The 57,671-nt window shown below is 71.7% G+C and carries 34 protein-coding genes and 2 pseudogenes (2 of these 36 only partly in view); 22 read left to right on the top strand and 14 right to left on the bottom strand.

Translation table 11 applies throughout. The features are described from left to right. Window positions 1–840, top strand: the 3' portion of a protein-coding gene (locus ABZ370_RS30270) for a helix-turn-helix transcriptional regulator (RefSeq protein WP_358626883.1). 525 nt of this gene lie to the left of the window's left edge; 840 of the gene's 1,365 nt are visible here — the last part of the coding sequence; its start codon lies off the left edge, out of view; it ends in the stop codon at window positions 838–840. Between the two features lie 14 nt (window positions 841–854). On the opposite strand, the gene ABZ370_RS30265 is transcribed toward ABZ370_RS30270, so the two are convergent. Beyond that, the gene (locus tag ABZ370_RS30265; RefSeq protein WP_358626881.1) at window positions 855–4,262 is read right to left on the bottom strand and encodes a hypothetical protein; all 3,408 of its coding nucleotides are present in this window, start codon (window positions 4,260–4,262) and stop codon (window positions 855–857) included. Between the two features lie 670 nt (window positions 4,263–4,932). On the opposite strand from ABZ370_RS30265, the gene ABZ370_RS30260 reads away from it, so the two are divergent. From ABZ370_RS30260 to ABZ370_RS30240, 5 genes are all read left to right on the top strand, one after another. Further along, complete coding sequence (locus ABZ370_RS30260; protein ID WP_358626879.1) at window positions 4,933–6,402, top strand: aldehyde dehydrogenase family protein; 1,470 nt, start codon at window positions 4,933–4,935, stop codon at window positions 6,400–6,402. Next, window positions 6,399–7,949: an amino acid permease gene (locus ABZ370_RS30255; protein WP_358626877.1), complete on the top strand. Its 1,551-nt coding sequence runs from the start codon at window positions 6,399–6,401 to the stop codon at window positions 7,947–7,949. The genes ABZ370_RS30260 and ABZ370_RS30255 overlap by 4 nt, the downstream gene beginning before the upstream one ends. Before the next feature lie 38 nt (window positions 7,950–7,987). Then, on the top strand, window positions 7,988–9,538 hold the full coding sequence (locus ABZ370_RS30250) for a GMC family oxidoreductase N-terminal domain-containing protein (protein WP_358626875.1): 1,551 nt from the start codon (window positions 7,988–7,990) through the stop codon (window positions 9,536–9,538). Window positions 9,539–9,668: 130 nt separating this feature from the next. After that, window positions 9,669–13,361 carry a S8 family serine peptidase gene (locus ABZ370_RS30245; RefSeq protein WP_358626873.1) on the top strand — a complete coding sequence of 1,231 codons (3,693 nt, stop codon included), beginning with the start codon at window positions 9,669–9,671 and terminating at the stop codon, window positions 13,359–13,361. Window positions 13,362–13,485: 124 nt separating this feature from the next. After that, window positions 13,486–14,460, top strand: a complete 975-nt coding sequence (locus ABZ370_RS30240; RefSeq protein ID WP_358626871.1) for a LuxR C-terminal-related transcriptional regulator — start codon at window positions 13,486–13,488, stop codon at window positions 14,458–14,460. Between the two features lie 514 nt (window positions 14,461–14,974). On the opposite strand, the gene ABZ370_RS30235 is transcribed toward ABZ370_RS30240, so the two are convergent. Next, window positions 14,975–15,769, bottom strand: coding sequence for an IclR family transcriptional regulator (locus ABZ370_RS30235; protein ID WP_358626869.1), 795 nt, complete (start codon window positions 15,767–15,769; stop codon window positions 14,975–14,977). A 118-nt stretch (window positions 15,770–15,887) separates the two neighbouring features. Here ABZ370_RS30235 and ABZ370_RS30230 point away from each other — a divergent pair, with 118 nt between their 5' ends. The 5 genes from ABZ370_RS30230 (at window position 15,888) to ABZ370_RS30210 (ending at window position 21,775) form a co-directional block, all read left to right on the top strand. Next, on the top strand, window positions 15,888–16,871 hold the full coding sequence (locus ABZ370_RS30230; protein WP_358626867.1) for a 5-dehydro-4-deoxyglucarate dehydratase: 984 nt from the start codon (window positions 15,888–15,890) through the stop codon (window positions 16,869–16,871). Then, window positions 16,868–18,196 (top strand): glucarate dehydratase family protein, encoded by a 1,329-nt coding sequence (locus ABZ370_RS30225; protein ID WP_358626865.1) that lies wholly within the window; start codon window positions 16,868–16,870, stop codon window positions 18,194–18,196. Before ABZ370_RS30230 ends, ABZ370_RS30225 begins: the two co-directional genes overlap by 4 nt. Before the next feature lie 193 nt (window positions 18,197–18,389). Further along, window positions 18,390–20,336 (top strand): GDSL-type esterase/lipase family protein, encoded by a 1,947-nt coding sequence (locus tag ABZ370_RS30220; RefSeq protein ID WP_358626863.1) that lies wholly within the window; start codon window positions 18,390–18,392, stop codon window positions 20,334–20,336. A gap of 100 nt (window positions 20,337–20,436) precedes the next feature. Next, window positions 20,437–20,871, top strand: coding sequence for a VOC family protein (locus tag ABZ370_RS30215; protein WP_358626861.1), 435 nt, complete (start codon window positions 20,437–20,439; stop codon window positions 20,869–20,871). A 31-nt stretch (window positions 20,872–20,902) separates the two neighbouring features. Next, window positions 20,903–21,775 carry a DUF1963 domain-containing protein gene (locus tag ABZ370_RS30210; RefSeq protein WP_358626859.1) on the top strand — a complete coding sequence of 291 codons (873 nt, stop codon included), beginning with the start codon at window positions 20,903–20,905 and terminating at the stop codon, window positions 21,773–21,775. An 11-nt stretch (window positions 21,776–21,786) separates the two neighbouring features. Here ABZ370_RS30210 and ABZ370_RS30205 read toward each other — a convergent pair whose 3' ends face one another. From ABZ370_RS30205 to ABZ370_RS30190, 4 genes are all read right to left on the bottom strand, one after another. Then, complete coding sequence (locus tag ABZ370_RS30205) at window positions 21,787–22,116, bottom strand: hypothetical protein (protein WP_358626857.1); 330 nt, start codon at window positions 22,114–22,116, stop codon at window positions 21,787–21,789. 217 nt (window positions 22,117–22,333) lie between these two features. Beyond that, complete coding sequence (locus ABZ370_RS30200; RefSeq protein ID WP_358626855.1) at window positions 22,334–22,588, bottom strand: hypothetical protein; 255 nt, start codon at window positions 22,586–22,588, stop codon at window positions 22,334–22,336. Continuing rightward, window positions 22,585–22,971: a hypothetical protein gene (locus ABZ370_RS30195; RefSeq protein ID WP_358626853.1), complete on the bottom strand. Its 387-nt coding sequence runs from the start codon at window positions 22,969–22,971 to the stop codon at window positions 22,585–22,587. The genes ABZ370_RS30200 and ABZ370_RS30195 overlap by 4 nt, the downstream gene beginning before the upstream one ends. A gap of 121 nt (window positions 22,972–23,092) precedes the next feature. After that, the gene (locus tag ABZ370_RS30190; protein WP_358626851.1) at window positions 23,093–24,334 is read right to left on the bottom strand and encodes a helix-turn-helix transcriptional regulator; all 1,242 of its coding nucleotides are present in this window, start codon (window positions 24,332–24,334) and stop codon (window positions 23,093–23,095) included. A gap of 698 nt (window positions 24,335–25,032) precedes the next feature. Here ABZ370_RS30190 and ABZ370_RS30185 point away from each other — a divergent pair. Further along, a complete protein-coding gene (locus tag ABZ370_RS30185) occupies window positions 25,033–25,476 on the top strand; it encodes an NUDIX domain-containing protein (protein ID WP_358626952.1) in 444 nt (147 codons plus the stop codon). A 51-nt stretch (window positions 25,477–25,527) separates the two neighbouring features. Here ABZ370_RS30185 and ABZ370_RS30180 read toward each other — a convergent pair. From ABZ370_RS30180 to ABZ370_RS30170, 3 genes and pseudogenes are all read right to left on the bottom strand, one after another. After that, a pseudogene (locus ABZ370_RS30180) lies at window positions 25,528–26,130 on the bottom strand (alpha/beta fold hydrolase); the annotation flags it as partial. Between the two features lie 18 nt (window positions 26,131–26,148). Then, window positions 26,149–26,281, bottom strand: a pseudogene (locus ABZ370_RS30175) (transposase); the annotation flags it as partial. A 92-nt stretch (window positions 26,282–26,373) separates the two neighbouring features. After that, the gene (locus ABZ370_RS30170) at window positions 26,374–27,318 is read right to left on the bottom strand and encodes a LysR family transcriptional regulator (RefSeq protein ID WP_358626849.1); all 945 of its coding nucleotides are present in this window, start codon (window positions 27,316–27,318) and stop codon (window positions 26,374–26,376) included. A 101-nt stretch (window positions 27,319–27,419) separates the two neighbouring features. On the opposite strand from ABZ370_RS30170, the gene ABZ370_RS30165 reads away from it, so the two are divergent. From ABZ370_RS30165 to ABZ370_RS30155, 3 genes are all read left to right on the top strand, one after another. Next, a complete protein-coding gene (locus ABZ370_RS30165; RefSeq protein ID WP_358626847.1) occupies window positions 27,420–27,848 on the top strand; it encodes a nuclear transport factor 2 family protein in 429 nt (142 codons plus the stop codon). 160 nt (window positions 27,849–28,008) lie between these two features. Continuing rightward, the gene (locus tag ABZ370_RS30160; protein WP_358626846.1) at window positions 28,009–29,241 is read left to right on the top strand and encodes a cytochrome P450; all 1,233 of its coding nucleotides are present in this window, start codon (window positions 28,009–28,011) and stop codon (window positions 29,239–29,241) included. A gap of 51 nt (window positions 29,242–29,292) precedes the next feature. After that, a complete protein-coding gene (locus ABZ370_RS30155) occupies window positions 29,293–29,493 on the top strand; it encodes a hypothetical protein (RefSeq protein WP_358626845.1) in 201 nt (66 codons plus the stop codon). Window positions 29,494–29,507: 14 nt separating this feature from the next. Here the strand turns inward: ABZ370_RS30155 and ABZ370_RS30150 are convergent, their stop codons facing one another. Next, window positions 29,508–30,044 carry a DinB family protein gene (locus ABZ370_RS30150; protein WP_358626843.1) on the bottom strand — a complete coding sequence of 179 codons (537 nt, stop codon included), beginning with the start codon at window positions 30,042–30,044 and terminating at the stop codon, window positions 29,508–29,510. 119 nt (window positions 30,045–30,163) lie between these two features. Here ABZ370_RS30150 and ABZ370_RS30145 point away from each other — a divergent pair, with 119 nt between their 5' ends. Further along, a complete protein-coding gene (locus tag ABZ370_RS30145; RefSeq protein WP_358626841.1) occupies window positions 30,164–30,817 on the top strand; it encodes a polysaccharide lyase family 7 protein in 654 nt (217 codons plus the stop codon). Window positions 30,818–30,828: 11 nt separating this feature from the next. Here the strand turns inward: ABZ370_RS30145 and ABZ370_RS30140 are convergent, their stop codons facing one another. Continuing rightward, window positions 30,829–31,737 (bottom strand): LysR family transcriptional regulator, encoded by a 909-nt coding sequence (locus ABZ370_RS30140; RefSeq protein WP_358626839.1) that lies wholly within the window; start codon window positions 31,735–31,737, stop codon window positions 30,829–30,831. A gap of 205 nt (window positions 31,738–31,942) precedes the next feature. Between ABZ370_RS30140 and ABZ370_RS30135 the strand changes: the two genes are divergently transcribed. From ABZ370_RS30135 to ABZ370_RS30110, 6 genes are all read left to right on the top strand, one after another. Continuing rightward, window positions 31,943–32,023: a putative leader peptide gene (locus ABZ370_RS30135; RefSeq protein ID WP_358626950.1), complete on the top strand. Its 81-nt coding sequence runs from the start codon at window positions 31,943–31,945 to the stop codon at window positions 32,021–32,023. Window positions 32,024–32,227: 204 nt separating this feature from the next. Further along, complete coding sequence (gene sfnG / locus ABZ370_RS30130) at window positions 32,228–33,367, top strand: dimethylsulfone monooxygenase SfnG (protein WP_358626837.1); 1,140 nt, start codon at window positions 32,228–32,230, stop codon at window positions 33,365–33,367. Between the two features lie 31 nt (window positions 33,368–33,398). Next, the gene (locus tag ABZ370_RS30125; protein WP_358626835.1) at window positions 33,399–34,616 is read left to right on the top strand and encodes an acyl-CoA dehydrogenase family protein; all 1,218 of its coding nucleotides are present in this window, start codon (window positions 33,399–33,401) and stop codon (window positions 34,614–34,616) included. Between the two features lie 42 nt (window positions 34,617–34,658). Then, window positions 34,659–35,213, top strand: a complete 555-nt coding sequence (gene ssuE, locus ABZ370_RS30120; protein ID WP_358626833.1) for an NADPH-dependent FMN reductase — start codon at window positions 34,659–34,661, stop codon at window positions 35,211–35,213. 8 nt (window positions 35,214–35,221) lie between these two features. After that, complete coding sequence (locus ABZ370_RS30115) at window positions 35,222–36,433, top strand: SfnB family sulfur acquisition oxidoreductase (protein ID WP_358626831.1); 1,212 nt, start codon at window positions 35,222–35,224, stop codon at window positions 36,431–36,433. Between the two features lie 48 nt (window positions 36,434–36,481). Then, a complete protein-coding gene (locus ABZ370_RS30110) occupies window positions 36,482–37,642 on the top strand; it encodes an LLM class flavin-dependent oxidoreductase (protein WP_358626829.1) in 1,161 nt (386 codons plus the stop codon). 90 nt (window positions 37,643–37,732) lie between these two features. Here ABZ370_RS30110 and ABZ370_RS30105 read toward each other — a convergent pair whose 3' ends face one another. The 3 genes in view from ABZ370_RS30105 to ABZ370_RS30095 are tightly spaced (each overlapping or abutting the next) and all read right to left on the bottom strand, a layout consistent with a single transcriptional unit that may run on beyond the window. After that, entirely contained in the window at window positions 37,733–39,214 is a 1,482-nt protein-coding gene (locus tag ABZ370_RS30105; protein WP_358626827.1) for a UbiD family decarboxylase, read from the bottom strand. Further along, on the bottom strand, window positions 39,211–39,855 hold the full coding sequence (locus ABZ370_RS30100; RefSeq protein ID WP_358626825.1) for a non-oxidative hydroxyarylic acid decarboxylases subunit B: 645 nt from the start codon (window positions 39,853–39,855) through the stop codon (window positions 39,211–39,213). Before ABZ370_RS30100 ends, ABZ370_RS30105 begins: the two co-directional genes overlap by 4 nt. After that, on the bottom strand, window positions 39,855–57,671 hold the 3' portion of the coding sequence (locus ABZ370_RS30095) for an SDR family NAD(P)-dependent oxidoreductase (protein ID WP_358626823.1). The gene runs 2,067 nt beyond the window's last position; only the last 17,817 of its 19,884 coding nucleotides appear in the window; its start codon lies off the right edge, out of view; the stop codon is at window positions 39,855–39,857. The genes ABZ370_RS30100 and ABZ370_RS30095 overlap by 1 nt, the downstream gene beginning before the upstream one ends.

The following is a 57,671-nucleotide window of genomic DNA, read 5'->3' as shown; positions in this document are numbered from 1 at the left end:
CCGGAGAACAACACCGCCGCCCCGCCCCGGACCACCGCCACCGCGACCGCGACGCCGAAGGCCCCCGCCACGCGACCGCCCACCGCCCGTGGCCGGTTGGACCGGCAGAAGAACGGCGACCAGCCGCCGTCGGGCGCGCTGCGCAGCGGGGAGCCGGGGTGGCGGGAGGGCAGCGGAGCGCCCACGTCCGGCGCCTCCCGGCCGCCCACGGACGGGTCCGTCCGCCTTCCCCTGACCCTCAGCACCCGCTCCCACGTCTGGGAGAACGGCTGCGACCACCGCTACCTCATCGACCGGCCACCCGCCGACGTCGCCCCGCCGCCCACCGAGCAGGACGCCCCGGCCTGGGCCGCCGCCCATGACGCGGTGCACGGCGGCACCACCAACGTCGAGGTGACGGTCCAGGGCCGGGCGAAGTCGGTGGTCGTGCTGCGGGCCCTGCACGTACGGGTCGTGGGGCGCCGTACGCCGCTGGCCTGGTCGTCGTTCGCCATGGAGAACGGCTGCGGCGGCTCCCTCACCCCGCGCGCCTTCTCCGTCGACCTGGACGCCGCCCGCCCCCGGGCCCGCCCCACCGACGGCAACGACGGGGGCGAGCCGGTCCCCGCCGTCCGCTTCCCGTACCGCGTCTCGGCGTCGGACCCGGAGGTGCTGCTGGTCAACGCCCGTACGGCGGGCTGCGACTGCAGCTGGTACCTGGAGCTGGAATGGACGAGCGGGGACCGTTCCGGGACGGTGCGGATCGACGACCGGGGCGCGCCGTTCCGCACCAGCGGCGTCGAGGGCCGCCCCGCGTACGGGTACGACTACGGCGACGGGGCCTGGCGCGAAAGCGGCTGAGGCCCGCGCGGCCCCTACTCTCCCGCCGTCGTCAGCCGCAGCGCCGCGTCCCGCACGTCCGGGTGCGGATGCTGCCGCAAGCCCCGCACCCGTTCCCGCCAGGGCTCCGCCCATTCCGTACGGGGGCCGCCGACACCGGTGAGCACCGCGGCGAAGAGCCCGGCGGCGTGTCCGCCGTCCTCCTCCAGCTCCCCCGCGGCGCGCAGCAGCGCTTCCCGTCCGCCCGGCCGGGACGCGGTGGTGAGCCGGTCCCGCAGGACGTCGGCGGTGCGGGCGGCGAGCGCGGGGCGGGAGGTGTGCAGCCGGGCGAGGCGGGCGAGCGCGGCGGTCAGCGCGCTCGGCCGGGCGTCCAGGTCGAGGGCCTGGACGAGGACCTGGGCGGCCTCGGGGACGAACGTCTCGTATCCGGCGAGGAGTTCGGCGGCGCCGAGCGCGTGGCGGCGCGTCTCCTTCGGCCGCATCCGCCCGTCCTGGGCGAGTCGCGTGGCCAGGTGGCGGATGCGCTGGCGGGCGGGCCGGTCCCGGTCCGGTTCGGCGTCGGGCATGCCGGTGCGGGCGTCGGCGGTGACGAGGGCGGCGAGCACCCAGGCGAGCGGGTTGTCCTCGGAGGTGCCGTCGGGCGCGGCGGCCATGAGGGCGAGCAGGGCGTCGGCGGCGGACCGCCAGCTCGCCCGGTTGCCCAGGTCGGTGATGGCCGCGACCAGCAGCGCGGCCGCGTCCGGCGCCCAGGGCGACCAGCGGGCGAGCGCCGCGTGGCCCGCGGCGGCCACTTCGGGGTCCTCGGTGTCGCAGACGACGCGGATGAGCTGGGCGTAGCGCTCGCGGTGGAGTTCGGGCAGGTCGAGCGGCAGGGTGCGCAGAACGGCGTGGCGCAGTTCGCGGCGCCCGCCGGCGGCGGCGATCAGCAGTTCCCAGGCGCGTTTGGTGCCGAGCAGCCGGGCCGCGAAGCGGACGCAGACGGCCTGGACGTCCGCGTGCTGGCCGGGGAGGCCGTGGGCGTCGGCGAGGAGGGTGGCCGCGTCGGGGGCGGGGAGGTGGGTGGCGGCGAGCCGGACGGCCTCCTTACGGCTGGTGACCTTGGCCGGGACGGACGGTACGGCGGTGGCCACACCGTCGGGCACGAGGACGCCGCGGATGAGCGCGTCCAGCCGGGACGGCGCGACGTACCGGGCGGCCCTGGCCGCCGCGTACACCGCCACCCGCGCGCGGTCGCCGCCCGCGTGGGCGAGCAGCAGGGGCAGGGCGTCCCCGGGGCGGCGGGTCCGGGACAGGGCGGCGAGGGCGGCCTCGGCGAGCACCACGTCGTCGGCGGCGGCCCACGTCCTGACCAGCGGCGTGGACTCGTCGAGCGGCGCGGCGCGGGCGATCGCGGAGGCGCGCTCGGGCGGCGGCAGGCTGGTGTCGGCGGCGGCCCTGGCCAGGAGCCGGGCGGCGGCGGCCTGTTGGCGGGGCAGCCAGCGGACGGCGTCGCGGCCGGTGGGCGGCGTCCAGTGGGTGCCGTGGGTGAGGAAACGGCCGTACGGCGGGGTGTCATCGAGTACGAGGTCGAGCAGGTCGGTGCGGCGCCGGGTGAGCACCGCCAGGACCGGCGGCAGGACGGCGGCCGAGGCCTCCTGGGCGAGGAGTTCGGCCACCCGGGCGTCCCGTTCGCGGGGCGGCTCCAGCCACAGGGCGATCGCGGTGCGGGCGGTGTCGCCCCGGCCGAACGCGATCGCCTGCCACAGCAGTTCCTGCAGCTCGGGCAGGGTGTGGGCGCGCCGTCCGAGGGAGCGGGCGAGGGCGAAGGTCAGCTCGTGGTCGACGCGTTCGGCGCCCGCCTCCAGCCAGGGGCGCAGCGCCTCGAAGACGGTGTGTTCCTGGCCGCTCCGCAGCTGGTGGTCGAGGCGTCCGAGGTCGGCGGCGCCGACGCTGCCCGCGAGCCGGGTGACGGTGCGCAGCGCCCAGCCGAGGAGTTCGCGCCGCCCGGTGACGGCGTGTTCGCGCAGCAGGGCGACGGCGAGGCGGCGCAGCGCGCGGCGGGTGTCCGGGGAGGAGTCGCGGGCCTGGATGGCGTCGGTGGCGACCCGGTCCAGCGGGTCGGCGGCGTCGTCGGTGAACAGGGCGGGCGGGGTGGCGGCGAGGGCGTCGAGCGCGGCGTGGCGCACCGGGTCCTGCTCGTTGCGCAGCCGTTCCAGCTGCCGCAGCAGCGTGGTGACGGCGTCCGGGTCGCCGGAGCGGGCGGCGTTGCGGATCAGCTGCGGGTAGGCGGTGGCGCGGTCGTCCGCGGAGGGGCGGCGGATGGCCGCGAGCAGCTCGTCGCTGGCCTCCTCGACCGGCAGATACGCGACCGCTTCGAGGACCGTGGTCCAGTGCGCGCCGCGCTCGCGCGCCTGCGCGGCCATGCGGCGCGCCTCCGCCTGGCGGCGCGGGCGCGGCAGCGCGTCGAGGACGGCGGGTGCCAGGGCGGCTTGGGCGGGGTCGCGTTCGGCGGTGGCGGCGTCGAAGAAGGCGGCGCGGCGGGCGGGCGGCAGGGTGGCCAGCAGCCGCGCCAGGGCGGTGGCGTCGTGCGCCAGGGCCCGGCCCAGGGCGTCGAGTTCGGGCGGATCGGCCGTCACGAGACGGCGCAGCACGGACCGCTCAAGACCCCGGCCGCGCAGCAGGGAGACGTGCTCGGGGGTGAGCAGCAGATCGAGCGTACGGCCGGGGTCGGCGGCCACCAGCGTGCCCAGCCGGTGCCGCAGCGGCGGCGGCAACGGGCTGTGACACCGCCGCTCCAGCAGGTCCAGGACGCGGTGCGGCTCGGCGCGGGCGGCGAGCGCCACGCCGGGCGCGTACCGCAGCCACCATCCGGCGCGCAGCGCGACGGGCAGCGCGGTCAGCTGCCGCTCGGCCTCGTCGAGGACCGCGGCGGGGTGGCGGGCGGTGAGCGGCCGCCAGCTGCCGACCGCGTGGAACAGCGCGGGCAGCAGCCGTACGACGGTGTCCGCCCCGCACCCCGGCAGCAGCCGCGCCGCCTCGGCGTCCCCCCAGCGCTCCCGCAGCGGGTCGACGAGCCGGTCGGCGAGCGCGGTGCGCCGCTGGGCGACGACGGCCCGGATCAGCTGCCGCCGTACGGCCGCGGGCGCGTCCTCGAACGCCGCCTCCAGCGCCTCGTCCCGGACCCGGGCCCGCAGCGCGTGGCCGCGCACCAGCGGGTCGGGGTCGGTGAGCAGCGTCTCCAGATGGCCGGTCCGCCCGCCGATCCCGGCCGCCGCGGCGGCCAGCCGCCGCTCGAACCCCCCACGCCCGCCCAACTCCTCGACCAGCTCGGCCAGTTGCCCCCGCGCACTGGCCTCCCGCACCCGCGCGGCCAGCTCCCGCATACGCCGCGGATACGGCAAGGGGTCGAGGGCGGCCATCAGTTCGTCGGCGAGGACGCGGGACGCGTCGGGGTCGTACACCATGCCGAGGATTCTCCCCGCCACCTGCGGCGCGCCCCCACCGGGTGGTCTCCCCCACCCCGCCCCTCCCCGAACCAGGGGCTCCGCCCCTGCCCCCGCCCAGAGCGTCGGCGGCGCGCCGGACGACCGGAGTCGGCGGCCACGCGCCGAGCGATACGGCACGCCCGGCGGCGGCGGGCAGCGAGTCGGGCGCCGGGCCATGTAGCGCGCCCCGGGGCGTCGGGGGCACGGCGCTCCGCGCCTCGCCCTCTGGGCCGCCGGTGGCGGCGCCCGGTAGCCGGGCCGCCAAGCAAGGCGGCGGCCGGGCACCGGGAGTCCGGCGCGCCCCGGAAGCGTCGCTGAACACAGGGGGGCGTGCCGCCCCACGCCCCTCCGCCCGGAGGGGCGTGGGGCGCCCCTCCGCCCGGAGGGCCGGGCCGGGTACGGGCCCCGGCCCGCACTGGCGGCGAGCGTCAGCGGCGCGGGCGCCGGGGCAGGTGGGCGTCGGCGGCCGCGCTTCGGGGCGGGGCCCCGGGCCAGGGCAGCCAAGGGGCGGCCGCGGGGCAGGCTGCCGTGCGAGAGCTACGCGTGCGGCCCTGGCGCCGACCGGCGTTCGTACGCCGTGCGGGGGCGACCGGAGGCGCTTACGCTCGGTGTGTGGACTGGCCGGGGGACCCCAGACAGAGGGGGCACTATGCCGGAGCTGTTCATCGGCGGACAGTGGACCGCCGCCCTCGACGGACAGACGCGGGAGATCCGCTGCCCGGCGGACGGGACCCTGGTGGCCACGGTGGACGAGGCCGGGGCGAAGGACGTGGCCGCGGCGGTCGCGGCGGCCCGGGACGCGTTCGACCGCGGGCCGTGGCCGGGCACCCCGGCCACGGAGCGGGGGCGGCTCCTGCTGCGGGTGGCCGATCTGCTGGAGCGCGACAAGGCGGATCTGGCCCGTGCCGAGTCCCTGGACACGGGGAAGCGGCTGGTGGAGAGCGAGTACGACCTCGACGACATCGCCGGGTGCTTCCGCTACTTCGGCCATCTGGTCGCCGCCGGTGGCGCGGACCGGGTGCTGGATGCGGGCAGTCCGGAGATCGACAGCAGGGTGGTGCACGAACCGGTCGGGGTGTGTGCCCTGATCACACCGTGGAACTATCCGCTGCTGCAGACGGCCTGGAAGGTGGCGCCCGCGCTGGCCGCCGGGAACACGTTCGTCCTCAAGCCCAGTGAGCTGACCCCGCACACCGCGATCGGACTGCTGCGGCTGCTGCACGAGGCGGGGGTGCCGCCGGGCGCGGCCAATCTCGTCCTCGGGTCCGGTTCGGCGGCCGGGGCGCCGCTGGTCACGGATGAGCGGGTGGACATGGTGTCGTTCACCGGCGGAGTGGTGACCGGCCGGTGGATCATGGCGGCGGCCGCGCCCACGGTCAAGAAGATCGCCCTGGAGCTGGGCGGCAAGAACCCGAACATCGTCTTCACCGACTCCGATTTCGACACGGCCGTGGACTACGCGCTGACGGCCGTGTTCCTGCACTCCGGCCAGGTGTGCTCGGCAGGCGCGCGGCTGCTGGTCCAGGAGCAGTTGCACGACGCGTTCGTGGACGAGGTGGTGGCGCGCGCCCGGGCGATCCGGCTCGGTGGCCCGTTCGACGAGAACGCCCGCGCCGGTCCGCTGATCTCGGCCGCGCACCGCGACAAGGTGGCCGGTTACGTGGCGGCGGGGATCGACGAGGGCGCGGTGCTGCGCTGCGGCGGGGCGCCGCCCGACGAGCCGTCGCTCGCGGACGGCCACTACTACCTGCCGACCGTCCTGGACGACTGCACCCCGGACATGATGGTGGTGCGGGAGGAGTCGTTCGGCCCGGTGCTCACCGTGGAGCGGTTCCGGGACGAGGACGAGGCGCTGGCGCTCGCCAACGACACGGTCTACGGCCTGGCGGGCGCGGTGTGGACGCAGGACGCGGAGAAGGCGCAGCGGGTGGCGTCGGGGCTGCGCGCCGGAACCGTCTGGATCAACGATTTCCATCCGTACGTCCCGCAGGCCGAATGGGGCGGGATGAAGCAGTCGGGCATCGGGCGTGAGCTGGGCCCGGCGGGGCTGCGCGAGTACCAGGAGGCCAAGCACATCTGGCGCAACACCGCGCCCCGCCCCCAGCGGTGGTTCGTGTGACGGCGGCCGATCCCACCGAGCCACCCCGCCCCGGCCCCCGCAGGCCCGCCGCACACGACGACGATTCGCTCACCGAGCTCGGCTACCGGCCGGAACTCAAGCGCACGCTCGGCAACTTCCACACCTTCGCCGCCGGGATCAGCTACATCTCCATCCTCACCGGCACCTTCCAGCTGTTCTACTTCGGGGTGACCCACGGCGGCCCGGCGTACTGGTGGTCGTGGCCGATGGTGTTCCTCGGCCAGCTGATGGTGGCGCTGTCCTTCTGCGAGCTGGCGGGGCGCTACCCGGTGGCGGGGTCGGTCTACAACTGGTCCAAGCTGCTGGGCGGCCCGCACGTCGGCTGGCTGGGCGGCTGGATGATGATGACCGCCTCGATGGTGTCGCTGGCGGCGGTGGCGCTCGCGTACCAGATCACGCTGCCGCAGATCTCCGCGTGGTTCCAGTTCATCGGCGACGGCGGCACCGGCACCGAGCGGGCGGCCAACGCGGTCGTGCTCGGCTCGATCCTCGTCCTGTTCACGACCCTGGTGAACGGCTTCGGGGTGAAGCTGATGGCCCGTATCAACTCGGCCGGTGTGGCCATCGAACTGGTCGCGGCGATCGTGCTGATCCTGCTGCTGGCCGCGCATCTCACCCGCGGCCCGTCCGTCGTGCTGGACACCCTCGGCCGCAGCGGGGGCCAGTCGCTGGGCTACTTCGGCGCGTTCCTGACCGCCTCGCTCGCGTCCGCGTATGTGATGTACGGCTTCGACACGGCCTCGTCGCTCGGCGAGGAGTCCGTGGACCCGGGCCGCAACGCGCCGCGCGCGATTCTGCGGGCGCTGATCGCGTCGTTCCTCATCGGCGGGTTCATCCTGCTGTTCGCCCTGATGGCGGTGGAGAACCTGCACGCGAAAGCGCTGGCGCGGGACGGTCTGCAGTACGTGGTGCTGTCCACCCTCGGGCACACCATGGGCGAGATCATGCTGTGGTGCGTGGTCATCGCGATCACGGTGTGTGCGCTGGCCGTGCACACCGCCAGCATCCGGCTGATGTTCGCCATGGCGCGGGACAACAACCTGCCCGGCGGCTCCCGGCTCGCCCATGTCCATCCGCGCTTCCAGACGCCGGTGCTCCCGGCGATCCTGATCGGTCTGGTGGCGGTCGGCATCCTGGTCATCAACATCAACCAGCCGCAGATCTTCTCGGTCGTCACCAGCATCGCCATCATCATGATCTACCTGGCGTATCTGCTGGTCACCACGCCCATGCTGGTGCGGCGGCTGCGGGGGCAGTGGCACCCCGCCACCGGCCGCTTCTCGCTGGGCCGGTTCGGCCTGCCGGTCAATGTGCTGGCCGTGCTGTGGGGTACGGCGATGTCCGTCAACCTCGCCTGGCCGCGCGCCGAGGTCTACAACGCGACCGGGCCGCAGCACTGGTATCTGCGCTGGGGCGCGGTCCTGTTCATCGGCGTGGTCGCGCTCGGCGGTTTCTCCTACTACTGGTTCGTGCAGCGCAGACACACCGGCGTACTCGCCGAGCACGCCGCCGCGCAGACCCCATAAGGCAGACCCCATAAGGCAGACCCCCTGAGGGAGGGCTCGTGGACGAGTTCGACTACGTGGTGGTCGGCGGCGGCACGGCCGGGTCGGTCGTCGCGGCACGGCTGAGCGAGGACCCGACGGTGTCGGTGTGCCTGCTGGAGGCGGGCCCGTCCGACATCGGTGACGACAACGTCCTGCGGCTGGACCGGTGGATGGCCCTGCTGGAGTCCGGCTACGACTGGGACTACCCCGTCGAGCCGCAGAAGAAGGGCAACAGCTTCCTGCGCCACGCCCGCGCCCGGGTGCTCGGCGGCTGCTCCTCCCACAACTCCTGCATCGCCTTCTGGGCGCCCGCCGAGGACCTGGACGAATGGGCCGAGGGCGGGTGTGCGGGGTGGAGCGCGGAGGAGACGTATCCGCTGTTCCGGCGGCTGGAGACCAACGACGCGCCCGGCGACCACCACGGCCGCGGCGGCCCGGTCACCCTGCGCACCGTACCGCCCCACGACCCGTGCGGCCGGGCGCTGCTGGCGGCGTGCGAGGAGGCGGGCATCCCGGTCACCCCGTTCAACACCGGCACGACCGTGGTCCGCGGTGCGAACTGGTTCCAGATCAACGCCCGCGAGGACGGCACCCGCTGCTCCGCCTCCGTCGCCTACCTCCACCCGGTCATGGCGGCCCGGCCCAATCTGTCCGTACGCACCGGGCTCCAGGCCAAGCGGCTGCTGCTGGACCCGGACCGGCGCTGCATCGGCGTCGACTACCTCGCCCCCGACCTGATCCACACCCACACCGTGCACGCCCGGCGCGAGGTCGTCGTCTCCTGCGGCGCCATCGACACCCCGAAGCTGCTGATGCTGTCGGGCATCGGGCCCGCGGACCATCTGCGCGAGACGGGGGTGGAGGTGATCGTGGACGCCCCCGGCGTCGGCGAGAACCTCCAGGACCACCCCGAGGGCGTCATCATGTGGCACGCCGAACAGCCCATGGTCCGCAGCTCCACCCAGTGGTGGGAGATCGGCATCTTCTCCGCCACCGAACCGGATCTCGACCGGCCCGACCTGATGTTCCACTACGGCTCGGTGCCGTTCGACATGAACACCTACCGCCACGGCTATCCGACGTCCGAGAACGCCTTCTGCCTCACCCCCAACGTCACCCGCGCCCGCTCCACCGGCACCGTCCGGCTGTGCACCCGCGACTTCCGCGACAAGCCGAGGGTCGACCCGCGCTACTTCACCCACGACCACGACATCCGCGTGATGATCCACGGCCTGCGGCTGGCCCGCGACATCGTCGCCCGCCCCGCGCTGGCCCTGTGGGCGGGCGCCGAACTCGCCCCCGGGCCGGACGTGGACACCGACGACGAGCTGTTCGCGTACATCCGCGACACCCACAACACCGTCTACCACCCGTCCTGCACGGTGAAGATGGGCGCCCCCGACGACCCGGCCGCGCCGCTGGACCCACAGCTTCGGGTCAAGGGCGTGACGGGGCTGCGGGTGGCCGACGGCTCGGTGATGCCGCATCTGGTGGCCGTCAACCCGTGCGTCACCACGATGATGATCGGCGAGAAGTGCGCCGACATGCTGAAGCGGCGCCCGGCGTAACTCCGGTGGCCAATCGGGGCGTTGGCACCGCCCGGCCACAGCGACCCCTTGAGCCCGCGCATCCCCGGCGACCACTCTGATCGCACCTTCCGACAGGAGAGTCGGATGCGATGAGGGAGGAAGCCAGCCGATGCGAAGATCGCGTCGCCTCGTAGCTGTGGTGGGCGCCGCCGGTGTGGTGGCCGTCATGGCCGCCCCGGTGGCCGGTGCCCGGCCGTCCCAGTCCGCCGCGAAGGCCTCACCGACCGCCCAGGCGGTCCGCACGCAACAGCACACGGTCACCCTGATCACCGGTGACACGGTCACCGTCACCACCGGCCCCGACGGCAAGTACGCCGTGGAGGTGGAGCGGGCGCCGGGCCGCGAGTCGGCGGAGTTCGTGACCACCCAGCAGAACAAGGAGATCAGCGTCGTCCCCGTCGACGCGCTCCGGCTGATGTCCAAGGGCCGGATCGACGCAGGTCTGTTCAACATCACCCAGCTCGTCAAGCAGGGCTACGACGACCGGAAAACCGGCTCGATCCCGGTCATCGCCACCTACCGCACCGACGGCGCGCACCCGGCCCCCGAGGGCGCGCGCAAGACCTTCGCCCTGAGCAGCGTGGACGGTGCGGCGCTCAGCGCCAAGAAGGCCGACGCGGCGGACTTCTGGGCCGACGTCAGCCGCGACAAGGGGTTACGGAAGCTCTGGCTGGACCGGAAGGTCAAGGCGTCGCTCGACGTCAGCGTCCCGCAGATCGGCGCCCCGGAGATGTGGAAGGCCGGACACGACGGCAAGGGCGTCAAGGTCGCCGTGCTGGACACCGGTATCGACGCCACGCATCCGGACGTCAAGGACGCCGTGGCCGACTCCAAGAGCTTCGTCCCGGACCAGACCGTCAAGGACGGCCACGGCCACGGCACCCATGTGGCCGACACCATCGCGGGCGGCGGCGCCGGGTCGGACGGGAAGTACAAAGGCGTGGCGCCGGGCGCGAAACTGCTGGTCGGCAAGGTGATGAACGACGCGGGCGAGGGCTACTCGTCCTGGATCATCGAGGGCATGGAGTGGGCCGCGGCCTCCGACGCCAAGGTCATCTCCATGTCGCTCGGCGGCCCGGCGGCCGGCACCTCGGACCCGCTGAGCGAGGCGGTCGACCAGCTGTCGGCGTCCTCCGGGGCGCTGTTCGTGATCGCGGCGGGCAACTCCGGCCCGTTCGAGGGGACCGTGGAGACCCCCGGCATCGCGAACGCGGCCCTCACCGTCGGCGCCGTCGACAAGTCCGACAAGTGGGCGACCTTCTCCAGCCGCGGACCGCGCACCGGCGACTACGCCATCAAGCCCGAGATCACCGCGCCCGGCGTGAACATCACGGCCGCCCGCGCGGCCGGTACGACCATGGGCACCCCCGTCAACGACCTGTACACCACGTCGAGCGGCACCTCCATGGCCACACCGCATGTCGCGGGCGCGGCGGCGATCGTCGCGGAGGTCCATCCCGACTGGACCGGGCAGCAGATCAAGGACGCGCTGGCCAGTACCGCCAAGACCCGTGCGTCGGACGGCCCGTTCACCCAGGGCGACGGCCGGGTCGACGTCCCGCACGCGGCCACCCAGAACGTCTTCGGGACCCCGGTCCTCAACTACGGCCAGTACGCGTACGACGCCGACCAAGCCGACCCCAAGACCATCAAGTACACCAACGCCACCGACAAGCCGGTGACGCTGAAGCTGGCGTCCTCGGTCGACGGCGGCTCCCTCTCGCTCGGCTCCGACACCGTGACCGTGCCCGCGCACGACGAGACGAAGGTCCTGGTCACCGTCGACCCGGCCAAGGCGGCGGCAGGCCGCCACACCGGATACATCACCGCCACCGGCGACGGCACGGTGAAGGTGACCACCGCCGTCGCCTACGAGAAGGCCGAGAAGCTCTACGACCTCAACGTCACGCTGCTGGACCGCGAGGGCAAGCAGTTGCCCGGGTCGGCGCTCTACACCCTCCAGCGGCTCAGTGACGCGAGCCAGAACCAGTTCGGCTACGTGAGCGGCTCCGACACCTTCCAGCTGCCGCCCGGCACGTACTCCCTCGCCACCTGGATCCCGGTCTACGACAGCGGGAAGCACGAGGTCGCGACGAGCATCGTGGGCGATCCGCAGATCGAGCTGACGGGCGACACCTCCCTCACCCTCGACGCCCGCAAGGCCGTCGAGATCAAGCCACAGACCAAGGAGAAGGACGCCGAATCCCAGGGCCCGATCACCTCCTGGCACCGGGAGCTGAAGGGCGGCAGCTCCTTCGGCCTGACCTACTCCATGGGCAAGTGGAAGAAGCACATCTACGCGGCGCCGACCGAGAAGGTCACCGAGGGATTCTTCGAGTTCTACAGCCGCTGGCGGCTGGAGAAGACCAAGCTGACCGCGAGCGTCACCAGCCCCGAACGGGTCACGCTCACCCCGGAGTACGTGCAGACGTACACCGGCTGGCCCGTCAAGATCGACGGTAAGCGGAAGGTGCGGCTGGTGTCCGCCGGGGCCGGTACGGCCGAGGACTTCGAGGGCCTGGACGTCAAGGGCAAGGCCGTCCTGGTGGGCCTGGCGCCCGACGGATGGCCCGACGAGGCCGTTGCCAACGCCACCAAGGCGGGCGCCGCCTACGTCCTCGTCTACCGCAAGACCACGCTCGGCCTGTGGGTCACCGCGGTCGACAGCGCGACCATCCCCGCCATGTCCGTACCCGGCGAGGAGGGCGACAAGCTGCTCTCCCTGCTGACCTCGAACGACCAGGCCAAGGTGACCGTCGAGCTGGGCGGCACGGCCAACAGCCCGTACCTGTACGACGTGGTGCTGCCCGAACGGGACGCCATCGGCGAGAACCTCACGTACCCCATCAACAGCCGCACCACCCACAAGGTCACCGCCCGCTACCACGCCCCCGGGAAGGATCAGCTCGGCGCCGAGGCCACCCACACCTTCCGCCCCTACCAGCTCTTCTCCGTGGAGCAGAAGTCCGAAGTGGCGCTCGGCACCCAGCGCACCGAGTACTACAGCGCCGACCCCGACACCCGCGTCTGGCGCACCGCGATGCAGGACTACGACGGCGCCGGACGGCAGTGGTCGCCGCTGCGGACCTATGCGCCCGGGACGAAGGAGACCGTGGACTGGCTGTCGCCCGTCATCCGTCCCACCACCACCGCCGCCGAGTTCGGTGTCTCGCAGCGCGAGGGTGACCAGCTCACCCTCGCCATCCCCGAGTTCTCCGACTCGGGCACCGGACACTACGGCTCCGCGGGCGCGGCCAAGGACGGCGTGGACGCGGTGAAGACCAGCCTGTACGCGGACGGCGAGCTGGTCGGCGAGGCGCCGTACGGCTCGGGCACCTTCGCCGTACCGGCCGCGAAGGCCGCCTACCGGCTGACGGTCGACGCGCGGCGGACCGCCGACTGGTCCGCGTACTCCACCAGGACCACCACCCAGTGGGACTTCGCCTCCGCCCACACCGCCGAGGCCACCGCCCTCCCCCTGCTCTCCCTCGACTACGACCTCGGCCTCGACCTGCTCGGCCGCGCCAAGGCCGGACACCGCCTCACCTTCGGCCTCACCCCACGCCACCAGGACGGCACCACGGCCACGGGGCTGCGCACCGTCAAGGCCTGGGCCACCTACGATGACGGCGCCACCTGGAAGGCGGTGGAACTCCACCGCTCCGGCACCACCTACCGGGCCACCGTCCACCACCCCCGGCTCGGCGCCACCAACGGCTTCACCGGCCTGCGTGTCCAGGCCACCGACGCCGACGGCAACCGAATCGATCAAACGGTCATTCGTGCATATGGCCTGAAGTAGGCCGAAAGCCGTCCTTCGGCGGTAACGAACACCGTCTAGCGTGCCGTTGAATCGTTGCATCGACACGCTGGAGCCGCCGGAAGTGGACAGCAGAGCAGCATCCTCAGCCGCCGAGACCCCTGCCGTGCCCCAGAGCCCCTGGGCCGCGGCAGGGGTTTCCGACTTCGACGAGACGCTGTATCAGGCGATCCTCCACCAGCCCGACGCGGGCGTCACCGGCTGGTCGGAACTGCTCCGCACCTCCCCCTCCCGCATCCGCCGCGGCTGCGCCCGCCTCCTGCGCCTCGGCCTCCTCCAGGCCCCCGACTCCACGGGCGGACTCCGCCCCGTCGACCCCCGCATCGCCGTACGGGCCCTCATCCGCAAACGCGAAACCGAATCCGAACTCCTCGCCGCCACCGCCGACGACCTGGCCAAGGTCTACGCGGCCGGGGCGCTGCGGGCCGAACCGTCCGGCCTGATCGAAGTGGTCCACGGCGAAAGCGCCAACGCGGCACGGCTGGAAGAGCTGTACGCCCGGGCCGAACACGACATCTGCCTCTTCGACTCCCCGCCCTACCTCGCCCCGCTCACCCCGCAAGTCGACCTCCAGAGCGAGGTGCTGCGCCGCGGCGTCGCCTACCGCACGATCTACTCCGTCTCCTCCCTGGAGACGCCCCAACTCCTCAGCTACGCCGAGGGCATGGTCGCCCTCGGCGAACAGGCCCGGGTCCTCCCCACCGTCCCCATGAAGCTGCTACTCATCGACGGCCGCTCCGCGATGCTGCCCCTGACCAGCACCGACGCGGGCCCCGGCTACTGCGCCGTCATCGTCCGCCACTCCGCCCTCACGGACGCCCTGCGGACCCTCTTCGAAACCCTGTGGCAGCAGGCCACCCCCCTGAGCGGCGTACGCGACGAGAGCCCCGAAGGCCTCACCGAGGCGGACCGCAACCTGGTGGGCCTGCTGGCGGTGGGCATGAAGGACGAGGCGATAGCCCGCCACCTGGGCATAAGCCTGCGCACCCTGCGCCGCCGCATCAGCACCCTCCAACACCGCCTGGGCGCGAGAGGCCGCTTCCAAGCCGGAGCCCGAGCCGCCCACCGAGGCTGGACCTGACCCCGACACGAGGCTTCCCCCTACCCCGCCCCTCCCCGAAACCGGGGAACACCCCCGGCCCCCCGCAAAACCCGGCCCGGTTCCGCCGCGCCCCGACATAGAGACGACGCCGAGCACTGGCCCCCTGGCGCGCGGCCCGACCCCAACCAGGCCCGAAAGCCCACCCGAGCCCCCAGACCCCGGGGGCAGCCCCCAGCCCACCACCGGACGCCAACCACCACCCCACCCCGCCGCCAGGACACGGACCGAGGGCCGGGACCGCCACGCACCCCGAACCCGGAGCTGGGACGCGTACACACAGGCCCAGCACGCGGGCACGCGGCCCGAGACGCAGACCCGGAGCCGAAACGCAGGCAAGGAGCCAGGGCGCGGGCCCAGAGCCGAAACGCAAGCCCGGAGCCAGAGCGCGGGCCCAGAGCCAGAGCGCGGGCGCGGCGCTCATCCCCCGCGCCCTGTGGGGGTCCGGGGGCTTGCCCCCGGTTTCGGGAAGGGGCGGGGTGGGGGAGAGGCACCCCTACCGCCACTGCGTCGTCGCCCCGCCCACCCGCGGCACCACCGCCTCCACCTTCTCCCGGATCTCCCGCATCACCGCCACGATCCGCTCCTCCCGCCCCTCCCCCACAAGCCGAGCCGTCGGCACCGAGCAGCTGATCGCGTCCACCGCCGGCACCTCGTACCGCAGGGCGAAGCCGAAGCCCACGATGCCGGTGACACCCTCCTCGCGGTCCACCGCGTAGCCGCGTTCCCGGGTGCGGGCCAGGTCGGCGACCAGGGAGGCCCGGTCCCGGTGGGTTCTCGGGGTCAGCGGCTCCAAGGGCCCGTCCGGCAACGGGAGTTCACCGTCGGGGCGCTCGGCGAGCAGCGCCTTGCCGAGGGCCCCGGCGTACGAGGGAAGGCGGCGGCCCACCCGGCTGAAGGGCCGCAGGTACTCGTGCGACTCTCGGGTGGCGAGGTAGACGACGTCGCCACCGTCCAGCCGGGCGAAGTGGATGGTCTCACCGAGGGCGTCGGACGCCTCGTCCAGGTAGGGCCGGGCCGCCCGCACCCGCGGATCGCTGTCGAGGTAGCTCGTCCCCGTCAGCAGGGCCCGGATGCCGATGCCGTACAGCGAGCCGGTGACATCCGTACGTACCCAGCCGCGGTCGATCAGGGTCTGGAGCAGCGCGTACATGCTGCTGCGCGGCACGTCCAGCTCCTCGGCCAGCTCCCGGAGCCGCGCGGGGTGGTCGCCACGGGCCGCGAGCACTTCGAGGAGCTGCACCGTGCGGCCCGCAGACTTCACTTCGCGTACGCCACCGGTTTCCGCCATGGGTCGCATCGTAATCCGCGGAAGACCACCGGCCCGCACCCACCTATTGACGCCCCCGCCTGCACATTCCTAACCTCTATCCTCATACGTAGACGCCATCTACATAGGGAGACGAGACATGACGGCCCTCACGGCCGATGCGGCCACGACGGCGGCCCGGCTGCGCGACGGGATGGCGAGCGGCGTGCTCTCGTTCCCGCTGACAAGCTTCACCGGCGACAAAGACGGCAAAGGCAACAACAACAGCGGCGCGGCCACGCTCGACCTGCCCGCCTTCCGCGACTACCTCGCGGCGCAGATCGAGACCGCCCCGGGCGCGATCTTCCCGGCGTGCGGCACCGGAGAGTTCTTCTCCCTGGACGAGGACGAGTACCGCGAGGTCATCACCGCGGCCGTCCGCGAGGCCGACGGCCGGCTCCCGGTCGTCGCGGGCATCGGCTACGGCTGGGCGCAGGCGGCACGGTTCGCCAGGATCGCGGAGGAGGCGGGCGCGGACGCCGCGCTCGTGCTACCGCACTACCTGGTCAAGGGCCCGCAGTCGGGGCTGGTCGAGCAGGTCCGGCAGATCGCCGCCCGCACAAGGCTGCCGCTGATCGCCTACCAGCGCGACCAGGTCGCCTTCACCATCGACAGCCTGCGCGAGCTGACCCAGATCCCCGGCGTCATCGGCCTGAAGGACGGGCACAGCGACCTCGACCGGCTGCAGCGCCTGAAGCTGGCCGCGCCGGACGACTTCCTGTTCTTCAACGGCGCCGCGACCGCCGAGGTCCAGGCCCGCCCGTACGCCAGCATCGGCATCACCGCGTACTCCTCGGCCGTCCACGCCTTCGCCCCCGAGATCGCGAACGCCTTCTTCACCGCCCAGCGCGACGGCGACGACGCGACGGTGGAGCGGCTGCTGCGCGACTTCTACGTACCCCTGGTCGAGCTGCGCGACCGCGTCCCCGGCTACGCCGTTTCGCTGGTCAAGGCCGCGGCGCGGCTGCGCGGGCGGCCGGTCGGCCCGGTCCGCGCACCGCTCGCCGACCCCGGCCCGGACGATCTGGCCGACCTCGATGCCCTTCTGACCACCGGACTCGACCTCGTGGGAGCCGCACGATGACGCAGACGACCGACCGGAACGACCGGAACAACACCACCGGTACGACCATCACCGAGGTACGGCTGACGCCCATCCTCGTCGCCGACCCGCCACTGCTGAACACCCAGGGCGTCCACCAGCCCTACACCCCCCGGCTGATCATCGAGGTGGTCACCGAGAACGGGACGACCGGCATCGGCGAGACGTACGGCGACACCAAGTACCTCGACCTGGCCCGCCCGCTGGCCGAGAAGCTGCCCGGGCACAGCGTCACCGACCTGAACGGGCTCTTCATCCTCGCCGACGAGGTCGCGGTGGACGCGGCACGGGTCGAGAACTCGGTCGACGTCGGGGGCCTGCGCGGCGTCCAGACGGCGGACAAGCTGCGGCTGTCGATCGTCTCCGGCTTCGAGGTGGCCTGTCTGGACGCCTGGGGCAAGGCGACGGGCCTGCCGGTGCACGCACTGCTCGGCGGCAAGATCCGCGACCGCGTCGAGTACAGCGCGTACCTCTTCTACCGCTGGGCCGACCACCCGGACGGCGTCGCCTGTGAGCCCGACGACTGGGACGCGGCCGTCGACCCGGCCGGGGTCGTCGCGCAGGCCGAGCGCTTCTCCCGCGACTACGGCTTCACGTCCTTCAAGCTCAAGGGCGGCGTCTTCGAACCGGACCAGGAGATCGCCGCGATCCGCGCCCTGGCCGAGCGCTTCCCCGGCCAGCCGATGCGTCTGGACCCCAACGGCGCCTGGTCCGTGCCCACGTCGCTGCACGTGGCCGAGGAGCTGCGGGACGTCCTGGAGTACCTGGAGGACCCGACCAGCGGTACGCCCGGGATGGCCGAGGTCGCCGGGGCCGCGGGTGTCCCGCTGGCCACCAACATGTGTGTGACGACCTTCGGCGAGATCCGCGAGGCGTTCACCAAGGGCGCGGTGCAGGTCGTCCTCTCCGACCACCACTACTGGGGCGGGCTGCGCAACACCCGCGAACTGGCCGCCATCTGCCGCACCTTCGGCGTCGGCCTGTCCATGCACTCCAACACCCACCTGGGCATCAGCCTGGCCGCCATGACGCATGTCGCGGCCACCGTGCCCAACCTGGACTACGCCTGCGACAGCCACTACCCGTGGCAGACCGAGGACGTGATCACCGAGCGCCTCACCTTCCGCGATGGCCGTCTCGACGTGTCCGACGCCCCCGGGCTCGGCGTCGAGCTCGACCGTGACCGGCTCGCCGTACTGCACCAGCGCTGGCTGGACGACGACGGCACGATGCGCGACCGCGACGACGCCGCCGCGATGCGCGTCGCCGACCCGGAGTGGCAGACCCCGCCCATCCCCCGCTGGTAGCCCCCTTCTCCTCAGTCCGGTCCGGGCCGCCGAGAGGGCGACCCGGACCGGGCTCTTGACGTTGAACCGATTCATCGCTTCCATCGTGACCGCACCCCACGCCTGGGAGCGCTCCCAGGCGCACACCCCCACACCCTCCGCGAGAGGACCCCCTCCCATGCACAGACCGCTGGGCAGACTGTTAGCGCTTGTCATGGCCACGTCCTTATGCATCCTGGGCCTGAGCCTGGCCACCACCTCGGCCCACGCCGCCGCCCCCGCCGCTCCCGCGAAAATCCTCGGCAACGGCTCGGTGACCGACCCGAACATCGTCTACACCGGCCGCTGGGACCTCAGCTCCGCCACCGCCGCCGTCCCCAACTGGACCGGTGGCTACCTCCAGACCGCCTTCACCGGGACGACGGTGAAGGTCAAGGCCCGCAACGCGGTGAACTTCTACGCCAGCGTCGACGGCGGCGCCGACGTCTTCTACGCGGGCGTCAAGGGCACCGTCAACCTCACCGCGACGCCACTCCCCCAGGGCACGCACACCCTCCGCGTCTCCTACCGCTCCGGCGACACCGTCTTCCAGGGCCTGGTCCTCGACGCGGGCGCGGGCACCACGGCGCCCCGCGTACCGTCCAAGCTCATCGAGTTCGTCGGCGACTCCATCACCGCCGGTGCCCTCACCGACCGGCTCGCGCTCGACTCGTACGGCTGGAAGACCGGCGAACAACTCGGCATGCGCCACACCCAGATCGCCCGCGCGGGCTACTGCCTGGTCGGCAAGGACGGCTGCGTGGGCCTGGCCACCCAGTTCTTCAAGACGGCCTCCACCGGCGACCAGAGCTGGGACTTCTCCCGCTACCAGGCGAACGCCGTCGTCATCAACCTGGGCACCAACGACGTGGGGCACAGCGTCACCGGACCCGAGTTCCAGTCGGCGTACACCGCCCTCCTCCGCGACATCCGGGCGAAGTACCCGAACGCCGCCCTCTTCGCCGTCCAGACCCTCAAGAAGCGCTACCTGACGGAGACCAAGGCAGCCGTGAGCGCGCGCAACGCGGCGGGCGACGCCAAGGTGACGTACGTCGACACCAGCGGCTGGCTGACCGACGGCACGGACTACGAGGACGGCAACGGCCACCCGAACGAGGCGGGCCACACCAAGTTCGCGAACCGCCTGGCCCCGATCATCAGCGCCAAGCTGGGCACAGCCGGCGTGAAGGCCGCCGCCCCCGGCCAGCCGGGCGACCCCAACATCAAGTTCAGCGGCCGCTGGGACACCACGACCTCCGCCACCGCCTACACCCCCTACTGGGCGGGCGCCTACTTCCGCACCGGCTTCACCGGCCGCACCGTCAAGCTCAAGCAGCGGAACGCGATCGACCTATGGGCCAGCATCGACGGCGGCCCCGCCACCTTCTACGACGAGGCCAAGGGCACGGTGAACCTCACCCCCACCCCGCTGGCCGCCGGAAACCACACCCTCCAGATCAACTACCAGGTCATCGCGGGCAGTTATCACGGCGACGCGGTCTTCCAGGGCCTGACCCTCGACAGCGGCGCCACCACCTTCGCCCCGACCGCCCCGAAGAAGCTGATCGAGTTCGTCGGCGACTCCATCACCGTCGGCACCACCACCTCCCAGAACGCCCGCACCGCCTACGGCTGGCTCATCGGCGAACGCCTCGGCGCCGACCACACCCAGATCGCCCAGGGCGGCGCCGCACTCGTCGACACAGCCGACGACCGGATGAGCCTGGAGCAGCAGTTCACCAAGCTCAACCCCAACGCCACCACACCCACCTGGGACTTCTCCCGCTACCAGGCCAACGCCGTCGTCATCAACCTGGGCACCAACGACGTGGGACGCGGCGTGAGTTCGGCCCAGTTCCAGGCGTCGTACACCAGCCTCCTCCGCAAGGTCCGCACCGCCTACCCGAACGCCTGGATCTTCGCCCTGCGCACCTTCAGCGGCCGCTTCGGCACCGAGACCCAGACCGCCGTCACCGCCTTCGCCGACGCCAGGACCTCCTACGTCGACACCACCGGCTGGCTGACCACCGGCGACCTCTCCGACTCCGTCCACCCCAACGACCAGGGCCACCGCACCATCACCACCCACCTGGCCCCGATCATCTCCGCCAAGCTCGGCTAGGCCCTGTCCGCCGACGGCGTCGCGCGTGGAAACCTGTCGAGTGGAGCGCGGGCCCAAAAACCTGCGGCCATGGGGTGTGAGCCCCTGCTATGGTGCGCCGATGGCATCGGTCAAGCAGGTCCAAGTCACCTTTGACTGCGCGGAACCTGAGCGCGTCGCGCGCTTTTGGTGCGAGGTGTTGGGGTACGTCGTACCAACGCCACCGGAGGGGTTCGCCACGTGGGACGACTTCGATCGCTCTCTGCCGCCTGAGCGGCAGGGTGCGGCGTTCGCGTGCGGTGATCCCGCAGGCGTGGGCCCGCGACTGTTCTTCCAGCGCGTCCCCGAAGGCAAGGTCGTCAAGAATCGGGTGCATCTTTGCGTGCGCGTCGGCACCGGGCTCGTTGGCGACGAGCGCCTCGCCACGCTCGAAGCCGAGTGCGCACGACTGGTCGCGCTCGGCGCGGTACACGAGCGAACGATGTATGCCGATGGCCACGATGAGTCGTGCATCGTGATGCAGGACATCGAGGGCAACGAGTTCTGTCTCGACTGATCGCCCACAGCTCGTCGCCTACGGTTCGCCCATGACTCCTGAGACGCTGGACCGGTTACGTCCCTTCCGTGAGCGGGCGATCGCCCAGGGCATCCCCGCCGACGACGTGGAGCGGTGGATGACCACCGCCCGCCCCTGCGCTGCGCTGACGCAGGACAGGAACGCGGATGGCGCCGGGCCGGTCGTCGGCCGATTCGGCGGTCCGCTCCTGCTTCCCGCCGATACCCCGGACCCCTTCGCCCCCTTCGTCGCCTCCATCGACCTCGCGGCCCTGCCCGCCGACGCGACGGACCTCCCCCTGCCTCCCAACGGCCAACTCCTGCTGTTCGCCCTCCCCGAGCGCAGCGACGACTACTCACCCATGGGCAGCGTGGTGTACGTCCCCGCCGGTACGGCCGTGGAGGAGCGGGACAGGCATTCCTGGAACGAGGACGAGGACGACGAATATCGCGAGATGTTCGAGGACTTCCCTCAGGGCCGCCTGCGGGCGACGCCCGATGTGTCCCTGCCCTACCACGGGGCGGCCACGTCCTCCGAGGCCCCGGGGTGCGCACCGCTCCCCAGGCATCCCCGCTCCGTGGAACTGGCCAAGATATGGGAACGCCTCCAGGCTGATGCCCACCACCCCACCGGGAGGGATTTCCAGATCGGCGGATACGCCGATGAGGAGGCCGTCTACACCGACCCGGTCGCGACTGCCGTGCACAGGGCACTGAAGGCGGTGGAAGCGGGTCTCTGGGAGGGACCGGTCTCGGATAACGTCGAGGACTGGGTACTCCTCGCCGACTGGTACTGCGGCGTAGGCGGCTGGGAAAGCTCCACCGTCCACTGGGTGATCCAACGCGAGGACCTGTCCGCCCAGCGCTTCGACCGCGCGTACACCGACGTCTTCTGGAACCCCTGACCTGGGCCCTGCTAGTCGTCTCCTGCCTCGCGTTCCACCTCTGTCCGCAGGGCATCCCGCACGGGATCGGTCAGGGCCCATGAATGACTGCCAGGGTGGTTCTGGTGGAAGTAGCACACGCACTCGTCGTCGTCAGGCGACAGCACCTCACACGACGGCATGCGGACGAAGTTGTGCTCGCCGCTGTCCCACATGAGCCAGATGGCCGTGTCGTCGTCCCAGATGTGGTGCGCATGCAGGGTGTCGCTGTGCTCTCCCAGCTCGCACAGGGCGTACGGGCCGTCGGCCAGCAGGGTGCACGTTAATTCTTTGGGCGGGCAGCTCGATGTCAGTAGTTCCACTGCTGCTTCTCCGATCGGTAGAGGCAACAGCGCAGTGCATTGCAGCACGTCAGGTCTTCCTCACGAAAAGGGCCCCGCCCCACGCTGCGGGGGTCAGCGGAGGACGGGGCGGATCTGGGTTAGAGCTTGCCGGTAGCAGCAAGCGTGATGATCAAAGCGCAGACGACATAAACGCCGACATGAACAGATGCCTCGGCGAACCAGCGAAGGAGGCGCATCACGCCACTCCCTCCCACAGCTCCATCGGCGAGATCACGTTCTCAGGGCGGGTAACCCACTCCTTGCCGCCGTTCAGCGGCCTCAGGAATGCGAGCCGAACCGCCACCTTCGGAAGATGCCCCGGCTGGCTGCCGTCGATGTAGTCCAGCACGTCCATCAGCGTCCCTATGCGGCCAGTCGCGCGGTCCCGCACCGTGTGTCCGATGGCGTGCTGCACACGTCCCACCGAGGACTTCGTGACGGTGCGACTCATCCTGATGTCTCAGTGGCCGGTGTTGGCCTTACCGAGTCATCCTCGCTGTCAGGCACCGGCAGCCGCAGTCCGCGTGATTCAGCGACTCTGAGAGCATCCCTGAGACATTCAGCGAGACGGGCCCCGGCGTACCTCAGCTCTCTGTCCGCTGCCTTCGGGTCGTTCAGCACTTCGCGGGCATGCTTGAGGACTTCCGCCCCCATTCTAAGCTGCACGGATTCCATCTGGTCAGCGAGTCGAGACACGTACCCGCCCTCATCGTCCGTACTCAGCAAGCATGGCTTACCGTCGTCCGTCGTCCAGGGGAGTAATCGGGGCACGTGTCCCGTCGAAACGTCGGCAAGATTCTGCCGTCGCTGTCGGTCGCCTTCCGTCCTCTGCATGGATTCGGCCCCTTTGCCGTCAGTTGGTAAGGGGACCGTACGAGCAAACAGTACATCAATCCACATGCGCAGAGTGATAGTTCAGCAAGATGGTGCGCAGAACTACCACTCTCCGCAGTAGCTAGCCAGCAATGTCGAGATGAGCTGCCATGCTCCGCATCTCTTCCGTCAGCATCCGCTTACGGGCCTTGAGAATGTCTTCCATCACGCGCCGCGCCATGGGTTGGTGCGTAATCCACACGTCACCAGTTTCGCGGAGGCTGACAAGCTCATCCATGGCGTCTTGATGGGACCCAAGTAGAACGTGAGCCCGAGCAACGTCCAGCCGATGACGGCCCCAGTTGTTCGTACTCAAGCGACCGAAGTTCTTCACGGCTTTGGGGCTGAGCGGGCCTTCGTCAGCCCGGCGCAGAACACCGCGCGCATCACCGACAAGCGCTAGGTCCTCAACAGCCTTCGCCTCAGCGGTCACAGGGCCGAATCCACCCCAATGCGACGGGAATTCGGCATGTTCGCGTTCCAGCGCGCCCCCAGCGGTAGCCGCCATGCGTCGGGCATGCGTCGCCTCGTCCTGTCGGTTGTTCCTCAGGGCGGCAGCGGCCACCCTGAGCCACAGCTCCCCCCAGACGGCAAGCTGCGCGGGTGTCGCCCGAGACATACGCGGCTCGATTTCCGCTGCCGTCTGCGCTGCAAGGTGTTCGCTCTCGTCAAAGCGGTCTTGCCGGAGGAGCAACCAACACAGCCCAACAACCCCCGTTGAGGCCACCTGAGTTTGCCTCGTTTCACAAGCAAGCCGGATCGCCTCAGCGAGTGCGTAATAGGCCATGTCGTATTGCCGTACCTGCGTCAGGTACTTCCCCGTGAGCAACAGCGCATGAGACCGCGCGATCATCGCGTGTTGCTGCTCTTCACCCTCAAGGGTGGACACGGCGGCCTCAGAGGAACGCAGCAAGTCGGGGAGCTTCCGCGCAACGGACGTGTACCGGTCGGCCTGGTAGAGCGCGTGACCATCCTGTACGCGCTGCCGGATGCTGGACGGGTCCTCAGCCTCACCAGGCTCCGTCAAGGGCGCAGCGAGCCCAATAGGGGGCATGAGGGCACGCCTCAGCTCAGCCAGGTAGCGCCGGTTCGCCTCATCCTGCGGGCCGACAACCGGCTCAGGCGCCTCGCTGGCGAACAGGGAAGAAGTGGAGACCCCCAGCGCGGCGGCAAGGGCAGCAAGGGTGTCCATGGACACGTGCCCACCCTGCTCGACCTTACGGACTGTGCTGAGTGAGAGATCAGCCTCTTCGGCCAGCCCCTCTTGTGTCAGTCCTGCGGTGCGCCGGAGCCTCTTGATGTTGTCTGCCAAACCTGCGGACATCAGCACTCACCTCACGTCAACGGTACCCCCGTGTCAGCTGCACAACGCGACTTCGACGATCCAGTCACACAGACTGACCGCACATCAGGACTCACAGAGGCCCCGCACCAGCCACCAGGAAGGCAGCAGGTACGGGACTTCAAGATCGCTGGCGTTACCAGCTAAGACGGAGTGGACCATTCCGGATACACTGCGATTGCGGTATACCGGCGTCCGCCCACCGCCCTCAGAGCCCTGCCGCAGGTCATCAGTCGGTCAATGGCCGGGCGCATCCGAAAGGACCTCAATGCCCTCCCGTGGGATTTCCGCTGGCTCGCCGGCCCCAGCATCCGTCAAAGCTGCCGCAAGACCTTCAGACAAACCACTCAGAGATTTCCGTAAGCCATGCCAGCCTCCTCGTCGAGCATTTCGACGTTGACGATTCACGTAAGCGGACATGTAAACCCCGGTTCCGCTGGACACTGCCGTGGAGCGCAGACCGGATATGTCGTCCGAACCCATCCGCAAGGCCATCAGTTCCTTCGCCCCACTCTCGCCGTGTATCAGCGACGCAGGGTTCCCGGAGCCGCAGATCTCGCCCGCCGTGCTCAGGAGGCCCTGCTCTAGCATGCGAAGCAACCCTGCCGACGAAGGGGACCGTCGTGGCCGAACACCGCGCCAGTGACAAGCCGCGAGCGCCCAAGCCCGCCACCGAATCGATGACGCTCCTGGTAGCCGGTGTGATCGTTCACGACAAGGAGCGGGACAGAGTGGTCCTTCTCCAGCGTGGCCCCAATGCCAAGTTCGCGCAGGGCATGTGGGACCTCCCGGTCGGCAAGAGCGAACCCGGCGAGCCCATCACGGAAACCGCCGTCCGGGAACTCCGCGAGGAAACCGGCCTCGTCGTGGACCCCAAGTCCCTCCGTGTCGCCCACGTCATTCACTGTGCCTGGGGTGTCGAAGCCCCAGGGGGCTTCCTCACGGTCGTGTTCGCCACCCACGAATGGACCGGTGAACCGATCAACGCGGAGCCCGGAAAGCATGCCCAGGTCCGTTGGGTGGACACCGGCGCCATTCCGGACGCGTTCGTATCGACAACCGGCAGTGCCCTCGCCCAGTACCTCAGCGGTGGCGCGCAGGTGTCCCTCGACGGCTGGGGCTGAGCGCCTGCGGCAGCGTGCCGCGGTCCGGCAACCTGCTGGGGCGTGGCACGCTCAGTTGTCGGGGGCCGTCTCGCGGAGGAACCGGGTCAGCAGGTCGGTGACCGCGCCGGGCCGTTCCAGGCCGGGCAGGTGGCCTGCCCAGGGCAGTTCCAGGTGGCGGGCGCCGGGGATCCGGTCCGCCAGGTGGGCGGCGATCTCGCGGAAGTCCGGCAGGTCATGCGCGCCCGATACGGCCGGGCAGGGCGCCTCGATCCGCGAGAGGTCGACCCGCGCCTCAGCGGGGGCGAATTCGGTCGTCAGCTGCATCTCGAAGGCGTGCCGCTGCATCCGGCGGACGCGCTCCCTGACCTCGTCACCGGCCTCCGGTCCCAGCCATGTCGACACGTTCAGCTCGACGGCTGCCGCGAGGTCCCCGGCCTCGAACAGCGCCTCCTCCCGTTCGGCGAAGGACCGCAGCGCGGAGCCGGGCGCGTGTCCGGGCAGCGCGGAGCAGAGCAGCACCAGGGCCGTGACGGCGTCCGGGCGGATTGCCGCGATTTCCAGGGCAACCTGGCCGCCGTACGAGGCGCCGACCAGTGCGGCCCGCTCGATGCCCAGGTGGTCCAGGAGGTCCATGACGTCCCCGGCGTCACCGTACGGGCGGTCCGCCACCGGGGAGTCGCCGAACCGTTCCTAGTGACTGAGCGGGAGTGAGTCCTGGTGCCAGGACTCGTGCTCAGCCGGGTGCTCCGAACGGTTGTGGGCACCCTGGTCGCCCGTTCGCTCCGCGTCCGGTGCCGGCGGATCGTGTCCGTGGTCCGGGAATTGGACACGTCCAGGGCGCCGACCGTGGAGTGGCGCAGCCGCATGGTGCCGGTGGTGCAGTCGGCGACGACGCCGGCGGCTCCGGGCAGTTGATCAGCCAGTACCGGCCTCTCTGATCGGCGTCCTGGTGTCTGGTTCGACGGTGGTGGACGTGCGGTGGCGCAGGCAGGCGCGTACGAAGTCGCCGATGACGGCATCGTTGTCGCCTGCGGGTGCCCATGCGACCCCGACCTGGCTGGGACTGACGCCGGTGACGGGACGGTAGGTCACGCCGGGGCGCTGGTAGAAGCGGGTGGTGGCCTCGGGGGTGAGGCTGACGCCGTAGCCATTGGCGATCGCGGTCAGCCATTCGTCCGGGTTGTTGGCGATGGCACCGATCTTGACGGGGCAGCCGTCACGTTCGTCGGTGGCCAGCCAGTAGTCGCGCCACCAGCCCGACTCGGTCGGGGTGGCCACGAACGGCTCGTCCCAGAGCTGACGGAAAGGAATCTCGGCAAGCTCCGCGAGCGGATGGGTAGCGGGGATGCCGACCCAGCGTGGCTCGGTGATCAGCACCTCTACCCGGAGCGCGTCCTGGCCGGGGAACGGCAACCGCAGCAGTGCCGCGTCCACCTGCCCGTCGGCCAGTCCCGCGGTGGGGTCGGACCAGTCGGTCTGCCGCATTTCCACCCGCCAGCCGGGGCGGCGCCGGGCGAACGAGCCGATGATCTCCTGGGTGCTCTCGTTGGCGGCGCTGGCCACGAATCCGACTCGCAGGACGTGGGAGGCGCGGCTGGAGGCGCCGCGCGTCTCGCGCAGTGCGATGTCCCAGTCCTCCAAGACGACCGGGACCCGCTCGGCCAGCACCCGCCCGGCTTCGGTGAGGGACATGCCCGTCCGGGAGCGGGTGAACAGCTCGACCCCCAGTTGCGTCTCCAGCTGCTTGACCTGCTTGGTCAGGGCCGGTTGGGAGATGAACAGCCGCTCTGCGGCCCGAGTCAGGTGCCCTTCCTCGGCGACGGCCACGAAGTAGCGCAGCAACCGGGTATCGATATCCATGCTGTCAGGTTATGAATGCAGGTATTAGACGTCCATGTCGTGGTTCAGCAGGATTGATCACGCAAGCAGGAACCAACCAGACGACCGAAAGAGTGGACATCATGAGCGACAAGACCTCGAAGATCGACGCCATCAACAAGTTCTTCGCGGCCTACGCCACCTACGACCTCGATGGCATGCGAGCGGTGCTGACGGACGATGTTGAGTGGACCATCCCGGGGCACCACGCGCTGTCGGGGACCAAGCACGGTGTGGAGGAGGTCGCGGCCTTCTTCACTCAGCTCGGCAAGGCCGGTTTCCAGGCCGAGCCGCTGTTCCTGGAGGCCAATGAGGAGTACGTCGTCGACATCCACCGCGGCTGGACCACCGAAGGGACGGGCAAGGTCGACACCACCTGGGCCCTGGTGTGGCACTTCAACCACGAGGGCAAGGTCGACCGGGTCATCAACCTCTCCGGCGACCAGCACCAGATGGACGCGTACGTCTGGAACAACTACACGCTGGCCCCGATCCCCGACCGGCTGGCCTGAACTAACCGTCCAAGACTCAACCCCGAACCTCGGTGTATGAAGACGGAGTTGGATTCCCTCGGCGGCCGGGGCCCGGCATGGTCGGTGTCAGAGCTGTGTCAGTCATACGTCAGGTCCGTCGGCGATGGTGGCCGCAGCAATCACCACGAAGGGACATCCGATGGATCAGACGGTGCCCATCCCGCACGGCCTCCCCATGGATCGCGATGCGGGCCCCTTCGACCCGCCCCGCGACATCACCCGGCTGCGCGAGGCCCGCCCCGTCAGCCCCATGGTCTTCCCCGACGGTCACCAGGGCTGGCTCGTCACCGGCTACGACGCGGTCCGCCGGGTCATGGGCGACGCCCGGTTCAGCTCCCGCCAGGACATCGGCATCCTCCACATGCCGTACGAAACCCCCGGCATACCCGGCGCTGCCGAACCGTCCCCGCAGGAGCCGGGCCTGTTCATCGCCATGGACCCGCCGGACCACACCCGGCTGCGGCGCATGCTCACCGGCGCCTTCACCGTCAAACGCATGAAGCAGCTCGAAGAGCACATCATCGACATCGCCGAGCGGCAACTGGACGAGCTGGCGCGCCTGACCCCGCCGGTCGACCTGGTCAAGGAGTTCACGCTGCCGGTGCCGTCGCTGGTGATCTGCGAAATGCTCGGCGTCCCCTACGCGGACCGGGAGACTTTCCAGGTCCACTCCGCCAAGGTCCTCGAAAAGGACGTGGCGCTCGACGAGAAGACGGCCGCGTACAACGGACTGACCACGTACCTGGCCGAACTGATCACGCGCAAACGCGCCACCCCCGGCGAAGACATGCTGTCCGACCTGGCCCGCCATGACGACCTCACCACCGAGGAGCTGGCCGGCATCGCCTTCCTGCTGCTGCTCGCGGGCCACGAGACCACCGCCAACATGCTGGCACTGGGCACCTTCGCGCTCCTGGAGCATCCCGAGCAGCTGGCCGAACTGCGCGCCGACCCGGATCTGCTCCCCGATGCCGTCGAGGAACTCCTGCGCTACCTGTCCATTGCCGACATCTTCTATCGCTACGCCACGGAGGACATCGAACTCGGCGGTGAGACGATCGGCAAGGGATCGACCGTCATCGTCTCGCTGCTGGCCGCCAACCGCGACCCCGAGCGCTTCGACAACCCCGACACCCTGGACATCCGCCGCAAGGCCCGCGGCCATCTGTCCTTCGGCCACGGCGTCCACCAATGCCTCGGCCAGCAACTGGCCCGCATCGAGATGCGCGCCGGTTTCGCCGGGCTGCTGCGTCGCTTCCCGACTCTCGAACTCGCCCTCCCTGCCGACGAGGTGAGACTCAGGACCGACATGAATGTCTACGGCGTCCACGAACTGCCGGTCACCTGGACGGACAGTCCGCCGTCCACCTGAGCCGTCCACCTGAGAGGATGACGCGACCACAACAGAAAGAGAGGGATGAGCATGATCATGCTCCTCTTGATCGCCGTCCTCGTGCTCGCCGTCGGGGGATGCGTCTGCGTCGTGTGGGCGGCGCGGGGTGGGCCGCGTTGGGTGCGTGGAGTGTCCAGGGCGACCCTGGCGTTGAGCGACGTGGCGAGCGCCGCGTCGAAGAGGAGCAACCGGAGTTCGAGCCGGAGCTCGGGGGACGACGGGGGCAGCTGAGCGCGGCGCGCGCGTCACTCTGACGACGCGGCTCGCAGCAGGCGGAGTTGGCCGATCTCGGTGACGTTCTTCATGAGTTCGGCGTTCACCCATCCGACCATATGGGCAACGGTGTACTGCGGGTCGCCCTCCCAGGGGAACGGGGCGGTGGCGTCCAGTTCGGCGTCGGTGAGCCCGTCGAGCACCGTCAGCCAGTCGTCGCGCAGGCCGCGCAGCCACGCGACAGAAGCCGCCCCCGGCCCCGGCCATAGGATGTCGGTCCGCTTCCGGGGCGCCCGCCCGTGCGCGTGGTCGAGGGTGACGCTCCACCACCAGCCGATGTGCCAGCTCACCCAGCCGATCGTGGGCACCGGAACGGGGTCGGGTTCGGTATCGGCCCAGTCCGGCGCCCAGGTGCCGTCGGAGGTCCGGCGCATCGTCCAGCAGAGGGGCACGGGCTCCCAGAGGAAGTCCTCGGGTTCGAGCCTCTCCAGGTGATACTCGAAAAGCGACCAGGTCAGGTCGGACTGCCAGCGCAGCAGGTCACGTCGGGAAGCTGAGGGAACACTCATCGTCCGACCCTGACACGCCGTCACGCACTTCGGGAATCGATTAACACTCCTTGACACCTCCGATGTATGGGCCTACTTTCCTGGCGCCACGTCAGGTCTGGACCTTTACAGGAGGGGACATGCGCAGACGGACACTGCTCGGCGGCGCGGCCGCGACCGGGTTGGGGGTGACAGGCCTCGGCCTGTCAGCGGCGCCCGCACAGGCCTCGCCCATCGGGTCGGGGTGGACGGAGATCGACCCCGGGTACACCGTCCATCAGCCACCGGACACGACCCGCCACACGTACGACAGCTCCACCGGGGAGCACCACTTCTGGGTCTACGACACCGATCCGAGCACCTTCCCGGGGCAGGACTCCGGGCCCCGCAGCGAGCTACGGTTCAAGAACGACTACACCTCCGGTCAGGCGCAGTTCGAGTGCGACATGACGGTGAAGTCGTCCGCCCACCAGGTCTGCGTCATGCAGATCTTCGGCGCCGCGACACAGGCGACGGCGTTCATGGCCCTGGCCATGAACAACAACAGCCTCGCGTACTACGGCAAGACCGACCAGGTCATCTACCGTCCGATCTACGACACCGCCCTGCGGCTGAACGTCGTGCACGACACCGCCGCGGGCGCGGTGCACGTCTTCGTCAACCGGGAATTCCAGGTCACCTTCAAGGACCACGGCGCGGGGACGCACTACTTCAAGTGCGGTCTGTACGGGCGGGAGGGGATGTCCGCGCGCTCCGACTGCTATGTGCGGAACGTTCACATTTACCGCAAGTAGCACCGCCGCCCTCAGGGAGCTGTAGCCCGGGCGTCCCGCAGGAAGAGGCGGTGGAGGTCGCGGACGGCGCGCGGGACGGAGGCGGCGCGGCGGCGCTGGAGGACCAGCAGGACATCGGTGTCCGCGCCCACGAGCGGGCGGTGGGTGATGAGCCCGCCGCGCTCCAGCGGATCGTCGATGACGCTGAAGTCGGGCAGCACGGTGGCGCCGAGCCCCTCGGCGACCATCAGCTTGCCCATCTCGGCGCCGTCGGTGGAGTACGAGAAGGAGGGGGCGCGGCCGTCGAGGAGGCGGTGGATATAGCGGTGCATGACGTAACCGGCCCGCATGACGATCAGCGGTTCGTCCTCGCCCAGCAGGTCCGCCGGGCTGACCGCCGGGCGGGCCGCGAGCGGGCTGTCGGGACGTACGCAGACGACGGGGCGGCCGCGCAGCAGCTCGGTGGTCTGGAAGTCCGGCGGCAGGTCGTCGCCCTGGAGGTAGTTGACCAGGCCCAGGTCGAGGCTGCCCTCCAGCAGCGCCCGGTGGATGTCGGTCTGCTGGGCGCCGACCACCTCCACCTGGGTCACCGGATGTGTCTCGCGGAAGGCACGGATGACCGGGATGAGCAGCGGGACCGTCGCGGTGTTGACCGTGCCGAGCCGGATCATGCGGCTCACCCGGTGCTGGTCACCGGCCGCGTCGCGCAGCCGGTCCACCGCCTCGATGACGCCGGTGATGTGCGGCAGCAGCTCCCGTCCCTCGTCGCTGATCTTCGCCCCGGAACGCTTGCGCTCCAGGAGTTCCACACCGAGTTCACGTTCGAGGTTGCGGACGGTCTCGCTGAGCGCGGGCTGGGACAGGTGCAGCTCCTCGGCGGCCCGGCGCAGGGAGCCGAGCCGGGTGACCGCGGCGAGGTATTCGAGCTGTTCGATCCGCACAGCAGCAGAATGACCGCACCCGGGAGCCGGGTGCAAGGGATTCCCTATGACGACCTCATGAATACCGACTCACTCTCCGGCCGGGACCCCGGGTAGGCTCGAACCCAGGTGCTCGGCATTTCCGCAGCACAGCCCGTGTCCGGGATATGAAATCCGGACCCGGTCTTCTTGACCGGGTGGACACCCCACTGGTTGGATCGGTGACATGAAGCGACAGGACCTCACGCGGCGACGCCACGTCGACCTTGCGCGTGTCTCCAGCGCGTCCTGTCGCTGTCGGGCCTGAGCGACCGCGACGGAACTTTTCCGCGTCGCCCTCCTCTCTCCATTCTGATCGGCCGCAGGTCCTCGTCCTGCCGCCATTTCTGTGTCACCCGCTCCTCGCGCATGACGGCCTGACCATCTGACCGTCGGCCGATTTCCGCGTGCGCCTGAATTCCCCGCCAGGCGCTGATTCGCCATGCCCGTATGCACATTCCGGGAGTTCCCCATGCCCGCAGAACCCCTCGCCGAATTCCGCAACGACCCGCTCCAGTTCGCCTATTGGGTGCCCAATGTCAGCGGCGGTCTGGTCACCAGCACCATCGAGCAGCGCACCGACTGGGGCTACGACTACAACCGCGAGCTGGCCGTGCTCGCCGAGAACAGCGGCTTCGACTACGCCCTCAGCCAGGTGCGGTACATGGCCAGCTACGGCGCCGAGTACCAGCACGAGTCGACCAGCTTCAGCCTCGCGCTGCTGCTCGCCACCGAGCGGCTGAAGGTCATCGCCGCCGTCCACCCCGGGCTGTGGCATCCGGGCGTCCTGGCCAAGCTGGGCGCCACCGCCGACCAGCTGTCCAGCGGGCGGTTCGCGGTGAACGTCGTCAGCGGCTGGTTCAAGGGCGAGTTCACCGCGCTCGGCGAACCGTGGCTGGAGCACGACGAGCGCTACCGCCGCTCCGAGGAGTTCATCAGCGCGCTGCGCTCGATCTGGACCGAGGACCACGCCGAGCTGGCCGGGGACTTCTACCGCATCCGTGACTTCTCGCTCAAGCCCAAGCCCCTGAACAGCGCGGAGCGCCCGCATCCGGAGATCTTCCAGGGCGGCAACTCCAGCGCGGCCCGCGCCATGGCCGGCCGGGTCTCCGACTGGTACTTCAGCAACGGCAAGGACTTCGACGGCGTCACCGAGCAGATCCGGGACGTACGCGCCTCCGCCGCCACCGTCGGCCGCCCGGCACCCCGCTTCGGGCTCAACGCGTTCCTCATCGCCCGCGACACCGAGGCGGAGGCCCGCGACACGCTGCGCGAGATCGTCGCCAAGGCCAACGGCGACGCCGTGGACGGCTTCCGCGACGCGGTGCGGCAGGCGGGGCAGTCCACCGCCGACGGCAAGGGCATGTGGCAGGACTCCTCGTTCGAGGACCTGGTGCAGTACAACGACGGTTTCCGTACGGGGCTGATCGGCACCCCCGAGCAGATCGCCGAGCGCATCGTCGCCTACAAGCGGCTCGGCGTCGATCTGTTCCTCCTCGGCTTCCTGCACTACCTGGAGGAGGTCGAGTACTTCGGCAAGCGCGTGCTGCCGCTGGTGCGCGAGCTGGAGGCGCAGCAGCCGGACGCCGAGCCCGCGCCCGCCCGCGCCTGATCCCCGTACGTACGTCCGGAAGGGAACGCATATGAGCACCGCCACCCGCACCGACTGGCAGACCCTCCCCCGCCCCACCGACCCGGCCGGATGGATCGGGCGCGCCGCCGAGGTGGCCGGGGTGCTGGCCACCGACGCGGCCGCCCGCGACAAGGCGGGCGCCACCCCGTACGCCGAGGTGCGGCTGCTGAAGGACGCGGGCCTGGTCACCCTCCTCGGCCCCGCCGAGCACGGGGGCGGCGGCCAGGACTGGAGCACCGCGTACCGCGTGGTCCGGGAGGTCGCCAAGGCCGACGGCTCCCTCGGCCAGCTGCTCGGCTACCACTATCTGTGGAACTGGGCCGCCCGGCTGGTCGGCACCCGTGAGCAGTGGGAGCAGGTCGAGGCCGACGCGGCCCGGAACCAGTGGTTCTTCGGTGGCGCCGTCAACCCGCGCGACTCCGACGTGGTCGTCCGGGACGAGGGCGACACCATCACCTTCACCGGCCACAAGTCCTTCTCCACCGGCAGCAGGGTCTCCGACGTCACCGTCCTGGAGGGTGTCTTCGAGGGCACCGACCGCCATGTCTTCGCCATCGTCCCCTCCGACAGCCAGGGGCTGACCTTCCACGACGACTGGGACAACATCGGCCAGCGGCTCACCGAGAGCGGCAGCGTCACGCTCGACGGTGTCCGCGTCCCCTGGGCGTCCGCCGCGGGATACGTGGACAAGGAGTTCCGGCCCCGCGTCTACAACACGCTCAACGTGCCGACGATCCAGCTGGTCTTCGTCAGCTTCTACCTGGGCATCGCGGCCGGTGCGCTGGACACCGCAGCCGTCTACACCCGCGCCAAGTCCCGGTCCTGGCTGCACGGCGGTTTCGACACGGCGGTCGACGAGCCGCATGTGATCGACACCTACGGCGATCTCACGGCCAAGCTGTGGGCGGCCGAGGCGCTCGCGGACGCCGTGGCGGCCGAGGGGCAGCGGCTGCACGAGGACCCGGACGCGGTCACCGAGCAGGACCGCGGCGAGTTCGAGGTCCGGGTGGCCGCGGTGAAGGCGCGGGCGACCGATGTCGCCCTGGAGGTCACCAGCCGCATCTTCGAGGTCACCGGGGCCCGTTCGACCGCCGCCGCCGAGGGCCTGGACCGCTTCTGGCGCAACGTCCGCACCCACACCCTGCACGATCCGGTGGCCTACAAGCGCCGCGAGGTGGGCCGCCATGTGCTGACCGCCGAACTCCCGGAGCCCACCTGGTACTCCTGACCGCCCGCCGCACCGCCCGCCACGTAACCGAAAGGGGCCACCATGGCCACCATCCTGTCGCTCTCCGGCTCCCCGTCCGCCACCTCCCGCACCGGTCGGCTGCTGCGCCACCTCGACGCCCGGCTCGCCGAGCAGGGCCATGAGGTGATCCCGCTCGACGTGCGCACCCTTTCGGCCACCGCGCTGCTCGGCGCCGACTTCGGACATCCGGACATCGTCCGGGCCAAGGCGCTCGTCGAGCAGGCGGACGGGGTCGTCGTCGGCACCCCCGTCTACAAGGCCGCCTACTCCGGGCTGCTGAAGTCGCTGCTGGATCTGCTGCCGCAGTACGCGCTGGCGGGCAAGACCGTGCTGCCGCTGGCCACCGGCGGCACCACGGCCCACGTGCTGGCCATCGACTACGCGCTGCGGCCGGTGCTGTCCTCGATGGGCGCCGCGCACATCGTGCAGGGCTGGTTCACGCTCGACAAGGACATCACCGCCACCCCGGACGGCGGGGTGACCGTGGCGCCGGGCGCGGCCGAGGCGCTGGAGCAGGTCGTCGACCAGTTCTCGGTGGCGCTGGGTCATCGGCCCGTGCTCGCGGCGGCGAGCTGACGGCCGCCATGCCTTCCCCTACCGAGGCCCGTCCCGAAGCCGCGCACCGCGTCGCCGACGACGCGGAGGCGCTGGATTTGGCCGCGAAGCTCGCCGAGGAGTTCCGTACGGGCGCGGCCGGGCGCGACGCGGACCGCACCCTGCCGCGCGCCGAGCTGGACCGGCTGTCCGCGTCCGGGCTGCTGGCGATCACCGTGCCGGGCGAGCACGGTGGCGCGGATGTCTCGGCGCTCACCCTCGCCGAGGTGTTCCGGCTGCTGGCCGCGGCCGACGCCAGCCTCGCCCAGATCCCGCAGAGCCACTTCGTGTACGTCCAAGTGCTGCGCCGTCAGGGGACCCCGGACCAGCAGGCGTTCTTCTTCGCGGAGGTGGTGGCAGGACGGCGGTTCGGCAACGCCCAGTCGGAGGCGGGCACGAAGCACATCCAGGACATCCGCACCCGCCTGGAGCCCCGCGCCGACGGCTCGTACACCCTGACCGGCGTCAAGCACTACTCCACGGGCGCGCTGTTCGCCGACTGGATTCCGGTGCTGGCGCGCGGCAACAACGAGGAGCTGTACGTGGCGTACGTGCCACGGGAGGCGCCGGGCGTGACGGTGGTGGACGACTGGGACGGCATGGGGCAGCGTACGACCGCCAGTGGCACCGTACGGCTGGAGGGCGTGGACGTGCCCGCCGACCGCGTGGTGCCGCACCACCTCACCTTCCGTGGCCCCCAACTCCACGGCGCGGTGGCCCAGTTGCTGCACGCCGCCATCGACGTGGGGATCGCGTCGGGCGCGCTCGCGGAGGCGGTGGCGTTCGTCCGTACCAAGAGCCGTCCGTGGTTCGAGAGCGGCTTCGAGACGGCCGCCGAGGACCCGCTGCTCATCCAGCGCTTCGGTGAACTGGCCATCCAGGTGCGGGCAGCCGAGGCGCTGCTGTCCGCCGCCGCGCGGGCGGTGGACGCCGCCCGCGCGGATCTCACCGACGACACCGCGGCCGAGGCGTCGATCGCCGTGGCCACCGCGAAGGTGTCGGCGGCCGCCGCGGCGGTGGAGGCGGGCAGCGCGCTCTTCGAGGTGTCCGGCACCCGCTCGGCGCTGGACTCCCTCAACCTCCACCGCCACTGGCGGGACGCCCGCACCCACACCCTGCACGACCCGCCCCGCTGGAAGGTCCAGCACATCGGCCGCTACGTGCTGAACGGCACCGCCCCGCCCCGGCACGGCCTGCTGTAACACCCGCAAGACCCCCCTCAAGAAACACCCCTGATCGGAGCCGCAACCATGTCTCTCACCTTCCACTGGTTCCTGCCCACCAACGGCGACAGCCGTCATGTCGTCGGCGGCGGCCACGGGACGCCCGTCACCGCGGCCGGTGGCGACCGTCCGCCGTCCGTCGGCTACCTCAGCCAGATCGCCCGCGCCGCCGAGGACCTGGGCTTCGTCGGGGCGCTGACGCCGACCGGGGCATGGTGCGAGGACGCGTGGCTGACGACCGCGATGGTCAGCCAGCACACCGAGCGGCTGAAGTTCCTGGTGGCGTTCCGGCCGGGGTTCGTCTCCCCCACGCTCGCCGCGCAGATGGCCTCGACGTACCAGCGGCAGACCGGCGGACGGCTGCTGCTGAACGTGGTCACCGGTGGCGAGAGCCATGAGCAGCGGGCCTACGGGGACTTCCTCGACAAGGAGGCGCGCTACCGGCGCACCGGTGAGTTCCTGGAGGTCGTGCGCGGGCTGTGGGACGGCAAGACGGTGGATCTGGCGGGCGAACACCTCCAGGTGGCGGACGCCTCCCTGGCCCGGCTGCCCGACCCGGTGCCGGAGGTGTACTTCGGCGGCTCCTCCCCCATCGCCGGTGAGGTGGCGGCCCGCCACGCGGATGTGTACCTCACCTGGGGCGAGCCGCCCGCCCAGGTCGCGGAGAAGATCGCCTGGGTCCGGGGTCTCGCGGCCAAGGAGGGCCGCAAGGTCCGCTTCGGCATCCGGCTGCACGTCATCACCCGCGACACCAGCGAGCAGGCGTGGGCGGAGGCGCGGCGGCTGCTGGACGGCTTCGACCCGGAGACGGTGAAGTCCGTACAGCAGGGGCTCGCGCGCAGCGAGTCCGAGGGGCAGCGGCGCATGCTCTCGCTGCACGGCGGTGGCCGGGACGGGCTGGAGATCCACCCCAACCTGTGGGCGGGCATCGGCCTGGTGCGCGGCGGGGCCGGTACGGCGCTGGTCGGCAGCCACGCGGAGGTGGCGGAGCGGATCGCCGAGTACCAGCGGATCGGGATCGACGAGTTCGTGCTGTCCGGCTACCCGCACCTGGAGGAGGCGTACTGGTTCGGCGAGGGCGTGCTGCCGCGTCTGCGGCAGCAGGGGCTGTGGTCCCACCCGGCGGGCGCCACCGCCACCCCGCAGCCCGCCGCCCAGGTGCCCTTCGCGGCATCCGGGAGCCGATGACGGCCCAGGTGATCGCCACCGGGGCCGAGGCGCCCCGGGTGGCGGCGAAGCCGGCCGAGGGGTGGCGGCGGCGCGGGGTGCGGCGCGCGGCTAGCCGATGTCGCCCAACGGGCGGGCGGATGCCAGGAGTTGGCGGGTGCGTTGCTGGACCGCCCGGGGGTAGTTCTCGGCGAAGGAGGCGATGTTGAGCTTGTCCTCGCGGAGGCAGTCGAAGAGGACGGTCGGGCCTCGGCCGGTTTCCCGTTCCTCGTCGGTGTAGCACACCATCAGGTGCATGATGGCGGTGTCGGGGAGGACGTGGATGCCGGTGGTGGGGTGGGAGCGGGTGGCGAAGCCCCAGAGGACGTCGCGCAGGTCGGTGGGGTCGATGTCGTGGTCGAGGACCATGATGCGGGTGACCCACCACCCGCCATGCGGGAAGGCGTCGCAGGCCTCGCCGATGGCCCGGCACAGCTGCTCGGAGGAGGTGAAGCCGGTGCGCTCGCGCCAGTCGGCGTCCACGGTGACGGCCAGGACGTGGACCGCGGTCTCCGGGATCATCCAGGACGCGGCGACCGGCAGCCCGGCCTCGCGCAGATAGTGGGTCCAGCGGGCGGAGTGGGTCAGCCCGATGAGGGTGTGGTCCTCGTCGACCGGCTTGCCCGCGCACACCACCGGCATGATCGGGTCGTCACGGTGGGTGATGGCGGTGACGGTGTACGCGGGCAGCTCCACCTCCCAGTCGGGGATGTAGCCCGCGAACTCGCCCATCGGGCCTTCCGGTATCTGCTCGTCGTGGTTGATGTACCCCTCGATGACGATCTCGGCGGTGGCGGGCACCTCCAGGTCGACGGTCCGGCAGCGGACCAGCTCCACCGGCCGGCCGTAGTAGGCGCCGAGGTAGGCGGCCTCGTCCACCTCCTCCGGCAGCGACATGGTGGACACGAACGGGACGGCGGGCTCGGCGCCGAGGACCAGCGCGAAGGGGGTGCGCTCGCCGCGTTCGCGCCACATGTCGTCGATGAGGCCGATGTGCTGCGGCGAGCCGGTGAAGGTGGCCATGCGGTGGGAGTCGTGCAGCATGGCCCGCGCGATACCCCAGTTGGTCCAGCGGCGGTCGGGACTGCGCAGCACGAAGGTGCCGATGGTGTTCACGTACCGTCCGCCGTCGCCGTGGTGCAGCAGCGGGAACGGGAAGCGGGTCAGGTCGGCGTCCGCGCCGAGCAGGACGTTCTCCTGGCAGGGCCCCGACGCCACCGTGACGGGCGGGACGGGGGCGGCCGACTGGGCGGCGACCAGCCCGTTCAGCAGCTCCAGCGGCCGGGTGTCCGGGTCGAGCCCGAGGGAGAGCGCGACCCGGGCGTACGGGCTGTCGGGCACGCTGCTGTACGCGGCGGGCGCCGTGAGGACCCGGAAGCCGGGCGTGAAGCCCCGGATGCGGGAGAGCAGATGGGCCGGGGCCCGGTGCTCGGTGGCGTAGCGGGCGATCGCGCCGATCTCCAGCTCGGCGTCCACCTCGTCGTCGATGACCCGCAGATCGTCGAGCTTGGCCAGGGCGTCCAGGTAGTCACGCAGACTGGACAGGTGATTCATGCGGTTTCGTCCTCGCCTCGGGGTCGGGGTCGGGCGTGTTGCCGGGCGTCGCGCATCCCGTTCCAGCGGACGGCCTTGGGGGTGTCGATACCGAACTGGTCGAGCACCCGGGTGACGGTGTGGTCGACGATGTCGTCGGCCGTTTCCGGGTGCTGGTAGAAGGCGGGCATCGGGGGCAGGATCACCGAGCCCATGCGGGACAGCGCGAGCATGTTCTCCAGGTGGATGTCGCTCAGCGGGGTTTCCCTGGGCACCAGCACCAGCTTGCGGCGCTCCTTCAGGGTGACGTCGGCGGCGCGGGCCACCAGGCCGTCGGCGAAGCCCATGCGGATGGCCGCGAGGGTCTTCATGCTGCACGGCACGATCACCATGCCGTCGGTGCGGAAGGAGCCCGAGGAGATGGCCGCGCCCTGGTCCTCGGGGTTGTGGGTGACGTCGGCGAGGGCCGCGACCTCGCGGACGCTCATCGAGGTCTCGTACTCGATGGTGGAGCGCGCCCAGCGGCTGATCACCAGATGGGTTTCCACCCCGCCGTGCTCGCGCAGCCGCTCCAGCAGCCGCAACGCCAGCACGGCCCCGGTGGCGCCGGTGATGCCCACCACGATCCGGGCGGGTGCGGGGTCGTCCAGCGGCAGCGCCATCACGCCTCCTGGCCACGGCGGAGCACGAGGGCGTCCACGCGGTCGCGGTAGGTGTCGAGGAAGTGGGCGGACAGCTCGTCGACGGATTCGGCGTCGAAGAGGAGGGTGGGCGAGACGTCGTCGAAGTCCTCGCGCAGCGCGTTGGCGAGTTGCAGGACGAGGATCGAGTCCATGCCGTAGTGGATGAGCGACACCGACGGGTCGATCTTCTCCGCCGGGATCTTGAGCGTGGCCGCGGCCTTCTCCTTCAGGTAGGCCACCATCGTCGCGGCGCGGGTCTCGTCGGAGGGACCGGCCACGGCGGGCTCGTCGGGCGTGGGCTCGACGGCCACGGGCTGATTGGCCACGGGAACGGGGGCGGGAGCGGCGCCCGCCCCCGGCACCGGCCTGCGGGCGATGCCGTCGCTCTCGGCCGCGATGATCTGCTGCCCGAGCGCCCGGGCCTGCGGCAGCACCAGGACGACGGACGGGAAGCCCTCGCTGTGGAGGACGTCGCGCCAGCTCTCGGGCGACAGCGCGGGCGAGCCGGGGATGCGCAGCGACGCGTCCTCGAACAGCCACCAGCCCTCCAGCAGCCCGAAGGTGAGGTGGCTGAACACATCGAACGAGCACAGCTCGTTGAGCAGCAGCCAACCGCCGTCGCGCAGCGCCGACTTGGCGTTGCGCAGGGTGGTGCGGGTGTCCCGGGTTGCGTGCAGGACGTTGGCCGCGACGACGAGGTCGTAGCCGCCGACCTCGATGCCCTGCCCGGCGAGCGGCTGTTCGGCGTCGAGGCGCGTGGTGTCCAGGTACGGCACCTCGGGCCCGTACTCGCTCTGCGCGTGGTTGAGGAACGCCTTCGACAGGTCGGTGTACGTGTACGTCTCGATGTGGTCCTGGTAGGGGCGCAGCGCCGCGAACAGCCCCACGCTCGTGCCGCCGGTTCCGGCGCCGATCTCCAGGACGCGCAGCCGGGCGTCCGGGTCCAGGCGCAGCCGCTCGGACACGACGCCGACGGCGGCGTCGGCCATGGCGCGGTTGAAGGTGTCCGCCACGCGGTTGTTCTTGTAGCAGCCCTCGACGAGTTCGAGGGAGCCGCGCGGGAACATGATGTCGGTCGGCCGGGTGCGACCGGTCAGGATGTCGGGCAGGGCGCCGAGGGTCGCGTCGACGAGCCGCAGCTCGGCCCGCTTGTCGGGGTCGGCGGACCACTCGGCGCAGCGCTCCTTCCACTCCTGGTTCAGCGCGTCGAGCGGCGGGGCGGTGCCGGGCATCGTCCGCAGCGCGTGCTCCAGCCAGATGGTGTAGCGCTCCAGGATGCCGCCGCGGGCGCGGAGCGCGGCCAGGTCGGAAGTGGCCCCTGTGGTGTCGTCGTACGTCTCGCCGTCCCGTACGACGCCCATGGCCTCCAGGTGGCCGCGGGTCATACGGCCGAGGAGGGTGTCGCGCTCGGCGCGCCAGTCGGCCACCGTACGCAGGATCTCCTGGCTGTCGGCGAGGCCCGAGCGGGCCCTCAGGGCGTCGGCGGGGATGCGGGCGGCCGTGTCGCGCTCGTAGACGGTGAGGCGGGTGGCCGGGTCGATCGGCCCGAGCGCGGCCGGTTCGGTGAGCTTGACGAAGCTGAGCTGCCGCTGCGGGCCGCCGAGCAGGGTGGCGAGCGCGGCCATGCCCTCCGGCGGTTCGATGGAGAGCAGCCCCCAGCGGGCCATGCGCTCGCGGTGGAAGTCGGAGGCGACGCTGCCGATGCTGCCCCACCAGCCCCAGTTCATCACCTTCACCGGGCCCCGCCACTGCCCGGACAGGGCGTGGGCGTACGCGTCGGCGAAGGTGCAGCCCGAGGCGTAGTTGCTCTGCCCGGCCGCCGTCGTGAACGACTGGATCGAGGAGAAGAAGACGGCGAAGTCGAGGTCGTCGGTGGCGAACACCTCCGCCATGGCCGCGCTCACGTCGACCTTGGCCGCCAGGCTCGCGCGGAACGTGTCCTCGTCCATGTTGGCCAGGCTCTGGTCACGCAGCACCAGGGCCGCCTGCACGACGCCGTTGATGTGCCCGTACCGGTCGATGATCTCGGCGTGGGCGCGGGCCAGGGCCGCCGGGTCCGTGGCATCGGCGGCGAGGTAACGGACCTCGCCCCGGCCCCGGATGCCGCGCAGCCTGGCGTCGATCTCCGCGTCGCGCTCACGGCGTCCGATCCACACGACCCGGGCGCCGTAACGCTCGACCACCTGCTCGGTCCAGGCCGCTCCCAGGCCGCCCGCGCCGCCGATCACGACGTAGACGCCGCCCTCGCGGTAGCGGCGCTCGGTGCCGGTGGCTTCCGTGTCGCACGGGGCCAGCCTGCGGCCCAGCCACTGGCCCGCGCGGCGCACCCAGGTGTCGCCGTGCGAATGCGCGGGCAGCGCCGCGAGATCCGCGGGCCACTCGGTGTCGCCGTCCAGGTCGAGCCGCCGGACGGTCCAGTTCGGGTACTCCTGCCCCAGCGATCCGAAGAGGCCGTGCAGCCCGGCGTGGGCGGGCCGGATCTCATCGGTGGCATGGGCCGGGACGGCGCGCCGGGTGACCAGCGTCAGACCGAGCGGCCGCGCGTCGTGCCGCGTCCGCAGCAGCGCCTTGACCATGCGGAAGGCCGCGAGGACACCGTCCCGCTGGGCGGTGACGAGACCGGCCGCGTCGTCGAGCGGCAACGCGGTGTCGGGCGCGATCCACACGAGGTGGCCGAGCGGACCGGCTGTGTCCAGCGCGCCCGCGACCTCGTCGATCGACGCGTCCGGCGCGAGGCTCCACACGGTGGTGTGCGGGCACCGCGCGGTGATCGCCGCCCGCTGCCCGGCGGTGCCGCCGACGACCAGGACGCGGTCCGCGGCGGACGGTACGGGCGCGCCGAACGCGACGGCCGCGAGCGGCTCCCAGACGGGCGCGTACAGCGACGGCACCGGCTCGGGCACCCGGCGCGAGGTGTAGCCGGTCATGGCCACGCACACCGCGCCGGTGTCGTCCACGAGGTCGATGTCGAGCCTGCTCAGCGCGGTCACGGGCTCCGCGCCGTCCGCGACGCGGACGACGGCCCACATCGCCGGGGTGCACGGGGCGAAGAGTTCGAGCCGGTCGAGCGCGAAGGGGATCGCGGTGTCCCGGGGCCCTTCGGCGCCCTCGGCCAGATGCAGCGCCATCGACGCCTGGATGGCCGAGTCCATCATGGCCGGGTGCAGCACGTAGGACCCGTCGGGGTGATCGGCCGCTTCGGGGAGGGCGAGCCGGGCGACGACGAGCCCGGGGCCGGTGTACGCCTCGTCGATCGCGCGCAGGGACGCGCCGTGCACGATGCCCATGGACCGCAGCGCTCCGGCGACACGTGCCGGGGACACCGTGTTCGGGCAGTCCGCGCGCAGCGCCGCGAGGTCGAGGGGCGCCGGGCGCGGGGTGTCCGACCGTGCGATACGGCCTTCGCTGTGGACGGACGGCTCGGCGGCCCCGGAGGCGATTTCGAAGGAGACACCGCCGCCGTCCCGGACCGGCTTCACTCGTACGTCGACGTCCACGGGCGCGCCCTCGACGGCGAGCGCCCGCACCCAGGTGACGTTGCGCATCCGCAGCGGGGTGGTGGCGTCGGCGCCGAGCGCGTGGGCCGCGGCCGCCCGCGCCATTTCAAGGTGGGCCACCCCGGGCAGAATCCGGCGGCCGTGGACGGTGTGGTCGCGCAGATAGGACTCGTCACCGGTCAGCGTGGCCGTGGCGCGGTGGCCGCCGTCCGCGTCGGGCGCCGGTGGGGCGACCATCGGGTGGCGCACGGCGGGCACTTCGGGGGCGGGGGCTGCGGGGGCGGGGGCTGCGGGGCTGACGTCCGCTGCTGCCTCCGTCGGCCAGTGGCGCTCGCGGGCGAACGGGTACGTCGGCAGCGGCACCCGGCGCCGCGCGGTCTCGGGGAACACCGTGGCGTAGTCGAGCGCCGCGCCCTGGACGAACAGCTCGGCGAGCAGTTCGAGATCCGTGCGGTAGGCGAGCGGCGCATCGGTGTGCGCGGTGCCGCCGGAGCAGCGGCGCAGCGCCTCCTCGCCGAGCCGGGTGCTGTCCGCCTGGCCGCCCGCCGCCACCGTTTCCCCGGTGAACGCGCGCGGCCCGCCGAGCCCTTCGTCCAGGGCCCGGACCAGCTCCTCGCGGTCGCGGACGACGCAGGCGAAGCGGTGTGCGAAGTGTTCGCGCCCGGCCATGAGCGTGTGCGCGACGTCGCCGCAGTCGAGCCCGGGTTCGCGGCGCAGGTGGGCGGCCAGCCGGGTCAGCTGCTGGGCGAGCTGGTCGCGCGAGTGTGCCGAGAGGGCGACGAGATACGCGGGGCGCGGCGCCGGGGCGTGCGCGGCGGCGGGCCCTTCGTCGATGACGAGGTGCGCGTTGGTGCCGCTCGCGCCGAACGAGCTGACGACGGCGCGCCTCGGCACCCCGGGGGCCGTCTCCCAGCCGTGGGTGCGCGTGCTCACGTAGAACGGGCTGCCGTCGAGCGCCACCGCCTCGTTGGCCGTCTCGAAGTGCAGCGACGCGGGGATCTGCCGGTGCTTGAGCGCCAGCAGCACCTTGAGGACACCCGCGACACCGGCCGCGTGCTGGGTGTGGCCGAGGTTCGTCTTCACCGAACCCAGGGCGCAGTAGCCCGACTTGTCGGTGCCCTCGCGGAACGCCCGGGTGAGCGCCCGGAACTCGATCGGATCGCCCAGCTTGGTGCCCGTGCCGTGCGCCTCGACGAGCCCGATGTGCTCCACATCGATGCCGTACGCGCCGTACACCTCGCGCAGCAGGCTCTCCTGGGACGCGGAGCTGGGCGCGGTGATGCCGTTGGTCGCGCCGTCGTGGTTGACCCCCGACGCGCGGATCACGCCGTACACGTGGTCCCCGTCGGCGAGGGCGTCGTCGAGCCGCTTGAGCACCAGCGCGCCGACCGCCTCGCCGGGGACGAAACCGTCGGCGCGGTGGTCGAAGGTGTGGCAGCGGCCGGTCGGCGAGAGCATCCCGGCGCGCCCGGCCAGGTCGTACAGCCGCGGTGTCGACTGGATGTACACACCGCCCGCGAGCGCCATCGAGGTCTCGCCCGCCGCCAGGTCCTTGCAGGCCAGGTCGATGGCGACGAGGGAGCTGGAGCAGGAGGTGTCCACCGCGATGGCGGGACCCTTGAGGTTGAGGAAGTAGGAGATCCGGCTGGGGATGAACGACGCCGTGTTGCCCCAGAAGGCCTGGGCGGGCGCTTCCTCGCCCAGCAGCTCCTGGTAGTCGCCGTCCCAGCAGCCGACGTAGACGCCGCAGCGCACGCCGCTCATCCGGTGGCCCGCGTATCCGGCGTCCTCCAGGGCCTTCCAGGACTCTTCGAGCAGCAGCCGCTGCTGCGGGTCCATGATGGCGGCCTCGACGCCGGAGATGTTGAAGAACAGCGGGTCGAACTCGTCGATGTGGTCGAGGAAGCCGCCACGTGTGCAGCGCTTCGCGGCGCCCGTGTTCTTCACGTCCCAGCGGGTGGCCTCGCCGACCAGGTCATGGCCCGCCGCGAGGTGTTCCCACAGCTCCTCCGGCGAGTCGGAACCGGCGAACCGCCCGCTGATGCCGACGATGGCGACCGGCGGCCGTGGCGTGGCGGGCCCTGTGCCGGACGGTGTCGTGGCCGGTGCCGTGGCCGGTGTCGTGGCCGGGCCCGGCCGGGGCTCGGGGCGGGCGACGACGGGCCGGTGGGCGCCCAGGATGTGGGCGGTGAGGCGGTCCGCCGTGCTGTGGTCGTAGATGACGCTCGTCGGGAGGTCGAGCGCCAGGGTCTCGTTGAGGTCATGGACGAGACGGACGCCGAGGATGGAGTCGATTCCGTAGTCGGCGAACGCGTGGCCGCCCTCGACCTCGCTCTCCCGCATCGCGAGCGCCTTGGCGAGCTTGCCGCGCACCACGCGGGCCACCTGGGCGTCGAGCGGCTCCTGCGGGGCGGGGTCGGCGGGTTGCTCGACCACTGCGGCTCGTTGGATCGGGCGTGCGGCCACGGGTGCCGTGGCCGCCGTGTCCACCGTGTCCGTCACCGGGTCGAGGTCCCCGATCCAGTAACGGTCCTTGGCGAACGGATACGTGGGCAGCGCGATCCGCCGGGGCGTCGCCGGGGCGTGCAGCGCATGCCAGTCGGGCTCCACGCCCTCGACCCACAGGGCCGCGAGCTTGGCCGTCTTCCCGGCCCGGGCCCAGCGCTGGACCAGGAGGTCCCGGAGGTCGTCATCGGCGGCGATCTCGGCCAGGGCGCCCTGCGCACGGCCCGCGGTGGCCCGGTACACGCCCGGCACCCCGTGGCCGTCCTCACCGTCGCCACTGTCCGCGAACGCCCGCAGTGCGAGGCGCAGTTCGGCCACCGACGACGCCACCACCGCGAGCCGTTCCTTCATGGCCTCGCGCCCGACCTGGAGGGTGAACGCGAGATCGGCCAGCCGGACGTCCTCGGTGTCGAGGAACGTGGCGAGGCGCGCGGCCGAGATGTGCAGCTGCTCCGGCGTACGGGCCGAGAGGACGACGATGTGCTCGGCGCCGTCGGCCCCGCCGCCCGTGGCGGGCGGCTGCTCGGTGACGTACTCCTCAAGGATCACATGCGCGTTGGAGCCGCCCGCGCCGAACGACGAGACGGACGCGATGCGGGGGCCGTCCGACTCCCACGCGCTCAGCTCGCGCTGGACGAAGAACGGGGTCCCCTCGAAGGCGATATTCGGGTTCGGCTCCTCGGCGTGGAGGCTCGGCACGAGCTGTCCGTGGCGGAGCTGGAGAACGGCCTTCGTCAGCCCGGCGACGCCCGCCGCCGCCTCCAGGTGGCCGATGCCCGACTTCACCGAGCCCAGGGCGCAGTACTGCCTGTCCGGCGTGTCCTGTTCGAAGGCGAGCGTCAGGCCCTTGACCTCGATCGGGTCGCCCAGCTCCGTCCCGGTGCCATGCGCCTCGACGTAGCTCACCTCGCGGGCGGAAACGCCCGCGCGGGTCATCGCGTCCCGGATCAGCTCGGCCTGGGCACCGGGGTTCGGCACCGTGTAGCCGTTGGAGCGGCCACCGTGGTTGATGCTCGTCCCGCGAACCACGGCGAGCACGCGGTCGCCGTCGGCGAGGGCCCGCGACAGCGGCTTCAGCAGGACGCAGCCGACGCCCTCACCGGGTACGAAGCCGTCGCCGCCGCTGCCGAAGCTCCGGCACCGCGCGTCGGCCGACAGCATGGTGGAGCCGCACAGTTCGATGTAGTCCAGCGGGTGCAGATAGAGGTTGACGCCACCCGCGATGGCCAGCTCGCACGCGCCCTGGTGCAGATGTTCACACGCCTCGTGGATGGCGGTGAGCGACGCGGAACACATCGTGTCGAGCGTCAGACTCGGCCCGTGCAGATCGAGAGCGTACGAGGTGCGGGCACTGAGGGAGGCGAAGGAGACCACCGGGACCGCCGTCTCCCCCGACGGCAGCCGCCGCACACCGTGGCGCGCGTGGCCCGTCTTGGTGACACCCGCGAACACACCGACCCGGCGCCGGTGGCGGCGCGCCAGCTCCTCGCGTGCGTAACCGGCGTCCTCCAGCACTTCCCACGACGCCTGGAGGAACAGACGCTCCTGCGGGTCCATGGCGTACGCGTCGCGCGGCGCGATCTGGAAGTGGAGCGGGTCGAACGCCGCGAAGTCGTCCAGGAAACCGCCCCACTTGCTGTAGCTGCGGCCGGTGGCAAGCGCGGTCGCGCGGTCCGGCTCGTAGAAGCCGTCCAGCGACCAGCGGTCGGCCGGAACCTCGCCGACGCAGTCGCGGCCCGCCTTCAGGTTCTCCCAGAAGGCGGTCAGGTTCTCGGCCTGCGGGTAGCGGCCGCTCATGCCGATGATGGCGATGGGCTCACGCGCCCCGGGCGAGGGGGCGGCCTGCGGTTCGGGTCGCTGTGCGGGGTCGGGCGTCACGGTGGTCTCCACGGGGGCTGTGTCCACGGGGGCGATGTCCTCGGGGGCCGGTGACGCATGCTCCGTCGCGAGGTGTCCGGCGACCGCGCGCAGCGTCGGGTGTTCGTAGAAGAGGGTCTTCGAGACGTCGCCGTACCTGGTGGACAGCTCCTTGTTCAGCTGCACGACCATGATCGAGTCGAGTCCCATCGCACCGATCGGCTCATCGGCGTCCACGGCCTCGCGCGGGGCCTTCGTGACGCGCGCGAAGAGGTCAAGGAGGTGGTGCAGCGCCTGGCGCCCGGCACGCTCGGAGGCGGCGTGCTTCGGCCGTGGGCGGGGGGCGGGGACGGTGTGCGGTGTGCCGGGCGTGCTGGTGGCATGGTCCAGGGGGCTGTACTGCGCCGTTTGCAGCGCCTTGTCCGGGTCGCCGTGGTGCACCCACACCCGGTCCGCGCCGAGCCGCCAGGCGCGGACGAGGGCGGCGAGCCCGTCGACCGACTGCATGGGGGCGAGGCCGCGGCTGTGCCAGAGGTACGCGCGCGTCGCCTCGTCCACCGCCATCCCGCCGTCGTTCCACAGCGGCCACGCGATCGACAGGGTCCGCCCGGAGCGCTCCCCGGCGGCGACGCGGGCGGTGCGGAGCGTGGCGAAGGCGTCCAGGAAGGCGTTGGCGGTGGCGTAGTCCGCCTGGCCGGGGTTTCCGGTGAGGGCTGCGCCGGAGGAGAAGGTGAGGACGAAGTCGAGCGGTGCGTTCGCGGTGGCCCGGTCGAGGTGGACGAGGCCGTCGACCTTGGGCGCGAGGACGCCGTCCCACTCCTGAACCGTCTTCGTCGCGAGCGTGGCGTCACGGATGATCCCGGCGGAGTGCACGATGCCGTGCGGCTCACCGAACACCTCGCGCACGTGGGCGACCAGGTGGCGGACCTCTTCCCAGCGCGAAATGTCGGCGCGCTCGTAGCGGGCCACGGCACCGGCGGCGCGCAGTTCGCCGAGCAGGGCGTCGATGTGGTTGTCCTTGGCCCGCCTGCCGACCAGGACGAGGGTCGGGCGTTCCACACCGTGGGCGATGTGGCGGGCGACGATGGCGCCGATGCCGCTCGCACCACCCGTGATGAGGTACGTGCCGCCCGCGCGCCACGGGATGCCCGCCGCCGCGTTCGGGACCGGGACGTCCCAGGTCTGGACGGTGCGCAGGCCGTCGTCGTAGCGGATGACATCGCCGTCCGCGGTGCGTGCGTTGTCCGCGACGGCGGTGGCCACGGTGTCGTCCGTGGCGTGGGTGGCGTCCGTGGCGTGGGTGCTAGCCGTGGCGTCCGTGGCGGCGCCGTCCAGGCCGATGACCTGGCCGGTGAACCGGGGGCTTTCGAGCGCCGCGGTGCGCAGCAGGCCCGCGAGGGCCAGCAGCGTCGCGTCGTCGCCGTCCGTCGGGACCACCACCTGCACCAGCGTGGCGCCGCCACCCGCGGCGGGCTCGGCGGCCACCTCGCGGACGGTCTCGAAGACCTGCCGCGAGATGTCCGTGAAGCGGCTTTCGAGGCGCTGCTTGGCCGTGGTGACGGTGTGGCAGCGGACGCCGGGGACACGTCGCTCGACGGCGTCCCGCGCGGTGGCCGTCGCCCCGCAAAGGATCACCAGGTGGCGGGCGTAGATGTGCTCGCCCGATGGCGTCGCGGGCTGGCGGGCCCACCGGGGGACGAGCAGGGTCGTCCCGATGACGGGCAGGAGACTCCGCGCCGACGCGTCGGCCTCGGTGCCGGTGTCGGCGGGGGTTTCGGTGCCGGGAATCCAGTAGCGCTCGCGGGCGAAGGGGTACGTGGGCAGGTGGGCACGGAGCGGGGTGTCCGTCCCGTGGAGGGTGCGCCACTCGACGGTGCCGCCTTCGGTCCAGCGGGTGAGCAGCGCCCCGAGGTCCCCGTCCGGCGCGCTGCCGCGTTCGCCACGTTCCACGAACGCCCGCAGCCTGTCGGCGAGTTCCTCACGCGAGGCCACCACCCATCCGGCGCGCCGCTCCATCGCCTCGCGCCCGGTCTGCAGCGTCCAGGCGATCGAGGGCAGCGTGTCCGACCGGCCGGGGTCGCCGAGGTGCGCGAGGAGTCGGCGCGCGATGTGCTGGAGCTGTTCGTCGGTGCGGGCCGAGATCGGGACGATGACGCTCGCGCCCTCCGACGGCCCGTCGGAGCCGCGTTCGATGGCCTTGGGCACGTACTCCTCGACCACCACATGGCAGTTGGAGCCGCCGAAGCCGAAGCTGCTGACGCCCGCCCGGCGCGGCGTAACCCTCCCGCCACCGCGCGGGCGCGGCCACGGCTCGTTCTCGCGCACGATGTGGAAGGGGCCCTCGTCCAGCTGGATGAACGGGTTGATCTCCGCGCAGTGGCGGGTTGCCGGGAGCACCCCGTGGCGCATCGCGAGGATCACCTTCAGCAGTCCGGCGATGCCCGCGGCGGCCTCCAGGTGGCCGATGTTGGACTTCACCGATCCGAGGCCGCAGGTGGCCGAATCGCCGCCGCCCAGCCGCCGGAAGGCGCCTTGCAGCGCCCGCACCTCGACGGGATCGCCGAGCGCGGTCCCGGTGCCGTGTGTCTCGATGTAGCCGATGGTGTCCGGGTCGAGGTCGCCCAGCGCGGCCGTCACCAGCTCGGTCTGGGCGTCGGCGTTGGGCGCGGTGAGCGAGTTGGCCCGGCCGCCGTGGTTCTCGGCGCTGCCGCGCAGCACCGCGAGGATCGCGTCACCGTCCCGTTCCGCGTCGGCCAGCGGCTTGAGGACGATGGCGCCGACGCCCTCGCCGCGTACGTAGCCGTCCGCGTCCCGGGCGAACGTCTTGCACCGGCCGTCCGGGCTGAGCATGCCCGCGCGCTGCGCGCTCACGAACGTGTCGACGCTGAGCAGCAGGTTCACCCCGCCCGCGATCGCCACGTCGCACGCGCCGGAGCGCACGGCGTCGAGGGCGCGGTGGACGGCGATGAGCGAACTGGAGCAGGCGGTGTCGACGGGCTGGCTGGGGCCCCGGACGTCGAGCACGTACGACACGCGGTTGACGAGCATCGAGTGCGCGTTGCCGGTGGAGGTGAACGCGTCCGGCTCGATGCCGTACGTGGTGAGCAGCGTGGCGTAGTCCGTCCCCGACACGCCCAGGAAGAGCCCGGTGTTCCGGGGCAGGTCCGCGCGGGTGTACGCGCTGTCCTCCAGCGCGCCCCACACCGCCTCCAGGGCCAGCCGGTGCTGCGGGTCCATCAGCTCGGCCTCGCGCGGATAGATCCGGAAGAAGCCCGCGTCGAACGCGTCCACGTCGTCGAGGACACCCGCGTGGCGCGGGAAGTCGGCCTCGTCGACGACGCGTGCGTAGGTGTCGTCGTAGCGGTGGCGCGGGAACTCCGTGACCGAGTCCTTGCCCCCGATCAGGTTCGCCCAGTACGTGTCGAGGTCGGGCGCGCCGGGGAAGCGCCCCGCCGCGCCGATGACGGCGATGGGCATCGGCGTGTCGTCCCCGCTGTCCGGGACCGGGCTCGCCACGGGCGCGGCGGCGGGCTCCGCCACCTCGCGGACCGGTACCGGTGCCATACGCGGGCCTTGCGCTTCGTGCGCCGCGCGGACCGGCTCCTCGTACTCCGTGGCGAGGTGGTGGCCCAGCGCGTCGAAGGTGCGTACGTCGAAGAAGACGGCCGGGCTCACGTCGATGCCGAACCGCTCGTGGATGCGCTTCGAGAGGGTGACCAGCGAGATCGAGTCGAAGCCGAAGGCGTCGAAGCCCGTGTGGACGTCCAGCTCGTCCGCGTCGAACTTGAGGATGTCCGAGGCCATGCCGCGCAGTTCGTCCACGACGAAGGAGACGACGCCGCCGTCGCGCGGTGTGTCGCGCGGTACGTCACGCGGTGTGTCGCGCCGGGGCACGTCCTGCTGGGGCACGTCCCGCGCGGGCGTGTCGTGGTCCCCGTAGCGCACGCCCGTCAGCTCCACCGCGACCTCGCCGCCGGGCCCCAGCAGCGTGACGCTCCCGGTCAGGGCTCCGGCTTCGGCTTCGGCTTCGGCGGCCAGGTCGAGCACGGCGTACGCCACGTCGGGGGCGCCGGTGTGGAGGCGGACGTCGGCGGTGTGGAGCCAGGTCTGCCGCTCCCAGTGCGGCATCCCCGCGCACTTCGCCACGAGGTGCGCGCCCTGGTCGAGGGCCGCGAGAACATGCGGGGCCAGCGTGACGCCCGGCTTGGTGTGATCCCGCTGGAGTTCGGGGGCGGTGACCACGAGCACCAGCCGTCCGTCCCGCAGCCAGGCCGCGCTGTCGATCCCGCACAGCATGGGCTCGTAGTCGAGCCCGCCCTCGGCGAGTTCGGCCAGCGCCTCCGGCCGGTCGAGGGTGCGTACGGCGTCGAAGCGGAGGGATTCCCGGGGCCGCGCCGGGCCGGGCGCACCGTCCGGGGCGAGGTCGAACTCCACGACACGCGTACGCGTCCCCGACGCGTCCTCGGCGAACACCGCGCCGTGGGCCGCCTCGGGGCGGGCCGTGTCCAGCGTGATGGTCAGCCGCTCGGTGGCGGTCCAGTCGAGGGGTCCGAGGACGCGGAGGTCGCGTACCCGCGCGGTGGCCGGATCGGCGGCGATTCCGGAGATCCGGGCGACGGCGAGCGCCACGTCCAGGGCGAACGCCGGGGTGATGTCCCGTTCCCTGCCCCGCTGGTATCCGTAGTCGAGCAGGTCGTCGAGGCGGACGTCCAGGGTGTAGCGCAGCCCGTCGACATCGGATTCGTTGCGGCCCAGGAACGGGTGGAGCTTGTCCCGGAGGGCGAGCGGCGCGAGCACGCTCGGCGCGCCGGGCTCCGGCGTCACCCAGCACGACAGGCGGTCGAAGGGGTAGGCGGGGAGCGGGACACGCCGCAGTCGGCGCGGATCGCCGAGCCGCGCCCAGTCGACGCTCTTGCCGCCCGCCCACGTCGTACCGAGGTCGCGCGCGGCCGCCGTTCGCGGGTCGTCGCTGTGCAGCGCGGTGGTGAGGTCGCGGTCGCCCGCCAGATAGCGGTCGACGGCCTCGACGGCGCCGCGCGTGTCGGAGGCGAAGAAGGCCCATCGCCGGGGGAGTTCGTTCTTGCCCACGCGCAGGGTGAACCCGATCGACGGCAGCTCGGACTCGTCCGCTCCGGTCAGATACGCGCGGAAACGGGCGAGGGTGGTCTCCAGCGCGTCATCGGTCATCGCCGAGAAGACGAACAACTCGTCGCGGCCGTCGCGGACATCGTGGGGCCCGGGCGCGCCCGGGTACTCCTCCAGGATGATGTGCGAGTTCATCCCGCCCGCGCCGATCGAGGTGATTCCGGCGCGCCGGGGAGCGGTGACGACACGCCCGTCGGCCGCCTTGACCGCCACCGGCTCCCACGGGGCGAGTGCGCGCTGCACACGGAAGGGCGTACCGCTGAAGTCGATGTCCGGGTTGAGTTCGTCGCTGTGCAGCGAGGGCGCCAGCGTGCCCTTCCGCATCTGGAGGATCACCTTCGCGAAGCCGATCATCCCGGCCGCGTGCAGCAGATGCCCGAGGTTCGACTTGACCGAGCCCAGGGCGCAGAACTGGGTGTCCTCGGTGTGTTTGCGGAACGCGTCGGTGAGCGCCTTGACCTCGATCGGGTCGCCGAGCGACGTACCCGAGCCGTGCCCCTCGACGTAGCTGATCGTGCGCGGGTCCACGCCCGCGTCGTCGATCGCCTTCTCGACCGCCCGCGCCTGCGCGCGGGGGCTGGGCACGGTGAAGCCGTTGCGTACGCCCGCGTTCGTGAGCGCGGTGCCCTTGATGACGGCGTACACATGGTCGCCGTCGCGCTCGGCCTCGACCAGCGGCTTGAGGACGACGGCGCCGACGCCCTCGCCGAGGATCGTCCCGTCCGCTCCGTGCCCGAAGCTGCGGATCACATCGGAGGTGGCGGTGGTGAAGTGCTCCTGCGAGGAGGAGATGAGGTTGTACGGGTGGAGGAGGAGGTTCACTCCCCCGGCCACGACCATCTTGCACTCGCGGGCGCGCAGCATCTGCACGGCCTGGTGGACGCAGGCCGAGGACCCCGAGCACATGGTGTCCAGGAAGATCGACGGTCCGGTGAGCCCGTAGAAGTACGAGAGCATGTTGGGCAGCGTTCCGGTGTAGCTGCCGCTCGCGGCGGAGCCCCGGGTCAGGCTGTTCTGGAAGCCGTAGAGGCCGTAGTGGTTGCTCATCGCCCCGACGAGCACACCGACGTCGCCGCCGTACTGCCGCTGGATGGTCTCGCGTGAGTACCCGGCGTCCTCCATCGCCTCGACACCGGTCTGGAGGAACAGCCGGACCTCCGGCGACATCTGCTCGGCGTCGCGCTTGGAGATGCGGAAGTAGCGCGGGTCGAAGGCGTCGATGCCGCGCAGGAACGTCCCGGTGCGGATGGAACTCTTGCCGAGGACGGCACGGTCGCGGCTGTAGATCGCGTCGTGGTCCCAGCGGTCGCGCGGCACCTCTTCGAAGGTGTGGCGGCCCTCTTCGAGCAGCGACCACAGCTCATCCATCGTGTCGGCGCCGGGGTAGGTGCCGGAGATGCCGATGACGGCGATGTCGTGGTAGTCGTCGCGCGACGGGGCGGTGGGGCGTTCGGCGACGGTCAGGGGCTCGACTGCGGCGGCTACGGCCTCCGGTGCGGCAGGCTGCGGTCCGGCTTCCGGTGCGGCTTCTGCCGGGGCGTCGGCACCCAGGATCGCCTCCAGCGTCGCGCGGTGCGAGGCGAGGAAGTAGCCCGCGACGTCTTCGATGGTGACGTACTCGAAGAAGACCGTCTTCGGCAGCGCGCCGAAGTGTTCTTCGAGGCGCGCGGTGGTCTCCAGGATGGCGAGCGAGTCGATGCCGTACTCGACCAGGTTGACCGTGGTGTCCATCGCGTCGGGATCGTGGTGCAGCACCTCGCCGAGGACACGCTTCAGCAGCTCCTCGGTCGGCTCCGTCAGATCACGGTCCGCCGCCGCGACAGCCGTTGCGGGCGACGCGGATACGGGCGCGGGCGCGGCGGGTCGCTCGTCGCGGCGCGCCGGCGACAGCGTGGGGTCCGCGCCATACGCGACGACGACATGCCCGGGCGCGTCGCCCAGCACGCGGCCGAACACGCGCAGTCCGTCCTCCGTCGGCAGGGGTTCCCAGCCGCGCTGCTTGCGCATCGACTCGCGGGTCACGGCGTCGACGGTCATCCCGCCGTCCGCCCACAGCGGCCAGCTGACGGCGACGGTCCGCCCGCTCCGCTCACCGATGTCCACCAGCGCCTGCCGATGGTGGGCGAAGGCGTCCAGGAAGGCGTTCGCCGCCGCGTAGTCGGCCTGTCCGGAGTTGCCGTACACCCCGGCGACGGACGAGAAGACGGCGAAGAAGTCGAGCGCGAGGTCGCGCGTGGCGGCGTCGAGGTTCATCGCGCCGCGCACCTTCGGCTCCAGCACGGCGGGCAGCTCGGCCGCGTCCTTGGTGAGGAGGTAGCCGTCGCGCAACACGCCCGCCGCGTGCACGATTCCGTCGAGCGAGCCGTGTTCGCGGGCGATGTCGCGGACGGCCTGCTCCACGTCCTCCCGGCGGCCGACGTCGACGGCACGGTAGTACGCGTCCACGCCCACTGCCCGCAGCTCGCGCAGGGCCGCGTCGCTCGCCGCCCCGGGCGCCGAGCGGCCGCTCAGGACGACGGTGACCCGGCCGGAGCGCGCCATGTAGCGCGCGAAGTGCCGTCCGAGCCCGCCGAGTCCGCCCGTCAGCCAGTAGACGCCGCCGTCCCTGAGCGGCGGGGCCTGCGGCCCCTCACCCAGCTCGATGTCCACGGGCCGCCACTCCTGGCGGGTGCCGTCGTGGGCGTACCGGACGTCGCCGGGGCCTGCGGGGGCGGCCGCTTCGGCGGCCAGGACGGCGGCGACACGCTCGGGCGTGGCGGCGTCGAGCCCGGCGATCCGCACGACACGCCCGGAGACGAGCGGGTTCTCGGTGGCGGCGGTCTGGAGCAGACCGGCGAGCGGGGCGTGGAAGTGGCGGGGCACGCGGTCGTCGACGAGGACGATCACGCGCTGCGGGTGCCGGGGGCGCGACCGCATCAGCTCCTGGACGCGTGCGAAGACGACGCCCAGCACGGCGTCGACGCCGTCGGCGACACGGTCGCGGGTGATGTCGGGCAGAGCGGTGAGCGAGCCGCCCGCCACGCCGACGGCCGAGCCGCCCCCAGCGATGAAACCGTGCACGACCGGTCCGTGTGTAGCGGGCCCCTGCGCGGTCAGGTCCTGCGCAGTCGCGGCATGCGCAGTCAGGCCTGCGGTCAGGCCCTGCGCGGCCAAGCCCTCGACGATCGGACCCTGCGCGGTCGAACCCAGCGCAGTCGCGGCATGCGCAGTCAGGCCTGCAGCCGGACCCTGCACGGTCAGGCCTGCGGTCAGGCCCTGCGCAGTCGGGCCCTGCGCGGTCAGGTCCTGCGCGGTCAGGTCCTGCGCGGTCAGGTCCTGCGCGGTCAGGTCCTGCGCGGTCAGGTCCTGCGCGGTCGGACCCTGCGCAGTCGCGGCATGCGCAGTCAGGCCTGCGGTCAGGCCCTGCGCGGCCAAGCCCTCGACGATCGGACCCTGCGCGGTCGAACCCAGCGCAGTCGCGGCATGCGCAGTCAGGCCTGCAGCCGGACCCTGCACGGTCAGGCCTACGGTCAGGCCCTGCGCAGTCGGGCCCTGCGCCGTCGCGGCATGCCCGGTCAGGCCCTGCGCGGTCGAGCCCTGGACGGTCGGACCCAGCCCAGCCAGGCCCTGCGCGGTCGGGCCTTGAGCGTCGAGGTCGTCTTCACCTGGCCCCGACGCCGCCGCGAGCGGTGCGTCCACCCAGCGGCAGGTGGCCGTGACGACACGGCCCGCACCGCCGCCGGACGAATCAGCGCCGGGCACACGCTCACCGGGAACGGCAGGAAGCGCCGCGCCCGCCCCACGCCACGCCGTGTCAACCGGCACCTGCGCACCGGTCGCCGTGACCACACGCCCCGCACCACCGCCGGACGAATCAGCGCCAGGCGCGCGCTCACCGGGAACGGCAGGAAGCGCCGCGCCCGCCCCACGCCACGCCGTATCAACCGGCACCTGCGCACCGGTCGCCCTGACCACACGCCCCGCACCACCACCGGACGAATCAGCGCCAGGCGCACGCTCACCGGGAACGGCAGACAGCACCGCGCCCACCCCACCACGCCACGCCGTATCAACCGGCGACTCCGCACCGGTGGCCGTGACGACACGGTCCGCGCCACCGCGAAGCGCCCCGGCCCCGCGCTCGCCGGACGCGGCCACGGAAGCGGACGCGACAGGGGCCCGGCGCTGGACCAAGCCGCGCAGCCGTACGGCGATGACGCCCTCCGCGTCGCACAGGTCGATGTCGAACGTGTCCAGCGAGCCGCCACCGGAGCGGCGGCGGACCCAGGCCCAGGTGTCGTCCGGGCAGGGGCCGTGGACCTCCAGGGCGTCCAGGGCGAACGGCAGCGCCGGGCCCTGGGGCCGGGCGTCAGCGCCGCCCGCCTCCTGCATCAGCAGCACCGATCCCTGAAGTGCCGCGTCCAGGACGCTCGGCGGCAGGACGGGGCCCGGGCCCCCGGGCGTCGTCGCGGGCCGGGCGATCCGGGCGACGAGTTCGTCCGTCCCGACGAAGATCTCGGCCAGTCCGCGCATCGCGGCGCCGTACTCCAGGCCCTGGTCATGGAACGCGGCGTAGACGTCGCCCGGAGCGCGCCGCGCGGGACACGCCGCGCGCCGGGCCGTCAGATCGACCGGCTCCGGCGTGTCGAGTCCGCCGACCTCGGCGGTGCCACGGCTGTGGATCACGCACGACGGGTCGTGTGTCGAGGCGCCCGTGTAGAGCTGGTAGCCAAAGGCGCGCCCGTTCCCGGGGGCGAGGCCCACGTGGACGTCGAACGTGGCGTCGGCCGCCACCACCGGGCGCAGGAAGGT

It is taken from the genome of Streptomyces sp. NPDC005962 (assembly GCF_040629205.1).
Lineage (GTDB): Bacteria > Actinomycetota > Actinomycetes > Streptomycetales > Streptomycetaceae > Streptomyces.
The sequence above is the reverse complement of the archived record's forward strand: the minus strand, read 5'-3'. Positions and strand labels throughout refer to the sequence as shown.

Coding starts and splice junctions, on each gene's coding strand:
- ABZ370_RS30230 (WP_358626867.1), top strand. CDS start 15,888: ATGACGGCCCTCACGGCCGATGCGGCCACGACGGCGGCCCGGCTGCGC.
- ABZ370_RS30105 (WP_358626827.1), bottom strand. CDS start 39,214: ATGAATCACCTGTCCAGTCTGCGTGACTACCTGGACGCCCTGGCCAAG.
- ABZ370_RS30190 (WP_358626851.1), bottom strand. CDS start 24,334: ATGTCCGCAGGTTTGGCAGACAACATCAAGAGGCTCCGGCGCACCGCA.
- ABZ370_RS30170 (WP_358626849.1), bottom strand. CDS start 27,318: ATGGATATCGATACCCGGTTGCTGCGCTACTTCGTGGCCGTCGCCGAG.
- ABZ370_RS30235 (WP_358626869.1), bottom strand. CDS start 15,769: ATGGCGGAAACCGGTGGCGTACGCGAAGTGAAGTCTGCGGGCCGCACG.
- ABZ370_RS30210 (WP_358626859.1), top strand. CDS start 20,903: ATGACTCCTGAGACGCTGGACCGGTTACGTCCCTTCCGTGAGCGGGCG.
- ABZ370_RS30165 (WP_358626847.1), top strand. CDS start 27,420: ATGAGCGACAAGACCTCGAAGATCGACGCCATCAACAAGTTCTTCGCG.
- ABZ370_RS30145 (WP_358626841.1), top strand. CDS start 30,164: ATGCGCAGACGGACACTGCTCGGCGGCGCGGCCGCGACCGGGTTGGGG.
- ABZ370_RS30200 (WP_358626855.1), bottom strand. CDS start 22,588: ATGAGTCGCACCGTCACGAAGTCCTCGGTGGGACGTGTGCAGCACGCC.
- ABZ370_RS30115 (WP_358626831.1), top strand. CDS start 35,222: ATGCCTTCCCCTACCGAGGCCCGTCCCGAAGCCGCGCACCGCGTCGCC.
- ABZ370_RS30150 (WP_358626843.1), bottom strand. CDS start 30,044: ATGAGTGTTCCCTCAGCTTCCCGACGTGACCTGCTGCGCTGGCAGTCC.
- ABZ370_RS30195 (WP_358626853.1), bottom strand. CDS start 22,971: ATGCAGAGGACGGAAGGCGACCGACAGCGACGGCAGAATCTTGCCGAC.
- ABZ370_RS30110 (WP_358626829.1), top strand. CDS start 36,482: ATGTCTCTCACCTTCCACTGGTTCCTGCCCACCAACGGCGACAGCCGT.
- ABZ370_RS30220 (WP_358626863.1), top strand. CDS start 18,390: ATGGCCACGTCCTTATGCATCCTGGGCCTGAGCCTGGCCACCACCTCG.
- ABZ370_RS30265 (WP_358626881.1), bottom strand. CDS start 4,262: ATGGTGTACGACCCCGACGCGTCCCGCGTCCTCGCCGACGAACTGATG.
- ABZ370_RS30100 (WP_358626825.1), bottom strand. CDS start 39,855: ATGGCGCTGCCGCTGGACGACCCCGCACCCGCCCGGATCGTGGTGGGC.
- ABZ370_RS30135 (WP_358626950.1), top strand. CDS start 31,943: ATGAAGCGACAGGACCTCACGCGGCGACGCCACGTCGACCTTGCGCGT.
- sfnG (WP_358626837.1), top strand. CDS start 32,228: ATGCCCGCAGAACCCCTCGCCGAATTCCGCAACGACCCGCTCCAGTTC.
- ABZ370_RS30245 (WP_358626873.1), top strand. CDS start 9,669: ATGCGAAGATCGCGTCGCCTCGTAGCTGTGGTGGGCGCCGCCGGTGTG.
- ABZ370_RS30260 (WP_358626879.1), top strand. CDS start 4,933: ATGCCGGAGCTGTTCATCGGCGGACAGTGGACCGCCGCCCTCGACGGA.
- ABZ370_RS30215 (WP_358626861.1), top strand. CDS start 20,437: ATGGCATCGGTCAAGCAGGTCCAAGTCACCTTTGACTGCGCGGAACCT.
- ABZ370_RS30225 (WP_358626865.1), top strand. CDS start 16,868: ATGACGCAGACGACCGACCGGAACGACCGGAACAACACCACCGGTACG.
- ABZ370_RS30160 (WP_358626846.1), top strand. CDS start 28,009: ATGGATCAGACGGTGCCCATCCCGCACGGCCTCCCCATGGATCGCGAT.
- ssuE (WP_358626833.1), top strand. CDS start 34,659: ATGGCCACCATCCTGTCGCTCTCCGGCTCCCCGTCCGCCACCTCCCGC.
- ABZ370_RS30155 (WP_358626845.1), top strand. CDS start 29,293: ATGATCATGCTCCTCTTGATCGCCGTCCTCGTGCTCGCCGTCGGGGGA.
- ABZ370_RS30125 (WP_358626835.1), top strand. CDS start 33,399: ATGAGCACCGCCACCCGCACCGACTGGCAGACCCTCCCCCGCCCCACC.
- ABZ370_RS30185 (WP_358626952.1), top strand. CDS start 25,033: ATGACGCTCCTGGTAGCCGGTGTGATCGTTCACGACAAGGAGCGGGAC.